Source organism: Candidatus Tisiphia endosymbiont of Hybos culiciformis, from assembly GCF_964030975.1.
GTDB lineage: Bacteria > Pseudomonadota > Alphaproteobacteria > Rickettsiales > Rickettsiaceae > Tisiphia.
The window spans coordinates 1152554-1210224 of the sequence record NZ_CAXIQH010000001.1 but is presented as its reverse complement, the minus strand read 5'-3'; the positions used below and the strand labels follow the sequence as shown (position 1 = coordinate 1210224).

The 57671-nt window shown below is 34.0% G+C and carries 60 protein-coding genes, 1 other RNA gene and 3 pseudogenes (1 of these 64 cut by a window edge); 26 read left to right on the top strand and 38 right to left on the bottom strand.

Annotation, left to right across the window (positions count from 1 at the left end; translation table 11 throughout):
- The first annotated feature begins 2 nt into the window (after positions 1-2).
- A complete protein-coding gene (locus tag ACQH2P_RS06495) occupies positions 3-1568 on the top strand; it encodes a coiled-coil domain-containing protein (RefSeq protein WP_425363512.1) in 1566 nt (521 codons plus the stop codon).
- Positions 1561-3141 carry a portal protein gene (locus ACQH2P_RS06490; protein WP_425363511.1) on the top strand — a complete coding sequence of 527 codons (1581 nt, stop codon included), beginning with the start codon at positions 1561-1563 and terminating at the stop codon, positions 3139-3141. The genes ACQH2P_RS06495 and ACQH2P_RS06490 overlap by 8 nt, the downstream gene beginning before the upstream one ends.
- A 127-nt stretch (positions 3142-3268) precedes the next feature.
- Here ACQH2P_RS06490 and ACQH2P_RS06485 read toward each other — a convergent pair whose 3' ends face one another.
- Positions 3269-4162, bottom strand: coding sequence for a transposase (locus tag ACQH2P_RS06485; RefSeq protein ID WP_425363013.1), 894 nt, complete (start codon positions 4160-4162; stop codon positions 3269-3271).
- 108 nt (positions 4163-4270) lie between these two features.
- Between ACQH2P_RS06485 and ACQH2P_RS06480 the strand changes: the two are divergent.
- From ACQH2P_RS06480 to ACQH2P_RS06450, 7 genes and pseudogenes are all read left to right on the top strand, one after another.
- A pseudogene (locus ACQH2P_RS06480) lies at positions 4271-4441 on the top strand (Bbp19 family protein); the annotation flags it as partial.
- 35 nt (positions 4442-4476) lie between these two features.
- On the top strand, positions 4477-5391 hold the full coding sequence (locus ACQH2P_RS06475; RefSeq protein ID WP_425363509.1) for an Rpn family recombination-promoting nuclease/putative transposase: 915 nt from the start codon (positions 4477-4479) through the stop codon (positions 5389-5391).
- A gap of 3 nt (positions 5392-5394) precedes the next feature.
- Complete coding sequence (locus ACQH2P_RS06470; protein ID WP_425363508.1) at positions 5395-6186, top strand: hypothetical protein; 792 nt, start codon at positions 5395-5397, stop codon at positions 6184-6186.
- A gap of 501 nt (positions 6187-6687) precedes the next feature.
- Positions 6688-8061: a phage capsid protein gene (locus ACQH2P_RS06465; RefSeq protein ID WP_425363507.1), complete on the top strand. Its 1374-nt coding sequence runs from the start codon at positions 6688-6690 to the stop codon at positions 8059-8061.
- Positions 8062-8091: 30 nt separating this feature from the next.
- Positions 8092-8652, top strand: a complete 561-nt coding sequence (locus ACQH2P_RS06460; protein WP_425363506.1) for a hypothetical protein — start codon at positions 8092-8094, stop codon at positions 8650-8652.
- Positions 8653-8659: 7 nt separating this feature from the next.
- The gene (locus tag ACQH2P_RS06455; protein WP_425363505.1) at positions 8660-11257 is read left to right on the top strand and encodes a phage tail protein; all 2598 of its coding nucleotides are present in this window, start codon (positions 8660-8662) and stop codon (positions 11255-11257) included.
- 66 nt (positions 11258-11323) lie between these two features.
- A complete protein-coding gene (locus ACQH2P_RS06450) occupies positions 11324-12646 on the top strand; it encodes an IS5 family transposase (RefSeq protein ID WP_425362593.1) in 1323 nt (440 codons plus the stop codon).
- Positions 12647-12864: 218 nt separating this feature from the next.
- Here the strand turns inward: ACQH2P_RS06450 and ACQH2P_RS06445 are convergent, their stop codons facing one another.
- Genes ACQH2P_RS06445 through ACQH2P_RS06435 form a run of 3 tightly spaced genes read right to left on the bottom strand, consistent with a single transcriptional unit; the run spans position 12865 to position 14367 of the window.
- Entirely contained in the window at positions 12865-12993 is a 129-nt protein-coding gene (locus tag ACQH2P_RS06445; protein ID WP_425363504.1) for a hypothetical protein, read from the bottom strand.
- On the bottom strand, positions 12990-13502 hold the full coding sequence (locus ACQH2P_RS06440) for a nucleoside deaminase (RefSeq protein ID WP_425363503.1): 513 nt from the start codon (positions 13500-13502) through the stop codon (positions 12990-12992). The genes ACQH2P_RS06445 and ACQH2P_RS06440 overlap by 4 nt, the downstream gene beginning before the upstream one ends.
- The gene (locus ACQH2P_RS06435) at positions 13459-14367 is read right to left on the bottom strand and encodes a cation diffusion facilitator family transporter (protein ID WP_425363502.1); all 909 of its coding nucleotides are present in this window, start codon (positions 14365-14367) and stop codon (positions 13459-13461) included. The genes ACQH2P_RS06440 and ACQH2P_RS06435 overlap by 44 nt, the downstream gene beginning before the upstream one ends.
- 313 nt (positions 14368-14680) lie before the next feature.
- Here ACQH2P_RS06435 and ACQH2P_RS06430 point away from each other — a divergent pair, with 313 nt between their 5' ends.
- Positions 14681-15151 carry an RT0821/Lpp0805 family surface protein gene (locus ACQH2P_RS06430; RefSeq protein WP_425363501.1) on the top strand — a complete coding sequence of 157 codons (471 nt, stop codon included), beginning with the start codon at positions 14681-14683 and terminating at the stop codon, positions 15149-15151.
- Positions 15152-15633: 482 nt separating this feature from the next.
- Entirely contained in the window at positions 15634-16353 is a 720-nt protein-coding gene (locus ACQH2P_RS06425) for a metal ABC transporter ATP-binding protein (protein WP_425363500.1), read from the top strand.
- Here ACQH2P_RS06425 and ACQH2P_RS06420 read toward each other — a convergent pair.
- Positions 16350-16481, bottom strand: a complete 132-nt coding sequence (locus ACQH2P_RS06420; RefSeq protein WP_425363499.1) for a hypothetical protein — start codon at positions 16479-16481, stop codon at positions 16350-16352. The two genes, ACQH2P_RS06425 and ACQH2P_RS06420, sit on opposite strands and share 4 nt — an antisense overlap.
- 462 nt (positions 16482-16943) lie before the next feature.
- Between ACQH2P_RS06420 and ACQH2P_RS06415 the strand changes: the two genes are divergently transcribed.
- A complete protein-coding gene (locus ACQH2P_RS06415) occupies positions 16944-17120 on the top strand; it encodes a hypothetical protein (protein WP_425362513.1) in 177 nt (58 codons plus the stop codon).
- 255 nt (positions 17121-17375) lie between these two features.
- Here the strand turns inward: ACQH2P_RS06415 and rplT are convergent, their stop codons facing one another.
- Both rplT and rpmI read right to left on the bottom strand, forming a co-directional pair.
- Positions 17376-17732 (bottom strand): 50S ribosomal protein L20, encoded by a 357-nt coding sequence (rplT, locus tag ACQH2P_RS06410; protein WP_425363498.1) that lies wholly within the window; start codon positions 17730-17732, stop codon positions 17376-17378.
- 27 nt (positions 17733-17759) lie between these two features.
- Entirely contained in the window at positions 17760-17963 is a 204-nt protein-coding gene (rpmI, locus tag ACQH2P_RS06405) for a 50S ribosomal protein L35 (protein WP_425363497.1), read from the bottom strand.
- 216 nt (positions 17964-18179) lie between these two features.
- Here rpmI and ACQH2P_RS06400 point away from each other — a divergent pair, with 216 nt between their 5' ends.
- From ACQH2P_RS06400 to ACQH2P_RS06390, 3 genes and pseudogenes are all read left to right on the top strand, one after another.
- Positions 18180-20852 (top strand): glycoside hydrolase/phage tail family protein, encoded by a 2673-nt coding sequence (locus tag ACQH2P_RS06400; RefSeq protein ID WP_425363496.1) that lies wholly within the window; start codon positions 18180-18182, stop codon positions 20850-20852.
- Between the two features lie 157 nt (positions 20853-21009).
- Positions 21010-21156, top strand: coding sequence for a hypothetical protein (locus ACQH2P_RS06395; protein WP_425363495.1), 147 nt, complete (start codon positions 21010-21012; stop codon positions 21154-21156).
- A gap of 8 nt (positions 21157-21164) precedes the next feature.
- A pseudogene (locus ACQH2P_RS06390) lies at positions 21165-21294 on the top strand (ISAs1-like element ISRba7 family transposase); the annotation flags it as partial.
- A gap of 320 nt (positions 21295-21614) precedes the next feature.
- Here ACQH2P_RS06390 and ACQH2P_RS06385 read toward each other — a convergent pair.
- The 11 genes from ACQH2P_RS06385 to ACQH2P_RS06335 form a co-directional block, all read right to left on the bottom strand.
- Entirely contained in the window at positions 21615-24293 is a 2679-nt protein-coding gene (locus ACQH2P_RS06385) for a UvrD-helicase domain-containing protein (protein ID WP_425363494.1), read from the bottom strand.
- Positions 24294-24370: 77 nt separating this feature from the next.
- A complete protein-coding gene (locus tag ACQH2P_RS06380; RefSeq protein ID WP_425363493.1) occupies positions 24371-25657 on the bottom strand; it encodes a citrate synthase in 1287 nt (428 codons plus the stop codon).
- Between the two features lie 242 nt (positions 25658-25899).
- A complete protein-coding gene (locus ACQH2P_RS06375; RefSeq protein ID WP_425363492.1) occupies positions 25900-27105 on the bottom strand; it encodes a dicarboxylate/amino acid:cation symporter in 1206 nt (401 codons plus the stop codon).
- Positions 27106-27140: 35 nt separating this feature from the next.
- Positions 27141-27305, bottom strand: coding sequence for a hypothetical protein (locus ACQH2P_RS06370; RefSeq protein ID WP_425363491.1), 165 nt, complete (start codon positions 27303-27305; stop codon positions 27141-27143).
- A gap of 253 nt (positions 27306-27558) precedes the next feature.
- Positions 27559-27870: a divalent-cation tolerance protein CutA gene (gene cutA / locus ACQH2P_RS06365; protein WP_425364124.1), complete on the bottom strand. Its 312-nt coding sequence runs from the start codon at positions 27868-27870 to the stop codon at positions 27559-27561.
- A 3-nt stretch (positions 27871-27873) separates the two neighbouring features.
- Positions 27874-28290 carry a 6-pyruvoyl trahydropterin synthase family protein gene (locus ACQH2P_RS06360; protein ID WP_425363490.1) on the bottom strand — a complete coding sequence of 139 codons (417 nt, stop codon included), beginning with the start codon at positions 28288-28290 and terminating at the stop codon, positions 27874-27876.
- A gap of 256 nt (positions 28291-28546) precedes the next feature.
- Positions 28547-29938 carry a Ppx/GppA phosphatase family protein gene (locus ACQH2P_RS06355; protein ID WP_425363489.1) on the bottom strand — a complete coding sequence of 464 codons (1392 nt, stop codon included), beginning with the start codon at positions 29936-29938 and terminating at the stop codon, positions 28547-28549.
- 31 nt (positions 29939-29969) lie between these two features.
- A complete protein-coding gene (locus ACQH2P_RS06350) occupies positions 29970-31754 on the bottom strand; it encodes a type IV secretory system conjugative DNA transfer family protein (protein WP_425363488.1) in 1785 nt (594 codons plus the stop codon).
- A 2-nt stretch (positions 31755-31756) separates the two neighbouring features.
- Positions 31757-32749 (bottom strand): P-type DNA transfer ATPase VirB11, encoded by a 993-nt coding sequence (virB11, locus tag ACQH2P_RS06345; protein WP_425364123.1) that lies wholly within the window; start codon positions 32747-32749, stop codon positions 31757-31759.
- On the bottom strand, positions 32739-33155 hold the full coding sequence (locus tag ACQH2P_RS06340) for a hypothetical protein (protein ID WP_425363487.1): 417 nt from the start codon (positions 33153-33155) through the stop codon (positions 32739-32741). Before ACQH2P_RS06340 ends, virB11 begins: the two co-directional genes overlap by 11 nt.
- Positions 33152-34603 (bottom strand): TraB/TrbI/VirB10 family type IV secretion system protein, encoded by a 1452-nt coding sequence (locus tag ACQH2P_RS06335; protein ID WP_425363486.1) that lies wholly within the window; start codon positions 34601-34603, stop codon positions 33152-33154. The genes ACQH2P_RS06340 and ACQH2P_RS06335 overlap by 4 nt, the downstream gene beginning before the upstream one ends.
- A gap of 62 nt (positions 34604-34665) precedes the next feature.
- Here ACQH2P_RS06335 and ACQH2P_RS06330 point away from each other — a divergent pair, with 62 nt between their 5' ends.
- Positions 34666-34791 carry a hypothetical protein gene (locus ACQH2P_RS06330; protein ID WP_425363485.1) on the top strand — a complete coding sequence of 42 codons (126 nt, stop codon included), beginning with the start codon at positions 34666-34668 and terminating at the stop codon, positions 34789-34791.
- A gap of 50 nt (positions 34792-34841) precedes the next feature.
- Here ACQH2P_RS06330 and ACQH2P_RS06325 read toward each other — a convergent pair whose 3' ends face one another.
- The 7 genes from ACQH2P_RS06325 to ACQH2P_RS06295 form a co-directional block, all read right to left on the bottom strand.
- Positions 34842-35219 (bottom strand): TrbG/VirB9 family P-type conjugative transfer protein, encoded by a 378-nt coding sequence (locus tag ACQH2P_RS06325; protein WP_425364122.1) that lies wholly within the window; start codon positions 35217-35219, stop codon positions 34842-34844.
- A gap of 61 nt (positions 35220-35280) precedes the next feature.
- Entirely contained in the window at positions 35281-36030 is a 750-nt protein-coding gene (locus ACQH2P_RS06320) for a VirB8 family type IV secretion system protein (protein ID WP_425364121.1), read from the bottom strand.
- A gap of 83 nt (positions 36031-36113) precedes the next feature.
- Positions 36114-36569 (bottom strand): outer membrane lipid asymmetry maintenance protein MlaD, encoded by a 456-nt coding sequence (mlaD, locus tag ACQH2P_RS06315; RefSeq protein ID WP_425363484.1) that lies wholly within the window; start codon positions 36567-36569, stop codon positions 36114-36116.
- Positions 36569-36910: an NADH-ubiquinone oxidoreductase subunit NDUFA12 family protein gene (locus tag ACQH2P_RS06310; RefSeq protein ID WP_425363483.1), complete on the bottom strand. Its 342-nt coding sequence runs from the start codon at positions 36908-36910 to the stop codon at positions 36569-36571. The genes mlaD and ACQH2P_RS06310 overlap by 1 nt, the downstream gene beginning before the upstream one ends.
- Positions 36898-37395 (bottom strand): ribonuclease HI, encoded by a 498-nt coding sequence (gene rnhA / locus ACQH2P_RS06305; protein WP_425363482.1) that lies wholly within the window; start codon positions 37393-37395, stop codon positions 36898-36900. The genes ACQH2P_RS06310 and rnhA overlap by 13 nt, the downstream gene beginning before the upstream one ends.
- Before the next feature lie 145 nt (positions 37396-37540).
- Entirely contained in the window at positions 37541-37681 is a 141-nt protein-coding gene (locus ACQH2P_RS06300; RefSeq protein ID WP_425363481.1) for a hypothetical protein, read from the bottom strand.
- A 169-nt stretch (positions 37682-37850) separates the two neighbouring features.
- Complete coding sequence (locus tag ACQH2P_RS06295; protein WP_425363480.1) at positions 37851-38333, bottom strand: ClpXP protease specificity-enhancing factor SspB; 483 nt, start codon at positions 38331-38333, stop codon at positions 37851-37853.
- Positions 38334-38439: 106 nt separating this feature from the next.
- Here ACQH2P_RS06295 and ACQH2P_RS06290 point away from each other — a divergent pair, with 106 nt between their 5' ends.
- Together ACQH2P_RS06290 and tnpB are read left to right on the top strand one after the other, a co-directional pair.
- Entirely contained in the window at positions 38440-38865 is a 426-nt protein-coding gene (locus tag ACQH2P_RS06290) for a hypothetical protein (RefSeq protein WP_425362592.1), read from the top strand.
- A complete protein-coding gene (tnpB, locus tag ACQH2P_RS06285) occupies positions 38853-39206 on the top strand; it encodes an IS66 family insertion sequence element accessory protein TnpB (protein ID WP_425362766.1) in 354 nt (117 codons plus the stop codon). Before ACQH2P_RS06290 ends, tnpB begins: the two co-directional genes overlap by 13 nt.
- On the opposite strand, the gene ACQH2P_RS06280 is transcribed toward tnpB, so the two are convergent.
- Positions 39203-40312 carry an IS66 family transposase gene (locus tag ACQH2P_RS06280; RefSeq protein ID WP_425362590.1) on the bottom strand — a complete coding sequence of 370 codons (1110 nt, stop codon included), beginning with the start codon at positions 40310-40312 and terminating at the stop codon, positions 39203-39205. The two genes, tnpB and ACQH2P_RS06280, sit on opposite strands and share 4 nt — an antisense overlap.
- 302 nt (positions 40313-40614) lie before the next feature.
- Positions 40615-40848, bottom strand: coding sequence for a hypothetical protein (locus tag ACQH2P_RS06275; protein WP_425362589.1), 234 nt, complete (start codon positions 40846-40848; stop codon positions 40615-40617).
- A gap of 220 nt (positions 40849-41068) precedes the next feature.
- On the opposite strand from ACQH2P_RS06275, the gene ACQH2P_RS06270 reads away from it, so the two are divergent.
- Positions 41069-41200, top strand: coding sequence for a hypothetical protein (locus ACQH2P_RS06270; protein WP_425363479.1), 132 nt, complete (start codon positions 41069-41071; stop codon positions 41198-41200).
- Here the strand turns inward: ACQH2P_RS06270 and ACQH2P_RS06265 are convergent.
- Together ACQH2P_RS06265 and ssrA are read right to left on the bottom strand one after the other, a co-directional pair.
- Positions 41187-41324, bottom strand: coding sequence for a hypothetical protein (locus tag ACQH2P_RS06265; protein WP_425363478.1), 138 nt, complete (start codon positions 41322-41324; stop codon positions 41187-41189). The genes ACQH2P_RS06270 and ACQH2P_RS06265 overlap by 14 nt on opposite strands.
- 330 nt (positions 41325-41654) lie before the next feature.
- Positions 41655-41997: a transfer-messenger RNA gene (gene ssrA / locus ACQH2P_RS06260) on the bottom strand.
- A 312-nt stretch (positions 41998-42309) separates the two neighbouring features.
- Between ssrA and ACQH2P_RS06255 the strand changes: the two genes are divergently transcribed.
- Entirely contained in the window at positions 42310-44643 is a 2334-nt protein-coding gene (locus tag ACQH2P_RS06255) for an N-6 DNA methylase (RefSeq protein WP_425363477.1), read from the top strand.
- 324 nt (positions 44644-44967) lie between these two features.
- Here the strand turns inward: ACQH2P_RS06255 and ACQH2P_RS06250 are convergent, their stop codons facing one another.
- From ACQH2P_RS06250 to ACQH2P_RS06225, 6 genes and pseudogenes are all read right to left on the bottom strand, one after another.
- The gene (locus ACQH2P_RS06250) at positions 44968-45156 is read right to left on the bottom strand and encodes a hypothetical protein (protein ID WP_425363476.1); all 189 of its coding nucleotides are present in this window, start codon (positions 45154-45156) and stop codon (positions 44968-44970) included.
- Positions 45157-45195: 39 nt separating this feature from the next.
- Complete coding sequence (gene miaA, locus ACQH2P_RS06245; RefSeq protein ID WP_425363475.1) at positions 45196-46125, bottom strand: tRNA (adenosine(37)-N6)-dimethylallyltransferase MiaA; 930 nt, start codon at positions 46123-46125, stop codon at positions 45196-45198.
- A 278-nt stretch (positions 46126-46403) separates the two neighbouring features.
- Positions 46404-46544 carry a Txe/YoeB family addiction module toxin gene (locus tag ACQH2P_RS06240; protein ID WP_425364120.1) on the bottom strand — a complete coding sequence of 47 codons (141 nt, stop codon included), beginning with the start codon at positions 46542-46544 and terminating at the stop codon, positions 46404-46406.
- 250 nt (positions 46545-46794) lie between these two features.
- Positions 46795-47019 (bottom strand): annotated as a pseudogene (locus ACQH2P_RS06235) (type II toxin-antitoxin system Phd/YefM family antitoxin); the annotation flags it as partial.
- Between the two features lie 103 nt (positions 47020-47122).
- The gene (locus ACQH2P_RS06230) at positions 47123-47260 is read right to left on the bottom strand and encodes a hypothetical protein (RefSeq protein WP_425363474.1); all 138 of its coding nucleotides are present in this window, start codon (positions 47258-47260) and stop codon (positions 47123-47125) included.
- A 529-nt stretch (positions 47261-47789) separates the two neighbouring features.
- On the bottom strand, positions 47790-48683 hold the full coding sequence (locus tag ACQH2P_RS06225; RefSeq protein WP_425363013.1) for a transposase: 894 nt from the start codon (positions 48681-48683) through the stop codon (positions 47790-47792).
- Between the two features lie 140 nt (positions 48684-48823).
- Here ACQH2P_RS06225 and ACQH2P_RS06220 point away from each other — a divergent pair, with 140 nt between their 5' ends.
- Positions 48824-50086, top strand: a complete 1263-nt coding sequence (locus tag ACQH2P_RS06220; protein ID WP_425364119.1) for an MFS transporter — start codon at positions 48824-48826, stop codon at positions 50084-50086.
- Positions 50087-50219: 133 nt separating this feature from the next.
- On the opposite strand, the gene ACQH2P_RS06215 is transcribed toward ACQH2P_RS06220, so the two are convergent.
- Positions 50220-50354, bottom strand: a complete 135-nt coding sequence (locus ACQH2P_RS06215; protein WP_425363473.1) for a hypothetical protein — start codon at positions 50352-50354, stop codon at positions 50220-50222.
- Here ACQH2P_RS06215 and ACQH2P_RS06210 point away from each other — a divergent pair.
- From ACQH2P_RS06210 to ACQH2P_RS06190, 5 genes are all read left to right on the top strand, one after another.
- The gene (locus ACQH2P_RS06210) at positions 50340-52112 is read left to right on the top strand and encodes an ABC transporter ATP-binding protein (RefSeq protein WP_425363472.1); all 1773 of its coding nucleotides are present in this window, start codon (positions 50340-50342) and stop codon (positions 52110-52112) included. The two genes, ACQH2P_RS06215 and ACQH2P_RS06210, sit on opposite strands and share 15 nt — an antisense overlap.
- A gap of 161 nt (positions 52113-52273) precedes the next feature.
- Positions 52274-52627, top strand: a complete 354-nt coding sequence (locus ACQH2P_RS06205; RefSeq protein WP_425363471.1) for a hypothetical protein — start codon at positions 52274-52276, stop codon at positions 52625-52627.
- A 413-nt stretch (positions 52628-53040) separates the two neighbouring features.
- Entirely contained in the window at positions 53041-53262 is a 222-nt protein-coding gene (locus ACQH2P_RS06200) for a hypothetical protein (protein WP_425363470.1), read from the top strand.
- Between the two features lie 390 nt (positions 53263-53652).
- Positions 53653-54663, top strand: coding sequence for a DNA cytosine methyltransferase (locus ACQH2P_RS06195; protein ID WP_425363469.1), 1011 nt, complete (start codon positions 53653-53655; stop codon positions 54661-54663).
- Between the two features lie 15 nt (positions 54664-54678).
- Complete coding sequence (locus ACQH2P_RS06190; RefSeq protein WP_425363468.1) at positions 54679-55794, top strand: hypothetical protein; 1116 nt, start codon at positions 54679-54681, stop codon at positions 55792-55794.
- A gap of 169 nt (positions 55795-55963) precedes the next feature.
- Here ACQH2P_RS06190 and ACQH2P_RS06185 read toward each other — a convergent pair whose 3' ends face one another.
- Positions 55964-56638, bottom strand: a complete 675-nt coding sequence (locus ACQH2P_RS06185; protein WP_425363467.1) for a 7-carboxy-7-deazaguanine synthase QueE — start codon at positions 56636-56638, stop codon at positions 55964-55966.
- Between the two features lie 399 nt (positions 56639-57037).
- Positions 57038-57671, bottom strand: partial view of an IS110 family RNA-guided transposase gene (locus ACQH2P_RS06180; protein WP_425362708.1) — the 3' portion only. The gene runs 413 nt beyond the window's last position; the window shows 634 of its 1047 coding nt (coding positions 414-1047); the start codon falls outside the window, past its right edge; its stop codon occupies positions 57038-57040.

Genomic DNA, 57671 nt, shown 5'->3' with positions numbered 1-57671 from the left:
TAATGCTTCCATTGTTAGCAGCCCTAGCTGTAAGTGCAGGGTGTGTTGGAGCCTATTGTAGCGATACTATTTCTAAGGGTATTATTAGGGGTATTACTAAGATTCCTGGTGTCAGGTATCTTACTGGTGCTGATTTAGCAAGGCACAAGCGTAACTATGAAGAATCACGCATTCGCTATAATAATTATGCTCATGAAGCACAAACTACTATCAATAATCTATCTGGCGAAATACAGCAATCGATGCAGGGTTTACGTTCTCTAGAAGGGCAACAATACCACTATAGCAATAGAAGCTATGAGATGGAAAACCAATTAAATCAGTATGCTAGCCAATATGATAATAACTTAAAGAATATAGAAGCCCAAAGAGCTAGGTTATCTTCCTCAGCTCAACAACTTAAACAATCTTTTGAAAGCTTAAAACAGAAGGCTCCAGCTCTTGAAGCAAGAATGAGAGAAGTGGAACAACTACCGGGTGTCTTCCAAAATCTCTACGATCGAGTAGCCCAGCAGAAAGACAGTTTGCGAGGTTTAACTGAAGAAGAAGCCGGCAGTGCAATTGCTAAACATCAGCAAGATGTTGAGTCATTAAAAAAGCAACGTCAGGCAATAGAAGAGAAAATCCGTTATTCTATGAATGATATTACCAGGGAACATAAAAATATAAGTATGGAGAAAGCTGAGCTTGAGCATCAGTTAGGTAACTATCAAGCAAGTCAAGATCGTCTATTGCAAGATACTAGTAAATTTGATCAGGCAAGATATCAATTAACCAGCATGATTGACCAATATAAACAACAGCAAAACAGAGCAGAACAAATAGAGACTGATTATGCTAGTCGGCAATCACGTATTGAAGGTCTACAAGATAAGTTAAGGAGTTATAGTGGATCTGCACAAAGCCAGTTGGATAGCTATGCTCACGATGTAAAGTGGCGGGCTGGAAAATATGAGAAATCAGCTGGAATCACTGGTTTGGTACAGGGGGGAGTTCTTGGTGCCTTAACTTTTGGAGCTACTATGGGACTCGCAGGACTCGCAGGATTCGGAGGACTCGGAGCAGGAATAGCTGCTGGGACAGGTTCAGGGTTAGTTGGTATTGGTCATTATATGAACACATCAAATATTGCTAATAAACTGGGAAACCTTGAAAAAATTGATCTTGCTAATAACCATCAATATGATGGTATGTCAGGCAATTTAGACCAAATGGCAAGATATGGTAGATCAGGACTAGAAAAAATGCCGATAGCTGAGCTTGGTGGTTTAAAACAAGCAGTAGAACATTTTAACATGAGGTCAGTACCTAGACTACAAGATTTACCGAAATTATCTGAATCTCTGGGCAAGATAGTCTCACTTAAAGATATTGAAGGATTAACCCTTGGTTTGCCTAGCATGACTGCAGCTAGTGGCAAGAAATATAACTACGAGGTGTTATATGATAACGAATTTATCAAGAAGCTCAAGAAAGTGTCAAAGAAGCTTGGCGAACCATATTTAAACCCAAACTCAACCATAAATCCAAACACAAACACACGTAATATGGTAACAGCATATGGCTGATAATGATTTAAACAAAAAAATTGAATATTTTGACAGTCTCAAGAGCAAGAGGGAGAAATGGCATCATATATGGGATGAGCTGAAGAAATATGTATGCCCACAAACTGAGAGTAATAAAGTAATATTTGATTCAACTTCTATTTGGTCAAGAGAGCAATTAGCATCAGGTTTACAAAGCTTGTTGGTAAACCCAGCAATGAACTGGTTTAACCTTACTATAGTCGCTGAAAATGACGAGCAGCAGGAATATTTAACCACCACTGAACGTAACATGCTAGCTCAAATGCTAGAAAAAACTCTAATGGATATATTTAATAATCCGGCTTCTAATTTTTATAATCAGATTCATCAGTTTTTTTTGAATTTATCAGCCTTTGGTACTGCGATATTCTATGTTGAAGAAGATTTAGAATTAGCACAAACTCTGTTCTTTCGTAATATTAATTTACAAGAATGTTATTTTGAAGAGGACAAGTTTGGTTTTGTTAAGACAATGTACCGACTCTTTAGCATGCCGATAAAATCGGCATCAGCTAAATGGGCAGACTTTGCCCCTTTCAAGGAAAGGCTAGCCAAAAATCCTGATGAAATAGTAGAAATATTGCACATAGTTAGCCCGCAAGCTCAAAATCAGAAAAATAAAGGCAGAAAATCAACGGCAGCTAGCCCCTCAACATCTAGCTCATCAACATTAGAGTATAGTTCAGAATATATCTATTTAGCTGAGCGAAAAATTATCAGTCAATCGGGCTATTCTTATTTCCCATTTTTTGTCACGCGGTGGGTAAAAGAAGAAGGCGAAGTATATGGCTATGCTCCGGCTCATCATGTACTACCTGATATTAAGTTGTTAAATAGTTTAAGACAAATTACCCTAAAAGTAGCCCAGAAGCAGCTAGACCCACCATTATTAGTACCAAAAGACGGATATTACTTACCGCTCTATACTACGCCAGGCAGTGTTAACTTCTATCGCAATGGTATGGCAGATAAAATAATACCACTAACTGGTATGGAAAATATTTTGCCTACTGAGATCGAACAAAATCAATGTCGCGATGCCATATATAAGGCATTCTATATCGATATATTCAGGATGCAAAAGGAAAACAAAGAAATGACTGCTACTGAGGTGCAAATTAGGACGGAGGAACAATATCGTTTAATGTCTCCGATGGTTGGTAGAATTGAGAGTGAGTTGTTAAATCCGTTAATCATGGCAATATATCAAACACTAATCAAATATAACAGAGTACCAATCTTAGAGGGAGCAAATAGCCCACCCGAGATAGAGATTGAATATGTTTCACCACTATCCAAGGCACAGAAAACATCAGCAATATCTAGCGTTGAGCAAGTATTAGGTTTCTTCCAACGAAGTGGTATCAGTAACTTTTTTCCTGAAATCTATGATAATATTAACTGGGATGAATGTTTTAAACTATTTTTTGAGCTGAGAGGGGCTCCAAGTTCAATCCTTAAGAATGAGCAAGAAGTATTACAAATCAGACAACAACGTAAGATGATGCAAATGCAACAATTACAACAGCAGCAACAACAGATACAAGGGTAAGGAAGAACAAATGAAACTATCAATTAACTCCTCATCCCCACCAAATTTACTAACAAAAGAGCAATTAAAATCAATTTATTGCAAGCTTTTTAGTGGAGAAGATGGTAAGATAGTATTAGAATGCCAATTAAGAGCAAAACCGAGTTTGCATCATGAATAGAGCTACCGAAATTTTACCAAAAACATGTACCATAAGCCCATTGTAAGATCTGACCTTACTAGCTATTTGTATATTGGTCTTTTCTTCAATCCAATTAAATAGCGACTCTATGGGTTGCCTCACGCTTGATATTGCACTGGATAGTAGTCTATCTGCCGCATCTAACAATTCCTGCCCTTTAGCTTTCTTAACCGGGGTGTATAGAGTAATACCACCTTGATCTGCAACTGGCTGATTCCCTGTTTGATAGGCTTTGTCTGCGAAAACCCTACTATTTTCTGGTAATTGCTTAGATAATTCCTCATAAAACCTTATATCTGCAGTACCAGCATCCGTTATTCCAAAATATTGCGGTATAGGCAAGTATCCCTTTTTGTAACTTCCCGCTGCATGTAATTTAATCCCGTAATAATGGAGTTTTTTAGTTGCACAGTAACCATTATTAGTCGCAATCTCTGGAGCTATTTTTGCGTTAAATCTTCTACCTCTATGAGCTAATATTATTGGCATAGAATCCAAAAGTAATGGATAAGACTGATTATAATCTTTTGGAAGTTGGTGATAGAGAGCTGTCATTAAACCGCTAAACAGATGAGAAACTTTATTTAATCTCTGTACAAAAGCTACATAGCTTGGTAACGCTTTAAACCAGTCACGCAAGTGCCTATCGGTATATTCATAAATTTCCTTAACTGTATGGCGTTTACTCATAATACCGAATATATAGATTGTCATAACCTCTTCATCCGAGAAAGTTAAATTTGAATAATTAGAAATACGTGCCATGTTTTTTCTTAACTTATGTTGATATTCTTTGCAAATAAATAGGTAGAGTGATATTAATTGTGATTGCCAATCCATATAAAATGCCATTTTACGTTGAAAACAAAGACATTTTATCTATTGGATTGGTACTTTTCAAGCATTCACTTAGTCTTCTTCAGCTCTTAATTCGCATTAGAGGATTTAGCTCAAATGAGTGGTATATATCGCAGCAATTTTGTTAGGCAAGAAAGTGATTACACTGCCTTTCTGGAAGGGCATCGAGCTTTGTTCCTATATATCTGCTCGCAGATTTCAGAAGATGATGGAATTAATAATATCGATGGTGCTAAAAATATTAATGAATCAGATAAATAAAGGCAACATTTAGTACAATTAAGAGGTTATGTTATATGTTTTTATCAAAGTTTCTTGATCCTAAAAATGATTTTTGTTTTCGTAAAATCTTTGGTACTGAAAAGAACAAAGATATACTAGTGCATTTTTTAAATGATGTTCTCAAGTGTGAAGGAAATGAGAAAATAATTGAGGTGACGTTTTTACCAACTATCCAAGTTCCTGATATTGCTATTTACAGAAAGTCTATAGTTGATGTTTTATGTAAAGATCAACACGGTAATCAATTCATAGTAGAGATGCAGGTAAGTAAGCATCCAGGATTTGAGAAAAGAGCCCAATATTATGCAGCTAAAGCATATTCTCAGCAAATAATTAAAGAAGATGAGAACCACAAGAAACAGGCAGTATATGCAAAATTAAAAGGAGTGATATTTTTAGCAATAGCTGATTTTGTGATGTTTGACGATAAAAAACATTGGAAATCGCAACATCGTATTTTAGATACAGAGAGCTATGCCAATGATTTAAAAGATTTTTACTTTGTCTTTTTAGAACTCGAGAAATTTAATAAGACTATTAATGAGCTAAAAACTATTGAAGAAAAATGGATGTATTTTTTCAAGCATGCAGGAGATAGTGCATTAACATTAACAGAGATAGAGAATTTAATAGGTAAGGATGAAATTATAAGGAGAGCATTTGAGGCAGTAGACCAAGCTAGCTGGTCGGAGGCAGAGCTTAACACCTATGAGCAAATGACCAAAGCTCGTTTTGATAATTTAGCGGTAGAACAGCAACAAATTGAAGATGCTGAAGCTAGAGGCGAAGCTAGAGGCGAAGCTAGAGGCGAAGAAAAAAGAGCTATAACCACAGCAAAAGAAATGTTAATTGATAATGAACCAATAGAAAAAATAGTTAAATATACAAAACTAACCCTTGAAGAAATTAAAAAGTTAAAAGAAGAATAATCTATGAGCAAAGAAGTAACTGCTAATAACTATGAAACTAGCCCTACTTCCTCTGGTAATGACTGGCTAGCTAACATGCCTGAGGAAATACGCAAAGCTGAGTCACTGGGTAAATTCAAGGATGTCTCATCTTTAGCTCAGAGCTATTTGGAAGCAGAGAAGAGCTTGAATCAGCGAGTTGCTGTGCCAAAAGATGATAGCTCTGATGAAGAATGGCATAAATTTTATAGTCGCTTGGGATTGCCTGAAGATAAGAGATATACTGATAAACGAGCCAAAGAAGATGAAGAGTATTTAGCTCGTTATGAGGACATGTTTTACCAAAGTGGATTATCTAAAAGGCAAGGTGAGAAGCTGCTTAATTCTTTGTATGGTTTTTCGCAGGATTTGCAGAAACAGCAACAAAATGCTATTGAGCAAACACGTCACTCTCACATTGGTTGGCTGAAAGACAATTATGGTGAAGGTTTTGACAGTAAAATGACAGTGATGCAGGCAGCCTTATCTAAGTTTGGCACTAAAGAATTGGCTAAATTAATTGAAGACTCACATTACTCACCAGCTTTAGTTGATTTATTAGTTAAAGTCGGTGAAACCTTAAAATCCGACTCGTTAGTAACTGGTAAAGAGCTACCAGCAATTAACAGTAGGGATGGGGCATTAGCAGAGATAGAAAAGCTTGAATCTGACCCCGAGTTTGTGGTAAAATTAAAGAGTAAAGACCATACGGGACATGAGCAAGCTGTTAAACGTAGGGAACAATTGTACAAAATTGCTTATGATAAAAAACAATAGACTTCCTACATAAGTCAATCTAGTTGGTGATTTTGGTGTCGAAACTCGCCTCCGCTCCTCGCGTACGTCTATGTACGCTGCGGTACTCGGCTTCGTTTCTCCTAAAAATCCCTCAACTATCTTTGACTTATGCTAAGTAAGTCTAATAAAAAATAACGTAACCAACCAATCATTAAAGTTTGATGTAGGTGACAACTCATTTTAAGGCTGCAACTTCGCAATAACCTATCATAAAAGAGCCACTAATATCATATATACCCGAAAAATCGTTAGCTGCGTAGCGGACAACGACCACATTCTAGTATAAATGATATCGCACTTTAATAAGACTTACCTAGCATAAGTCAAAAATAGTTGAGGAATTTTTAGGAGAAACGAAGCCGAGTACCGCAGCGTACATAGACGTACGTGAGGAACGGAGGCGAGTTTCGACGACAAAATTACCAACTAGATTGACTTATACTAAGTAAGTCTATTGATAGATTATTTGAGGAGGAATAAATGGAACAAATAACAGATGGTCTTAAAGAACAATTTGCCAAAAATATCAACTTAGTTATTCAGCAAGAAGGCTCTAAACTACGAAAATGCGTTACTAATGGCACACAGGATACTGAGGTAATTAGCTTTGAGTCAATGACTACCCATGAGGTGGAGAGTAGAACTAGACACCCGATTGACCCTGATAATCATTTGCATGGGCATTACGCTGATGATGGAGACCGTGACAAGCTAGAACAAATAGAATTTAAAATACCAACTATTTCAAGACGCTTTTTGACGGCATCGAGCTATCATTGGAACGCTACCATGGATAGGAACGATAAGCTAAACCTATTAACCGATCCTACCTCACATTTTCCTAAAATGGCAGGCTGGGCAATGGGTAGACAACAAGACCGGGTTATTATCAGTGCTTTTGCTAGTCCTGTCAGAGCAGGACGGACAGGCAGCAATGTGATTAACTTTGATGTAGCTAATAATGTGGTACCGATAGGAATTAGGGTTACTGATGTTAATTTAACCTTAAATGCTCAAGTTGCAGTTGCTGCCAACAGAGGTATCATTAGCTCGAAAAGAGCCGGACTAACAGTTGATAAACTAATAAAAGCTCATCATATCTTAAAAAAACGTTCTTTTGGTATGTATGATAAATTGTACTTACTATGTTCAAGTAATCAAATCTCAGACTTGTTACGCGATCCACAAATTACCAATTATGACTATAATAACGTTAGAGCTTTAGTAAGTGGTGAAGTTAATAGTTTCTTAGGATTCACTTTTATTACTAGTGAGATGCTGGGTGGTATATTTGATAATACTGGGGATGCGGTTCAATCTAGATATGCTGCTAGGGATTGCTATGCTTTTAATGAAGGAGCTATAAGATTCAACACGGTCAGTGGTTCTAACAAGAAGGGTATTGAAGAGCTAGTACAATATCATTATGCCAAGGTATTATATTACAGTGAAGCTTTTGGAGCTAGTCGTGATAATGAACAAGCAGTAGTTGTCATTAAATGTTTAGAGAATTACGATCGCAACAGCCATCAAGGTGCATTGTGGAAAGCAATAGAGGCGGTTCATCACAAGAGAGGTGTGCATAGCATAACAATGCCATGGCAGATGTTTGGCAATCAATGTCGGAATAGTGATAATACAGATGATATTAATGAAAATGATTTAGCAGTAATTGCCAACGACAATTTAGCTACTAGAGTACGAGGGATGGTCATAAGGAGAGCGGCTGCCGGTGGTATTGTTGGTGGTGTGGCTGCCGTTGGGGGCGTTGATGTTGCTGGTGGTGATGCTGATATTGTGGAGGATGATGACTTTGCTGGTGGTATTGTTGAAAGTGAAAATGATGATGAGTAACTTAAAAATTTATTCATTAGTGTAGCTACCGTGAAATATGAGATTATCAAGAAGGCAGTAGTGCTACTTGGCTCAAATGTTGGTATTAGTAGCATTGGTGGTGGTAGAGTATCAAAAGCCGAAGAATTATGTGAGGAATTTGTTAACCCTGCTATTGAAGATACTATATTAATGGTTAAGTGGTCATTTGCCTTACGGAGAGTCGATAATATCGAAGGTAATAGACAAAACTTTACCGAAGTACCGGACATTAATGATTGTATTAAATGTGCGGTAATAGTGCCATCTAATCTACAATTTTATACAGAAGCAGGTAAGATTTACTTCAAGGGCGGTAAACTTACCTCACTGTTTTACTATAGCAGAAACATTGTTGATAATTTACTAAATAACGATATGACTATTTGGCAACAAGTACCTGCTAGCTTTAAGTTATTAGCGGCTTTATCGTTAGCCTCGCAAGTGTCATTTGCTATGTATTCCGATAGTATATTTGCTGATGGACTAAAAAAACAATATTTGATCAAATTAGAAGAAACAAGAAGAATTTACGCGGTTGATTATAACCTAATTAATTCCGGCGAAGTGTAAATATGCTATGCAACAAGAACAATTTGTTTACTCACAGAAAAACAACTTTTCAGGTGGTGAGCTAACACCAACCATCGAAGGTAGAACTGAGCTAGCATTATATCAGAATGGCGTTAAGAAGCTGATTAATTTTATGTTACTGCCATCAGGTGGCATTATGCGTAGACATGGCACACAATTTGTTCATTTGTTCACTGATAATGTGCCAAAGAAAATGGCAGCTGTGATGTTTTCAAGAAAATTATCCTACTTGCTGGTTTTCGAATCGCACCAGCTAGAGACTCGCTGCTTATTCTTTGTTGGTGGAGAATTGTTGTTAACTAGTAAAGTTATACAGGATGAGGGGCAAAATTTCCATTTTCGTCCTAAGGATTTTTCTTATGTAGTGTTTCAAGGAATTGCTTATATTTCCTTTGGTAATAAGAGACCAATTTTTAAATTCTCCGTTGATCCGCAAATTGTCGAGCAATTTTACCAACATATTGAAGAACAGGCAAGAAAGAGACAGGTAGAATATGGTGAAAGAGCTGAGATAGCCTCAAGTAGTAGCTATGAGCTAGCCAGTAATTTTCCTGGTAAAGATAAGATGTTTATTATTGAGCCTCTAAAATGTCAAGTTAATTATTTTACTGTAAGGCAAGAAGGATATAATACCATACAAAAACCTTTTAATGAGGTAATCTATGGAGCGGAAGTAGATCAAATTAACAATACATTAAAAGACCTTTACCAACGAGCAGAAAATACAAGATATGTTGGTAATCAATCTCCCATCTATAAAGCCGAGCAGGAGAAATTATATTGTACTTCAGTGGTTACTTTTGAAAACCGATTATGGTGCTTTGGGGTTAATAAAAATATTCATTCAATTTGGGCAAGCTATAAGGGAGATTTTAGTGATTTTAGGATGGCATATAGGACTTTGCTAGAGGCTCGTAACCCGTTAAGTGCTTTTTCAGCAACCTTCTCCTCATCTACTTTTGATAATGTCCTATGGTCAGTGCCTTTTGCTGATGAGTTATTATTAGGCACTAGTGATGGCATTTATTTAGTCAAAGAAGGAGATCGAGCTAAGGGGGAGTTTGTCAAAATCCATAAAGAGATTGAGCTACCGATATCACCACTGAAACCAGTAATAATAGGTAAGACCATCTTCTTTGTTGAAGGTAATGGCTGTAAAATCAATAGTTTGTATTATTCACAAGAAAAAGGTGGCTTTCAGATATCAGACATCACTGCCTATGCTGAGCATATATTTGCTGGTGGTATTAGACAAATTGTTGGCTGTAATAGTCCATTTTCGATGATAGTGGCAGTGCTAAAAAATGGCTCTTTTGCTAGTTTTATCTATTCGCATGATTTAAAAATTATGGGTTGGTCACAACATTGGCTGGGTGGCGATGGTCAAGTATTAGGTATCACGCCGATCTATGCTGAAAGTGGCGATATGTTATACTTGCATGTTCGGAGAAGTGATGATACTGGTGTAAGCAGCAAGGAATATCTAGAAGTACTGCAAACTCGTTATTTTTCTGCCAAGCATTTTGTTACTGATAAAGCAGTTTATGCTGATTGTCGCGTAAATATCCAACAGCCTGGAGAAAATGCTGCTTGTCGGTCAATGATGCAATCATTAAAGGACGATAGTGCTTATGAGTTTAGAGGTGATATAACCAAGCTAGAGCATATTGTACAAGCTCAAGCAGAAACTATCTTGAGACTTAAGATCGATAATGTTGGTGATTGTTTTAAATACAAAAATAGGCTAGTTGCTAATTATGATGAATATAGAGCTGAGATAGAGAATTTTTTACAAAAATATTATCAAAATTATTTACCTAAGATTATGAATATTTTGGCGGTATCTTTTGCCTATCATCGAATATTCTCCCGTATTTATGCGGAATTAGACAATTTATTTTTAAATAATCCTGAAAGCTTTGTTACAATCGAGCAATTATTATATGATGGTGAGCGGCTTGGTGGTGATATTATTGAATCGGTGGAGCTACTGAATGAAGGTGATGTACCAGCTATTTTAAGAGATGGTGGCTTGATGGAATACTTGCCTAATAGTGCTTTTTCCTTTCGTCCAACTATTTGTCTGCAAATAAAAAAGCTAAATACCGAGCTAATCCGATTCATTGCTGGTACGGTACAAGATATTATGGCAACTGCTAAGCAAAATATTGATCTACAATTTGAAGTAAGTAGAGAAATACAAGAGATGCGATCAGCGGTTAGCCACATCAATAAGAAAATATTGCTATATTATGCCCAGCAGGATAGTGATAAAAAATCCGGGCTGCTAGTTAATTTAAAAAAGTTTTTTGCCAAAACAGGAGTGGATTTTTACCCAGAATTGCTAAATATCGCTCATCCAGAACTAACTAAATATATATTTGGTGAGCAAACTAAACAATTAATTAGCCAGCAAATTATTGGATTTGACCAACATACTAGCAAGCAACAAATAAATGATAAATTATCAATCATTACTAATCAATTAATCGATAAATTACAACAAATACATAATGACAATAAGATTAATGAGTCTCCCCGTCAAAAGTCTAGAAGGATAATATATAATATGGTTAGCGGGTAAAAATATCTAGATAATCCATAAGAAAATGCTATAATATTGGCAGAAACCTTATGGATTGTATGAATTATGCCGATAGAAGATATAATAAAATCCCAAAAACAAGGACAGCTTTTTGGTTATAAATTGACCGAAGAATTAAACCCTAATAACAAGTTATATAAATTAAGATCGTTAATAAATTGGACTGTTTTAGAGGAATGGTTATTGACAAATGTTAATATCAAGAAATTTGGTAGGAATCGCAGATGTCACAGGTTATTACTTGGAGTAACTATGCTGCAAGCGATGTATAACCTGTCAGATGCTGCAGCTGAAGAAGAGCTGAGAGAGAACGTATATTGGCAATATTTTTGTGGTTGGGAATATTTGCAGAAAGATGCTGAGATATCAGAAGCTAGTATACGAAGGTTTCGTGCTATATTAGGGGAAGAAGGATATAATGAGATATTAAAAGAATTAACAAGAATTGGTTGCAAAGTCGGAGTGCTTAAAAAAAAAGACTTAGCATCGATAATCGTTGATACTACAGTACAAATTAAGAATATTAAGTATCCTCATGATGTGTATTTGATGGATAAGGCAAGAATAGAGCTAGTAAAGTTATGTCATACTTTAGGCATTAAGTTACATGAGACATATGCCAAGCAATATAAAAAAGACATAGTAAAATTATGGAAATATAAGGATAATAGTAAAGCCAAAAAACGTAAGAAGGTAATGCAACATTTAAAGATATTGCTGGGTCGTTTAATAAGAATATGTCAGCGAGAAATAGCAAAAACAAAGTTAAGTTTGTCATTAAAGCAGCAAGAAATACTAAATAAGATTAAAAAGATTCAGGCACAATCTATACTGAGTAAAGCAGAGAAAGAGCGATATAAGGAGGATAATAAAGTATTATATAGTTTTCACGCACCGGAGGTAGAGTGCATAGGTAAAGGGAAATTAAACAAACCCTATGAGTTTGGTAACAAGGTTTCGATAGCAGTAAGTGGTCGAGGTAATTTTGTATTAGCGGCCAAATCATTTCATGGCAATCCATATGATGGTCATACATTATCGCAGACTGTAGAGGTTGTAAAGAAATTAACAGGAGTGGGAATAGCCAGGACATTTGTTGATTTAGGCTATAAGGGGAATAATTTTAAAGAAAAAGACAAGGTGTATAGCCCATATTGCAAGAAGAAGCTATCCTCAGATGATAAGGCAATGATCAAGAGAAGAAGTGCTATAGAGCCGATAATAGGACACCTTAAGCATTATGGTAGAGTTGGCAGAAATTACTTAAAAGGAGTAATAGGAGATATAATAAATCCGTTAATTTCCGCTGTAGGATTGAACTTACGGTGTATTGCTAATCACCTGCTCAAAACAAATTTTTCTACATAAAAATTAGCAAATAAAGAAAATTAATCAAACGATTACAAAATCGTTAACAAAACGTCATGCAAAAATTTTCTAAAAATCATCTTTTTATATCAAAAAATTACATCAGAACAATTAAACTCTAAAATTTTATACAAAAATTTTTTGCTAAGGTGCTAATTTTTGAATTTTTTGCACTTTTGACGGGGAGACTAATTAGACCAGTAGTGGGGTTCTAGAGATTACATTTTTGATATAGTGAAACCTATTGAATTAGGTGATACAAACTTTGTGTCATACCTGCGAAAGCAGGTATCTAGATTCCCGCCTTCGCGGGAATGACAACTTACAATCGTTATGTTCTTTATCACCTAATCCTATGAGCATAACTATACCTTACCTTGTGAAAAAACTCTTTGATTAGATTCTCGGAAATTTTTGCCGAAAAGCCACTATATATTTCAGGACGGTAGAAACAAGATTTGCTGTTGAAGAAACGCCCACCATTTTCAATCGATCCCTGTTTTGGGTCATCTGCTGCGTAAAATAATCTACCTATTCTGGCAAAAGATATTGCAGCAGAACACATTGCACATGGCTCTAAAGTAACATACATATCACAATCTGATAAATTCTTACTAGCTAAAATCTGACAAGATTGATTAATCGTTACAATTTCAGCATGCAATATCGGATTCTTTATTTGTTCAACAATATTATAAGCCTTTGCAATAACTTTGCTAGTTATTCTATTTACGATAATAGCACCTACTGGAATTTCATTATTATCTAAAGCAAGTTGTGCTTGCTTTAAAGCTTCCTCCATGAAAAAATTGTTAAACTGGGTTGATGTTTTCACGGTAATTAACTTTTTCTTCATAACCATATGGATCTAGATGAATAATTATTTCTGCCCCTGGAAACTCTAATAGCAATGCACTACAAATCTGATCACTATAATGATGAGAACTATATAATGACATATCTCCATCCATTTCTATGTGACATTGTATAAATGGTTTACTTGCAGCATATCTAGTTTTCATTTCATGGATGCCTTTTACTTCTTTAAAGCTACTAATTATTGATATAATTTTTTTTCTATCTTTTTCCGGTAGCTCTTCATCAATAAGATTTTTAAAAGCCTTTCTGAATAAAACATAAGAAGTATATATTATATATACTGAAATACCTATACCAAATAATGAATCTATAAACCAAAAACTAGTAGTTAAGTTTATAGAAACAATTACTGCAATATTTGTTAGTAAATCTGTAAAATAATGTAATTTATCTACTTTTATTATTTCCGAACCAGTCTTTTTTATCACATAAGTTTGATATGTTACTAAAATAAAAGTTAGGATAATACATAAATACATTACATTGATGCCAGACTCTATATTGCTTGGAACTGATCTATCAATAAGAGACTTTACTGCAGAAGAACAAATAAATAAACCAGAAACACAAAAGAATACTGATTGTGAAAAAATTGCTAAATCTTGGATTTTTTCATGCCCAAATCTATGGTGATAATCAGGAGGTTGCAATGCAAAACGAATAGCAATTAAATTAATAAAAGACGATGAAATATCAAGCATAGCATCAATTAAAGATGCTAAAATAGACTGAGAATCAGTCACGAACCACCCATAAGATTTAATAAGTAAAATGAATGTAGCTACAATAAAAGATACGTAAGATGCAGATTTAATTAAGTTATGATGCTCTAAAGTAGTCATATAAAATTTCAATTGTTTTATAATATAAAATACATTATTATCCGGCTATAGTTAACCCGACTAACATTACGCCAAATTCACAGACGTCATTGCGAGGAGCTACCTTAGTAGCGACGAAGCAATCCAGAAAAGTGATTAGAAATGGATTGCTTCGTCGGCTTATGCCTCCTCGCAATGACGCTGGTTTACTATGGCTAAATCGCTAATCAAGTTAGCTATAATATACTCTAATCAAGGAATGTGTCAAATTTAACGATTATTATTCACTTAATAAGATTTCTTATATATCTTTAACTTAAAATTATATGGTTTTATGAATTTAACATTCAAAATTACAGCAATTATTTTGGCAACAACAATGTTGCACGGTTGTTCCGGTATGAATAAACAAGGGGGCGGCACATTAATTGGCGGTGTAGCTGGTGGGCTTTTAGGGTCGCAATTTGGCAAAGGTACAGGGCAACTTGCAGCAACTGGTATAGGTGTTTTAGCTGGAGCACTTATCGGTGGTCAAATTGGTCAAACTATGGATGAGCATGACAGGCAATTGGCACAATTAAGCTCTCAGAAGGCACTGGAGACTAGTGCTAGTGGTCAAAGTGTAGAATGGCGTAACCCGGATAGTGGTAATTACGGATATGTAACACCAGAAAGAGCTTTTAAAAATGATCAAGGGCAATATTGCCGTGAGTATACTCAGACAGTTGTTGTGGGTGGTAAGCAAGAGAAAGCTTATGGCAAAGCTTGTCGTAAACCAGATGGTCAATGGGAAATTGTTAAATAGACTTTTATAGATTTAGCAAATATATCATCCCTACGAATACATGTATAGCCAAGTTTGTCATTCTTAGCAACGGCGGGAATCTAAAACAACACTCAAAAAGCCCTGAGATATTATGGATTACCGCCGCAGCTAGGAATTACAACGTGGATTGTTTTGTTGGGCTTGTGCATTCCTTACCATAGTACCCTACATTTTTTATTCTATCGTAAAAATAGCAAAAAATTATAAGGATATTATGCTACACAAGCGTCATTGCGAGGAGTGTGTAAGCACGACGAAGCAATCCACTTCTGGTCTTTTGGATTGCTTCGTCGCCTAAAGTGGCTCCTCGCAATGACAGTTAGAGATCGGTTTTTTTTCCTTAAATTGGGACATTATGTCGAATTACATTTTCACTACAAAATAAAAAATGTAGGGTATGATTCCTTACAGTAACGACGTATGCACCATTGCGACCATACAAAATCATAATTATAGTTGTTATGCCTATCCTAAAATCAGAAAATACTATATTAATAAAGTTCAGTAATGTATCTAAACAATTTGGCAAAAAGTTACCCCTTACCAATATTAATTTTACTGTTAAGAAAGGCGAAGTAACCACGTTAATCGGTCCAAATGGTGCTGGCAAAACAACAATAGCTAGATTAATCTTGGGTTTAGACAGCCCTTCATCTGGTAACATAATAATTCATCCTAATTTAAAAATTGGCTATGTACCTCAAAGACTAGATTTTGCCTCAGATTTACCAATTACAGCTGAAAAATTTTTATATTTATTAGCTTCAAATAGCACTAACAAGGATTGGCAAGAGTTGGGCAATTTCATTGATTTTGATAATTATAAGCATCACGATATTTCTGAACTGTCTGGTGGTCAATTTCAAAAGTTAATGCTAACTGCTACCTTACTGAATAATCCTGATCTAATTATTTTAGATGAACCAACTCAATCATTAGATGTTACTAGCCAACAAGAATTTTATCGGATTATTAATCAAATAAAAAAACGTCTAAATATTACTATTTTTATGATCTCACATGACTTATTTACGGTAATGAAAAATTCCGACCAAGTGATATGTTTAAATGGACATATCTGCTGTAGCGGAAAACCAAATGATTTAGCAGAAAACCAGGACTTCCTAAACACCTTGTCAGCAATTGGTTTTTACGTCCATCATCATGACCATAAACATTAGTTCTGTAAAGGTATAGTGAAACCTATTGAATTAGGTGATACAAACTTTGTGTCATACCTGCGAAAGCAGGTATCTAGATTCCCGCCTTCGCGGGAATGACAACTTACAATCGTTATGTTCTTTATCACCTAATCCTATGAGCATAACTATATGTGAAATATGGTTAATTCTATCATTAGAAGCTGTATTGATTATAGCTTGTTCAAACATTGAAAGATGCATTTATTAAACAATCTTCAATTTTATTTAGTCGCTCCGTCAAAAAGGCTGTAGGTATTAGAGGTAATACATGTTTGCGGTTAAAAACCACATCAAAATCCATAAGATTTTCACCCTATTTTGTCAAAAACCTTATGGATTTACAAAGTTTTTATAACCTAATCACAGTACCAAGCTTGTCATCCCTGCGAAAGCAGGGATCTAAAATAGTCGACAAAAAGCCCTGAGATATTATAGATTCCTGCCTACGCAGGAATGACATCCTTTTTGTTAAACATAGCAGATGTTGTATCTTTAGACTTTGACGGGGGACTATTTAAGCAGGGCAGTTTAAAAGTCGCAACTAATGGTATAAGAATCTGTTTTGAGAAATGCATAAACGTCATTGCGAGGAGCCGCTTCGCTACGACACGGCAATCCAAAAAATTGCAACGGCAAAAATAAAACAGCAAGCTGTTTATTTGGATCGCCACGCCACTTCGTGGCTCGCGATGACGGTTATTCGTTTCTATAATCTAGTATTTTATATCATTAGTTGCGACTTTTAAACTGCCCTGCTATTTAAGTGCTTGAACCATTACCGTAGGTTTCCTCTAAGCAATATATTTCATTACATAGCTCATGATATCATACTTCCTACATAAATCAAAGAAGCCCTCGGGGTTTTTAGGAGAAATGAAGCTTGCTACCCTCACGTACTTAAATGTACGTGAGGAGCGAAGCATAGTACCCTACATTTTTTATTTTGTAGTGAAAGTGTAATTCGACATAATGTACCAATTAGATTGACTTATGCAAGAAATCTATTGCAACTGAGTCTTGGCTTGAGCTACTATATCTGCAAAACCTTGTGGGTTGTTGACTGCCAATTCAGCTAGCACCTTCCGATCGATATCTATTGCAGCTTTTTTAAGTCCACCCATAAATTGTGAATATACTAAACCATGCTCGCGTACTGCTGCGTTAATTCTTTGTATCCAAAGTCCTCTAAAATCACGTTTACGATTTCTACGATCCCTATAAGCATATTGTAAAGCTTTCTCAACCTTTTCAATTGCTACCTTAAAGCAATTATTAGACCTTCCTCTGTAACCTTTAGCAAGTTTGAGAATTTTTTTATGACGATTTTTTGAAATTTTTCCTGATTTTACTCGTGACATATCTCACCTATTTCCTTAGTTAAATTGTTAAATTCCATATGGAAGGAAGAACTTTTTTATATTCTTTGCGTCTTGATCACAAAGAATCGTTGTCCCTCTAAGGTTACGAAGTTGAGCTTTTGTACGACGTCTCATGAAATGTTTTTTACCAGCTTGAGTAGCACAAACTTTACCGGTAGCGGTAAGCTTAAAGCGTTTTTTTACAGCTGATTTTGTTTTTAATTTAGGCATTATTAGTTCCTTTATTTGGTATTTTAAGACTGTATAGCAAAAATTAGGCATACCAAAGCCATATTGCTATATGGTGGAGTATAATATTTTTTATGGGTTATTGCAAGTTAATTTACATATTAGTCTAATATATAAATTAACTGAGTCGATACACTTAGTGCAGAGATATTATGTGATATAGTATCTTATATTAACTAAAAAATATAAGATATTAATATGTTTGGTCAGATTTTAGGTAACATAGGAAGTAGTATTGGTGGCGTTTTTGGTGGCGGTATATTATCGACTATTGGGCGATTTGCAGGTAAGGCATTAGGCGATTATTTAGAATATTTAAATTATGAACCTGAGGAATATTATCATTTTAAGAATATTAGGGAAAGTTTTGTCTTATCGAAAGCCGTTTATGGGCATCCAATAGCCTTAGTTTTTGGTACAGCAAGGGTCAATGGTAAAATAATTTGGGCAAATCAAATTAAGGAAGTACAAATTACCAGTGTTTCACAACGGGATGTATCAAATACTCAAGAAGCTGCAGCCATACATAATTTAACAGAGTGTGAATATTATTTATCCTTTGCCGTTAGCATATGTGAAGGCGAAATTGCTGAAATTGCTAGAGTATGGGCTAATGATCAGTTACTCAATCTTGAACAATATAAATTCAGGCTTTATTTAGGGTCAGAAGAGCAAATAGCCGATCCTTTAATTGCTGCGACTGAACCTCAAGGTCAAGCACCAGCCTTTCGCGGATTAAGCTACGCGGTATTTGAAGAGCTACCATTAGCTGATTTTAATAATTCTATACCAAATTTTTCCTTTGAAGTAACCAGAAAGGCTAACATCCCTAATTACGTCGAAAGCAAGAGTGTAGAAGATTTGGTTGAGTCGATTAATATCATCCCAGGATCAGGCGAGTTTGTTTATGATTGCTTGGTACAGTATAAAACTATCACAAACTCTTTGGGTAGTATAATTAGTAAAAAACCAATAAATTCCCATAATTACCGTAATATTGCTGATAGTGTTTATAGTCTGGAGCAAATGAAAATTATATGCCCTAACATCAAATGGGTTGCACCAGTTGTATGTTGGTTTGGTGATAGTTTGGATATTAAAAATTGTACTATTAAACCTGCCGTAGAATTTAATGACCCACATACCCAATACTCAGAACAATGGCAAGTTGGTAAATATTTACGTGATACGGCAAGGTTAGTATCACGAGATGCAGATAATTTCCCTAAATATGGCGGTACTGTTAATGATGCGAGTATCACACGTTACTTACAGGAGTTAAAACGTAGAAACTTTAAAATTATGTTTTATCCAATGTTTTTTTTAGATGTTTGGCAAAAGCCATGGCGTGGTCATTTAACAGGCTCGGTAAGTTCGGTAGTAGATTTCTTTAATAAAGATGAAGGTTATAATGATTTTATCCTGCATTATGCTGAGTTAGTTAAGGATCATATTGATAGTTTTGTAATCGGTTCTGAGTTAATAGGTTTAACTAGTATCAGAGATCAGCATAATAATTTCCCGGCGGTTATTGAATTGATAAAACTGGCAAAATTAGTCAAAAAGATCGTTGGTAATAATGTACTTGTCACGTATGCAGCTGATTGGTCAGAATATCACCATACAAAAGACGGATGGTATAATTTAGATAAGTTATTTGCCTCAGAATATATAGATTTTGTCGGTATTGATGCTTATTTTCCTGCAACAAGAACCGTAAATTCTGGAATTTCGTCAGAAGAAATCATTAAAGGTTGGCAATCAGGTGAAGGGTATGATTACTTTATAGATGAGAAGGATAATCAACATCAGTTATCCGCGGATTATGCTTGGAAAAATTTAAGACATTGGTGGGAGAATTATCATCGTAATCCTGATGGCGTAATAACAGAATGGCAACCCAAAATAAAGAAAATTTGGTTTACGGAGTTTGGTTTTCCTTCCATTGATAAAGCAACTAATCAGCCTAATATATTCTTTGATCCTTTATGTATTGATGGTGGGATACCTAGATATTCCACTGGTGAAGTTGATTTCTCTATTCAGCGTAAAGCTATTAGGAGTTTTATTGAATATTGGCAAACACAAGAATATATCGAACAAATGTTTTTATGGACTTGGGATGCCAGACCCTATCCAGCTTGGCCACATAGTAATATTTGGCGAGATGGTAACTTATGGGCGAAAGGACATTGGGTGAATAATAAGTTTGGAGCTTGTAATTTAGCAGCAATAATTCTTGAATTGTCTAATAGATGCGGTATCCCATTAAACAATATTGATATATCGACTGTTGATGAAACTGTAGAAGGGCTGGTATTAAATAAATCTTTGTCTTGTATTGATATTATTAATTCCCTAAGAATTATATATTTTTTTGATATCATAGCTTATCAGCAGCAAATTAAGTTCATTAAGCGTGGATACTCTCCTGTCTGTAATATTAGTTCAAAAATATTGGTTAAACTATCAAGCAATAGTTATTTAGAACAAATGGAAATTTCTAAAACTAGCATTATTGGTAAAATAGAACTAAACTTTATTGATCGATATGATGATTATAATAATGGCTTTTGCCAGATAAATAGTGAGAATTTCTCACATAGAGCTATTCCGGTCTTAAAGTTACCTATTATATTATCTTATCTGGAAGCTGAAAGATTAGGGCAGTTAATCCTAAAAAATGCTGCTACTGAAACTAAAGTTTTAAGATTTATCATGCCAGCAAATTTTATCAAATATCGACCCGGGGATTTTATCTTATTGTATTATCGGAATTTTCAATATCAAATTAGGATTATCTCCATGAGATTATCTCGTTTGATAGTTGAAATACACGGAATTATTGATGAGGTTGAAAGTTATAGCTAACCCATTAAGGCTCTAGTACTACAGTCGTAGTTTATAAATAATATAAAATGTATTAGAATGTATGGCATAGTTGAAGGAGGAGATGAGATAAGGAATGGATAACATCAAGATATGGCAAGAACTGGAAGGAATGTTATAGTTATGCTCATAGGATTAGGTGATAAAGAACATAACGATTGTAAGTTGTCATTCCCGCGTAGGCGGGAATCTAGATACCTGCTTTCGCAAGGTTAACACAAAGTTTGTATCACCTAATTCAATAGGTTTCACTATATCAGTAGTTCCAACAATTCTGCTGAAGTAATGTTAAAGAATATAAGGTTCCATTGGGGAGTTGAATCTATGCATTGGATACTAGACGTGGTATTTAACGAGGATGCAAGTAGCATAAGACAAGGCAATGCTCCTGCGAATATGGCAATTATCAGAAGATTTGTATTAAATATTTTAAATAAAATAAAGACTCAAAGGGAGACTAGACCCAAAATGATGCTTACTATGGGTTGGTCACCAAAGAACTTAAAACGTTTTACTAATGCTTTAATAGAAATTAACTAATTGTTCATGAGGCCGCCGTGATTGCGAGGAGCCGCTTCGCTGCGACACGGCAATCCAAAAAATTGCAACGGCAAAAATACAACAACAAGCTGTTTATTTGGATCGCCACGCCACTTCGTGGCTCGCGATGACGGTTATTCGTTTCTATAATCTAGTATTTTATATCATTAGTTGCAATTTTTAAACTGCCCTGGCAACCCCATACTAATATAATACTTGCCAATCATCATTAAGTTTTATCTGTAATTCCTTATTGAGACTATATACTCCTATTTTTATTCTGGTAAATAAATGCTTATTATAAGGATACTTACTATTTACCTCATTGCGGGCAAGTATGCTCCTTATATATTCAGCACTTTTGCGTTGTTTAGGTACAATATTTTCTGGCATATTCTTCAGCATATCACCAATAGTGCCAGATCTAAACACTATATGATGCTCATCCTTGACGCGGGTGATATTCCTTATTTTTGTTAACAAAAGATAGAGCAAAAAATATTCAGATTTATAGGATTCAATCTTAACTAGCTTATTATTTATTTTTACTATAAGTGCATCTGGTTTTAAATATTCATAGATGTCTGGGAATAGTCCGGTACAATATTTTATATCACTTCCTGCCCTAGCTATGGCAATCATAAAGGCATTGCGACGGTTATTGTCAATTACATCTACTGACGCCCCTAAAGAAATTAGTGTTTCTATATGTGACTTTTTACCAATATATGCAGCACACATTAAAGGGGTAAGATTGAACTCATTTCTATAATCAATACCAAATTGATCAACCTTTTGTAACACAGCATTAACATTTTTATAAATATAATCAATGAAATATTCATCCTGCATTAGAGTAATACATCTGGCAATATTATTGGCAGCCTTTACTCCGATATCTTGCAGTTCTTTTATTATACTAGCATCAGAATAGATTATTGCATAATTTAGCAATTTAATTATATCCTTTTTATTAGCAGTCTTTTGCACTAATACAGCATCCTGCAATTGCATTAATTGTTGATTATCAATAATTTCCCACGGAATTACTTTATGTTGCAATATACTATCTTCAATGGCTTTAGCCTGCTCTTCTTTACCTTGTATTATTAACTTACTTGCTTCCTTTTGCCACTCTTCTCTAGAAGATTCTTTAGCTTCAATAGTTACTTCCTTAATTTGATTAATATCTAACAGTCTCAAGAGCTTATGAGCTGGGTTAGATTCTATCATATAAACATTGCAAATAGACCGAGTGATTGCAACATATAAAGAATTTACATAAAATTTGTATATTTCTAGGGATTTATCTGTTTTTTCTTTTGTCCGAGAATATTTAAAATCTGTATCAAGAAATGATCGATCCATATCCTTACTAATAATAGTATAAGTTTGTTCAGAAGATATAAAGTCATAAAGAATTATATTTTCATATTCTAAACCCTTTGCTTCTTGGATAGTAAATATCAGAGGTGTGTTAAAGACTTCTCTGACCTTCTGCTTGCAATGCTCATATAATACTAAAATAGCATAACTTGTTGATCTAGATGTTCGGGTGTTTACCTCTTTGATAATATTTGGTGTGGCTTCTAAACAGCTAACACTACCATGCTTTTCAGAGGTACTGTCTATAAGATAATGGCTCTCTTTATCGATTGAACCAAAACGATAATTCTTAAAGCGTAGCACCCGATTAGCCAACTCAGTAACTTCTAAGCTATTACGATAATTTGCTACAAGAATTCTGGTGATACTAGTGGTATTTAACTCTGTATCACTATAAAAAAAAGATTTTAGCTTAGACCAAGAGAAAAAATTGGGATGGACTATTTGATTAGCATCCCCACATAACAAAAATTGTCTCTTATCTTTTAAACTTTTTAATATTAAAGATAATTGGCTATTAGTAAAATCTTGTACCTCATCGACAACAATTGCATCATAAGTAGCCTCAACTAAATTAAGATAGTTATAAGCAATAATATTACTATCATAATAGTTTTCTTGCTCTAAAAATTTAGTATATTTTTGGAAAAGATCATAAATGTCATGTCGTTGTTCTTGAGAAAAGATAGATTGTTTTATTCCTAAATTTAGGTATTCTTCTTTGGTTAAGTAAGCCCTATCATTAGAAGAACCAGCTATTACACCTATAAATTCTTCAAATAGCTTACGCCCATCTCCTATAGTTCCAGAAATCTTTTGCTTGGTAAACCATGATAAAAATATATTTTCATTAACTGGTTTCCCTTTAGGAATTTCTATAGTTTCCAAAAACTCACGAAAAGATAAAAAATCAAGATACTGTTTACTATTACTATAATTACACGCAAAATATAATTTTTGTGAATTATGAACGAGATAGCTTGATAAACTTATATAGAGAATTTTTCCTTCAAGCTCCTTAAGTTTTTCTAAAGTTACTGAGGTTTTCCCACTACCAGCAGAGCCAATAATAAGCAACGGTAGATTACAATGTAATATATCTTCTTGCTGTTTATCAAAGATAATAAATTTATTCAACAAACGAACAGGCGAAGTGTTTGTAGGGCTACCATTCAATAATTCAAGGTCAGCTATTTCTAGTGACTTAAATTCTACATCTTCTTCAATTATTGCTCCCCCTTTTAAAAATCTCGATTTGCTATAATCATGATTTCGAATTATTTCTAAAATAAGTAAGTAATATTGATTATTATGCCTTATAGGTTTAAACAATACTCGGTTAGTTATATCCAGTCTAGCTCTGAAATAATCAGTAGGTTTTAGCTTTTTAACTTCTGCTGATTTAAAATCGCCTTCCTGTAGAAATTTAATAACCTTATCAAATTTTGCCTCAAGACCGTTATAATCTAAATTATAATAATAAAGTATAGAGTACACTGCTTATTCTTAAAATTGGTTGTTATTTGGGTGAATAAAGAATAAGGTAAAAATAACTTAAAATAAATAAAATTATCTTATCTTTTATCATATGGCATAAATTCTCTTTGTACATACCCAGTATATAATTGTCGCGGTCTGCTAATTTTTTGCTCTGGATCTTCGTGCATCTCTTTCCATTGCCCCATCCAACCGACAGTTCTTGCTATAGCAAACAGTACTGTAAACATCTGCGATGGTATACCCATAGCTTGATAAATAATACCAGAATAAAAATCGACATTCGGATAAAGTTTGCGATCAATAAAATATTGGTCATTGAGAGCAATCTTTTCAAGCTCAGTAGCGATTTGTAATAAGGGGTTATTACGATTTCCTAACTCATCTAACACTTCTTTGCAAGTTTCTCTAAGTACAATTGCTCTTGGATCATAACTTTTATAAACTCGGTGACCAAAACCCATTAATCGGAATGGATCATTTTTATCTTTTGCCCTTGCGATATATTCTGGAATACGGTTTATGGTACCAATTTCTTTCAGCATGTTAATTACTGCCTCATTAGCTCCGCCATGTGCTGGACCCCATAAAGAGGCTATGCCAGTACTGATACAAGCAAACGGGTTGGCTCCGGATGATCCGGCTAAACGTACTGTTGAAGTGGAGGCATTCTGCTCGTGGTCAGCATGGAGGATAAATATTTTATCTAAGGCATTTTTTACTACCTGGTTCACCTTATATTTCTCACAAGGTGTTGAAAACATCATATAAAGAAAATTCTCAGTAAAATCTAGACTGTTATCAGGATAGATAAACGGCTGTCCTATTGAATATTTATATGCCATTGCCGCAATAGTTGGCATTTTGGCAATCATTCTAATAGCAATCAACTCACGTTCATTTTCTTCTATATTTAAAAAATCCGGATAAAATGCAGATAAAGATCCTACCACAGCTAGCATAATTGCCATAGGATGAGCCGAGGGGCAAAAAGCCATAAATAAATTTCTAAGCTGCTCATTAATCAAAGAATGATGAGTAATTCTCTGGGAAAAAGATTTATATTGATTGATAGTCGGTAATTCGCCATTTAGTAGTAAGTATGCTACTTCTAAGAAATTACTTTTTTCTGCTAATGTTTTAATATCATATCCCCGATATCTCAATATCCCCTGATCACCATCTATATACGTTATAGCCGATTTACAAGCTGCTGTAGACATAAAGCCAGGGTCGTAAGTGAAATAGCCTGTTAATGAATATATACTGCTAACATCAATAACATCTTGACCGAACGAGGCTTTTTTTATTGGTAAATTAAAAATCTTATCACCTATTTTTAACTCAACATTTTCTATTTTCATATATCCTCATTTTATCATATAGCTAACCTGTTAAAGTTCTAGATAGCTTCTTCGTCTATTCGCGAGAAAGTAGTGAAGTGCGACGAAGCAATCCATTTTTAATTACTTTGTGGATTGCTTCGTCGCCACTAAAGCGGCTCCTTGCTAATAGACGTCAATTTACTATGACCAAAACCTTCTCGGATTAGTTATACTACTCTATCATATTTTTTATTGCCCACTAATACTAAAATTATAATATTTTACACTGAGTTATATGTATCTTTATCCAGAGTACCTTCACTATTATCGATAATCAAGGTAATTGTTGCATCACCTGTGATATTAATGGTAGTACGTAGCATATCTAATATCCTATCAATTCCAGCAATTATAGCAACCCCTTCAATCGGTAAATTGATTGAAGACAGCACCATAGGTAGCATTATTAAAGAAGCTCCAGGAATACCAGCTCCACCTATAGATCCAAGAGTTGAGGTAATAATAATGACTAAATAATCATGTAACGCTAAATCCACACCCATCATTTGAGCAAAAAATATGGTAGTAAGAGCTAAATTTATCGCAAACCCATCCATATTTATCGATGCACCAAGTGGCAATACAAAAGAAGTGCTAGATTCAGATATACCTAGTCGTTCGCGACAAACTTGCATAGTGGTGGCAAGCGTTGCCTTACTACTAGAAGTAGAAAAGGCAAGCACCTGATATTCTAGACTTTTTCTATAAAAAGGTAATGGTGATATTCGACAAAATAGATAAATTAACATACCAAAAATACCATATTGACATATCATAGCAATAACTACCGCAACAACTAATTTGGACAAGCTAATCATTACATCAAAGCCCTGCGTACCAACTATCCAAGCCGTTAAAGCAAATGCACCATATGGCGAAAGTTGAATGATCATCGAGATCATTTTTAACACTATTTTTGATAATATATGAAATAAATTCTTAATCGGTGCAGCACTAACATCCATTTTATTTAGTACAAGTCCAAAAAATATTGCAAAGAATACAATTTGCAAAACATTAGAATTAGCAAAGGAGCCTATTACATTATCAGGCACAATATTTACAAAGAAATTAAATATATTAAAGGATTTCTCTTGCGTTATAGTTTGTGCAACATCAAAGTTAATATGCACACCATGCCCTGGCTTTAATATAAGTGCAACTGTAATACCAAAAACTACGGCAAAGAAGGTCGTGCCTAAGAAAGCGGCAACAGCCTTTAGCCCCACTCTACCAAGAGAAGCAGGGTCATTCATACTAGTTATGCCAGATACTAAACTAAAAAATATTAAAGGAGCAATAATCATTTTGATCAAACGCAGGAAAATATCTCCTACCGGTTTTATGTAAGATACATATTCAGGAAAATATATACCAAACAATATACCTAAGATTAACCCCAATGTAACTTTTTTCCATAATTTCATTATTATACTTAATTAAATTAAAGAGTGTTTTAAACTTATTTTGCTGATTTCATGTGAATATACATAGTAAAAAGTAGCTGTATTATAGCTAACCCGGCTAACATTACTCCGTCATTGCAAGGAGGCATAAGCCGACGAAGCAATCCATTTCTAATCACTTTTTTGGATTGCTTCGTCGCCACTAAAGTAGCTCCTCGCAATGACGTTTTACATTTGGTGTAATGTTAGTTGGGTTAGCTGTACAATAGACTTCCTGCATAAATCAATCTAGTTGGTGATTTTGTCGTCGAAACTTGCCTCCGCTCCTCACGTACGTCTATGTACGCTGCGGTGCTCGGCTTCGTTTCTCCTAAAAATCCCTCAACTATTTTTGACTTATGCAGGAAGTCTAATAATACAACTCTTCTTACTATAATTAAGTAAATCTTAGTTCTAATAAACACTCTATTAAAATTAGATACTTTGAGTTACCCAGTTTAAATACGCCGGTAGCCCATCTTGAATGTCAAGCTTTATTATTTGCGGAAGATCATAATTGTGTATATCAATAATCATCTTTTCTATGATATTATAGTTATCAGACTTAGCTTTTACCATAATACGATATTCTGGTACAGAAGATATCTTGCCTTCCCATTTAAAATAGCTGACTATATTGTCTACTTGTATGCAAGCAGCTAGATTTGCTTCCAACAAGCTAATGGTTAACTTGTCTACTACTTGCTGGTTATCGGTCGTAGTTAAAATTACACAACATCTTTGTATCACTTATACCTCAACAAAGCAATTAGGTGTTTCAAATAACTTGACTTTTGTAATAAAAAAGGAGCTATTAGTAAATAATTTTGGCAAAATATCCAACTTTAAGTGTAATGCTATATTCTCTGCTGTTGGATTCTGTGGCATATAATATACTTTTTGACCAGTCCAGTTACATATTTGCTCTCCTATTTCTCTATCATTTTGATGTAATATAAGATTATGATCAAAATTATTATCTATCCAATTTTTTATTACCAACTTTATGTGACCAAAATCTACTACCATACCAAGATTATCGACCACATCAGATCCAGCGGTAACTTCAAGGACATAACGATGACCGTGTAGAAATTGACACTTATTCTTATGCCCAACAACTCTATGACCTGCATCAAATTCAATTTTGCGAGTACATTTTATCATAATTTCTTCTCTTCAGTGCCTTATTACTATTACCCACAAATATTTTGTCAGCAATGATGGAAGTATTGCTATGGATAAATACTGACCGGGTTAGCTATAAGTTGTTATTTCAATAGACTTCCTGCATAAGTCAATCTAGTTGGTGATTTTGTCGTCGAAACTTGCCTCCGCTCCTCACGTACATTTAAGTACGCTGCGGTGCTCGGCTTCGTTTCTCCTAAAAATCCCGAGGGCTTTTTTGACTTATGCAGGAAGTCTAATAAATATTTCTTCGAGCAAAACCTATAGCTTTTAGACGTTCACACAGTTTTGTAAAAACTGGTTTTGGTAAAATATTTAGTGTAGAAATTTCAATATATTTATCATCTTTTAATTCAAAAGCAAAAGATGGAGATTGAAATCTTGGTCCATCAACTTCCCTAGCAATTTTTATAAAATTACCTATTATATAACTATTACAATAATCATACGAACTAATCATTCTTTTTGCCAACCTATTAATATATGTATCACTTTTTGATGTATAGCTAAGTGCCAGAGCCATACTAAGCATCAATCTTTGACGGTGACTAAAAGGAATATCTGAAGCTAAAATAAATTCAACAATAAAATTAGAACGCAGCGTTCTATCAATATTCTTATTATATTGTGCAAGCATTATGACCAAAGCAATTATACTAATTGTCGTAGCATCTGGTTGAATTAAGATAGGTCTAATAACTTCTGTATAATTTTTGATATTACAAGTAGACTCGTCAAAATCTACCAATGTCTTGATTCGTTCATAAAGAATATCTTTTTGCTGTTCTTCTTTAGGAAGACAATCAAATCTAACTCCTTCTTTTAAACCATAATTTGAAATTATTACCTTTTCCGGTAAAAAGACATTTAGCATAGATTTTGCCACTAAAATTGCATTACCATGAATTATTGACTTGTATTGTGTTTTTAGCGTATTAGCATGAGCCAATTTTTCAAGATAGAGTTCAAATTCCTTACTGTTTATTTCAAGGTTATGTAAATTTTTAAGAGGGTAATGAACAAATTCCATGTAAGAACGTCCAATTAATCTTAAAGCTCCTCCTATTAAATATAAATTTGAGCAATGTAATCCTTCAAACTCTTTTTTGATCATTTGACTAATTATATTAATATCGTCAAAGCGAGTATTAGTGATTAGACCAGTGCCTAAAGGTAGAGACTTTAATATTCCTACCTTTTGATCTTTAATTTGGACAAGCTCAAGACTGCCACCCCCTAGGTCTGCTGCGATACCACAAGCATCATTAATACCAGAAATTAATCCGGAAGCTGTAAGATAAGCCTCGAGATCACCCGAAATAATTTCAATATTAATGTTAAATTTTTTCTTAACTATCTCTCTAAATTCTTCAGCTCTTGGATGCCCTCTAAGTACAGCAGTGGCAACACATTTAACATTTGTTACTGATAACCTATCAAAAATATGTACTAAATATTGTAGTGACAAATATGCTTGATGTTTTACTTCTAAATTATCTAGATTAAGTAAATTAATAATATCACTTTTAAATTTATCATTAAAAATTTCTGGAGCTCCAAGTCTATCACATTCATAAACTACAGCTCTTACGGCATTATAACCAATATCAATAATAGCTGAACGCATAGATACTTATCTTACTTCTTACTTAAAAAAATTAATCTTCTTTAGTGGTAGCATCTGCAGTACTGGAACTTATATTTTCTTGCTCCTCGTCTACATTATTTTTATTTGGATCATAAGGTTTTTGAGTTGGAACAAATGTAGGGGGTAATAGTCTATTTGTAAAGAACTTATCTTCATAATACTTAATTTTTAAAGATTTAATAGGCGGGAAAGATTCAATTAAAACAATTTGTTCATCTTTTGGCAGTTGAATTACTTCCTGAGGTAAAAGCAGAGCCCTTGAAACTTGCGATACATTTTGCGTTCTTGTTGAAATATTAAGATCAAAGAATAGTGGTTTACTATAAGATCGTTGTTCAACTGTTTTATTACCAACTAGCTGAGATATTAAGTTAGCTGTTTCATAGTTATTAGCTGCAAAAGTAATACGATATGTAGAATTTGACAGAAACGAATTCATGCCAGCATCCTCATAAGTTCCTTTAAGCTGTTGAGTATCTTGGATAATCAAGAATAGGCGAACTCTATACCCCCTAAAAAATGCGATACCAGCCTTAAATGTTTCCATTTTTCCTAAAGTAGGGAATTCATCAAGTAAGAACATAACTCCATAAGGTTCTTCTTTTAGATCAGGCATTTTACGACTTAAAAATTCTGTAGCTTGCTGATAAAAAACCTGCATCAATTTTTGTAAACGTTGTATATTATCAGGAGTTAGACCAACATACACTGTTGTTTTAATCTTCTTAAACTCAAGTACATTAAAGTCAGATGAGGCAGTAGCAGCATCAATAAGCGGATTTGCCCATAATTCTAAAGAGGAGTTCATTGTCGAGATAACACCTGAACGTTCTTTATCTGCTTTTTGTAAAAATGCCGCTATATTCATATAGGCAACAGGATGTATTACTTTGCCTAAAGTATCTAGAACTACTGCTAAATTATACACTACGTCGTCACTACGCATGGTTCTAACCACTTCGCCAAAAGATTTAGTTTTTGTCGGATCAGCAATCAAGTATAGTACCACCCCGAGGAATAAACTGCGTGCCTCATTATTCCAAAAGTCTTTTTCAGGCATAATCAGGTTTGAGATTTTTTGTACGTCATCTACCATTTGACCTGGTTTGGTACTTACCCAATCTATTGGATTATAACAATGAGTTATCCCATCAGGATTTGATGGTTCCCAAACAAATACACGTTGCCCTTGTTTTTGTCGCCAGCCACTTGTAAGACCATGATTCTCTAGCTTAATATCGTGTACTATTATAGAGTGTTCCCAAAATAATAAATTGGGAATTACAAATCCTACACCTTTACCTGAACCGGTTGGGGCAAAAAGTAAAGCATGTTGAAATCCATCAGCAACAAAATATCCGCCACTATTAGTACCAAGTAACATACCATGTTTTGCACGTAGACTAGCTCTACTTACATCATCTTCAGTAGCCCAACTAGCATCACCATAAACTTTTTCTGGCTGAGTAAAAAATTGTAAACTTTTTATTCTTTTAAAATTCTTCCAGTAGAATATGATAACTATAATTGTTGGCATAGTTAGGGCTAATATTAACTTAATTTTCAAGTAATTATATGCTTGAAGAGTTAATTGTGACCACACACTAACTAGCCAATAAGACCATTTATAAGCTATATCTATGGCTACTAAGTCAACATTTAATGCTCTAGTTTCGTTGGTAATAAATGCAACTATCGCTCCACTGATCCATATTGTGCAAAATATTACTAATGGGTGTATTATAGCGTGCCCAAAGATGTTACGAACAAGTTTTTGTATTTTATGCCATTCCATCGTTAGCCTTGCCTATTCTTACTATAATATACTTCTGAAACATACCTTTTTCCACCACTACCTCGTTTCAATTGTACCACAATATCGACGACCGCTAATATATATTTTTTTACTTCATCTGGTGGCATACCTAAACTAGCTTGCATTACCATTAACTTAAGTTGTTCTATAGCCATGGCTGGTGCATCAGCGTGTAAAGTAGATATAGAACCAGGATGCCCTGTATTAATGGCTCGTAAGAAACTAAATGCCTCAGCTCCCCTAAGTTCACCGACAATAATTCTATCGGGTCTTAGGCGTAAACATGCTTCAATCAAATCCTGAGTAGTAACTTTTGCACGACCTTGCCCCCCTTTTGAAGCTAGGAGGTGTAATTTATTAGGATGGTTTGTTAGAATTACCTCTCTTGCATCTTCCACAGTGATTAATCGCTCACTACTTGGAATTTCTGCTAAGGCGGCGTTAGTAAAGGTTGTTTTACCCGTTGATGTACCACCACTAATAATAATATTTTTCTTAGAAATTACCGCATGCCGAATAAATTCTTTTATTTTATTTTCTTTTAGATAGTTGTTTAATACTTCTTCACTCTCGTCAATCAGTTCCCCGGTAGATGTTGAATCAAAAGCTCCCATCTTGTCATATTGATCTAATGTAAGATTCATTGCACTACCTTTCCTGATAGCATAACCAACATAGCCCGGTTCACAAGCAGGAGGAAATACTATTTGGATACGATAACCATTAGGTAGCGAAGCAGAAAGTAAAGGTCCTTCTTCGGAAATCATCTGATCAGTTGACTGAGCTACCAACCTACCAAGCGATATAAGATGCTCAAAATCAAGCTCAGGCACTGATTTACAAAATTGATCTCCTTTCTTTTCAACCCATACTTCTCCTGGTTTGTTTACCATGATCTCATTAACACCATCTTCTGCAAACAGCTCTTTAAATGGTAATAGGAAAGTCTCTAATGCGGCAAAATTATTGCTCATTTTTATCACTCATTTTTATAGCGAACCCTAATAAGTTCTTGATATCCCAGGAGCCATTGCGAGGAGGCATGAACCAACGAAGCAATTGTAAGTTGCCATTCCCGCGTAGGCGGGAATCTAAGAACCAGCACTGAAGCATGGATATACAAAACAAGATTGCTTCGTCGCTTTCGGCTTTTTGCAATGACGTTGGGTAAAAGTACTTCCATCTATTAGCAGGAACACGTAGTGGTTGTGACAATCCGTTTCTGACCACTTTTTTGGATTGCTTTGTCGCTACTAAAGTAGCTCCTCGCAATGACATTAAAAGTGTTTCCGTCATTGCGAGATCACGTAGTGGTTGTGGCAATCCACATTCATTAGATTGCTGTAGATAAGTACTAATCGGGTTAGCTATATCACTCATTTTATCAATCTTGATTTTCTTAGTACAGCTTGAGGGAATTTATAATCTTTATTGACATAAATTCTGATTAACGTACCTTGATCTATGGTAATAGTTGGTTTAAATTGCTGTTGCTGCATCATATCTTTCATAGTATTACTGACGTCAGTAAAAGCTTGTTTTGAGGCTGCTTGTGCCTGGGTTGGAGTGCTAGCCGTACTAGCTAACAAACTAGCTGCTGCACTAGTTACTGCATTCATTAATGCTATAAGTCTTTGACCAGGTTGCGAACCAGTTGGATTGTGAGCAGTATTACAAGCCTGCACCATGGAAGTATAGGCTGTTGAGGTTTTATCAGTAATAGCATTCATTACACTAGTACAAATCTGTGAAATTTTAACATCTTCAGTACCAGAACCATTATTAATACTTTGTGCCAAATTTTGTATATTAACAGCGATAGCAGTATTAGCAGCGGTAGCTTGCGAATTAACTGGTGGCTCTACTACTTTGTCAAGGGCAGTAGCAAGTGCAATATTAAATGCTGATGATAATACAGCGTTGGTTAATCGTTCTTTAAATTTATTATCTACCCTTCCTTGTTCGCCTTTCCTTCCGAGATTATCAACAGCCAGACCATCTAAGTTAATGGTATACCCGCTTGATAGATCAATACGATTCCATATTATGGAAATCCGACCATACGCTCCATCAGTACCAGTTGCATAAAAACCAAAAATCTTTGAACCTTTAGGAATTAAAATAACTTTCTCCTTTTCAGAAAATACATCTCTGCTAATTATTGCCCTTATTTCTCCACCAAAATCACTATTAATAGCAGTTTCTAATACTGCTTCCATTATCTTGCCACGAGCAAGAACAAATGCCATATCTCCCCGATCTTGAAAATTTGCTTCTTCGGCAATTTGACTCGGTGTTTTTTTCTCTGGAACTCCTGCAATTAATACTATAGCAGATTTTCTCTTTGCTTCACGACGGTTCTTTTCCTCTTCACTTTCAGTTAATTTCCCAGGAAGAGGTGATGGTGTAATGGCAGGGAGAGTAGCATTACCATATCCTGAAGGGGGGGGTAAAGGAGCTGTTGGTACATCAGTAACTTTAGGGGGAAGAGGTTGTGGAGGTGGCGGTGGTGGACGCTCCACAGGGACTTCAAGCTTAGGGGCTTCTGGTAATTTTGGAATTTCTGGTATATTCCTAGAGTTATCTTGTGTCGCTTTAGTAATATCAGTAGGCACTGAGGGAGCTACTACCACCTCAGATGGTTCATTGTCACTAAGAAAAAGTTTAAAAAAAATAAATATAAAAACAACAGAAATGACAAGCAGAATCGCAATGCTTTGCTTAGGATTAGTGGCAACTTTTGATAGCTCATTTTGAACTTCTGGTATGTCTTGTTCCTCTGTACCAGATATACTGATTTGAGAAGTGGTATTATCTTGTTCTGCCATGTTAAATTAATATCAATTTATAAAAAAATCATCTATAGCTAACCCGATTAGCATTTGCCCATTTGTTTCAACGGAAAAGATGTCATTCCCGCGTAGGCGGGAATCTACAATATCTTAGGGCTTTTTTGGCTCTTATTTTAGATCCCTGCCTACGCAGGGATGACAAACATTATCCGGCTAAATACTAGTTGGGTTAGCTATATGTTCTGTAAAACCAATAATACTACCCACTATAAATTTATTGTGAGGTACTGAAGGATTTCTTAGGATAATAAAACCTAACCACATACACCAAATCCTTCTCACGTCCTTCTTCCAATTCTTTTGATACAACATCGAATTGGTAAGTTCTTTTATTAGTTATTATAGTCATATTTGTTCTAATATTTTTCTCCAATGGCTTAATGAATAATCTGTTTGCCAGCGGAGTCATTTTCCAAGCGTATGATTCTCCTAGAACAATATTTTGTATCTCCTCATTTTTGGCAAATTCTATACTTGACTGAAAGCCAAAATGTAGAACTAGTAAATAAACCTCATTAGGATTATGTATATAAGTTTTAATTCTGTTATCAGTAGTTATGACTAGGTCATCTAAATCACTATCTATATGCATATTATTTGTATAAGCATTGGCAATAACCGAATACAATAATATTACCGCTGTAAAAAGAAGTCTAGCTATTATCATCATCTACCCTGTAATCATTAATTTGGAAGCCTACTGGATTAATATCTCGGTCTACATCTGTTAATTCCATTGGAATATATGCAAAACTTACCACAGCTATTCTATTATAAACCTTTTTATCACCTGCTGTTTCATTAATAGAGAACCTAACCATATATTTATTCTTATTTTCTTCTAAATTTTCTTGTAATTTTGACCAAGATTTAATTAGTAAGAAAGTTGTGTTGTTCTGACCATACCTTAAAACTGGATCTATATCTTTATTTTTTATGTAGCCGAGATAATTATAATATACTGAATTTGAAGATAATAACCTAACGCTTCTCCGTGCTTCAGTATCAAAATCAACAGGATTATATGTTTCTCTAGCTATTAAATATTTCTTAACAAAATATCTTGAAAGTGCCTCATTGCCACTTAGTATCTCCGAAGATATTGGGTTTACAATCGTTGCCATCCCGGTACTATTATCAATTTGGATAACAAAAGGGCTAAACTCTCTTGAATTTATTACTATAGTTACTGCTGCTATAGATGCCATTATCAAAAGTATCAATAATATAGATATTACCAACAAGATATTACGTTGTACAATAATTCTATCAGATTTTTCTTCGTACCAATTCCTAGTAATTTTAACAAAGTTACCAGACTGAGCATTTTGGGGTTCTATCGCGGAACCAGCGGGTGATTTTAGTGCATTTAATATGTTAGCTAACTTAAACATTGTGATTATAACTTATTTCATTTGTAATATAATAATCCTTGTCACTACAATTATACACTAATTTGCAATGTACACTAATAGGATTTTTAATATTATTTATTTTTACTACCAAAGGAATAAATTAACTTACCTATCAGGGATTCAATATTAACCGCCGACTGTGTGTGTTTTATCTGTTCACCTATCGCCAAATTCTCTTCAGAAGAACCTGGAATTACTGATATATATCTACTACCAAGTATTCCGCTTGTAACTATTGCTATACTAGTGTCTTTAGGTAACTTTATATCGTTATTGATGCAAATCGTTAATAAGGCAAAGAAACTAGCTTTATCTAAAATTATGTTGGTTACTGAACCGATTTTTACACCAGCTAACATTACGTCACTTCCTCTAACTATTCCCTCAGCATTTTGGAAATTTGCTTTAAGTATATATCCAGCTTCATATTTTGATGAGTTACCAATTTTATAAGCAAAAATAAAAAAGCCTATAGCAACTAGTATTACTATAAAGCCAACTAAAGTTTCTATAATATTCTGTTTCATTATTTTGATTTACCTAAAGGTTGCCACCTATTATATTCAGTTTTGGTTGTAGTATTTTTTACGCGCTTATGCGACAAACTAGTACCAGTAATATTAGGAAGATAATCTTGTTGCCAGTCAAATTTATCATTATTGATTGGCACTTCATTGATCATATAATGCAGCCAAGCATGCCACATAGGTGGAACTTTTGATGCTTCTACTTTGCCATTATAAACCACCTGCCTTCTGACTTGCCCTAAATAATCCAGCTTCTTACTTTCGTAATATTTGTTACCAAATTGATCTTTTCCAATTTCTCTAGAGAAAATAGATATAAAAAAATTATCTATGAATGACATTTAAGCATTTTTATAGCGGTTTCTTTTCCCTTCACAGCCAACCTATCAGCTATCTGATTCCCCTTATTATTACCATGACCTTTAACCCAATTCCAGATAATAGAGTGTTTACCTAGCTCGTCGTACAATTTTTTCCATAAATCAACATTCTTGATAGGATCATTGTTGTTTTTATGCCAGTTATTTTTTATCCATGTATTAATCCACTGAGTTATTCCAAGCTGTAAATACTTACTATCTGTATAAAGTTCTACACAGCATGATTTTTTAAGAATTTTTAACGCTTCAATTGCTGCTGTCATTTCCATGCGATTATTAGTAGTGTGTAGTTCATGACCAAATATCTCCTTACAAACCCCATTAAACTGTAACAATGCTCCCCAGCCGCCTGATCCAGGGTTACCTGAGCAAGCTCCATCAGTATATATAATAACTTTAGGTAAAGAAAGTTGACTCTTTAAAATATTGGGGTCTTGTAGATTCATCGATATTAATATACCTCAAAACACATTAACAATATACTTTCTGATAGATCATCATTCCCGCGTAGGCACACTAGTGTCCGGGTTAAGTCAGTGTATCAAACAGCGTATTGCGAGGAAGACTGTAGAACAACGAAGCAATCCTGTTTTATGTCATACCTGCGAAAGCAGGTATAGTGAAACCTATTGAATTAGGTGATACAAACTTTGTGTCATACCTGCGAAAGCAGGTATCTAGATTCCCGCCTTCGCGGGAATGACAACTTACAATCGTTATGTTCTTTATCACCTAATCCTATGGGCATAACTATATCTTAGATTCCCGCATACGCGGGAATGACAATTTACAATTGCTTCGTTTTGACCTACGCTCTTCCTCACAATGATGCCAGACTGTTTTCCCTATGACTTTTAAATGCCATGCGTAAGGTGAGTTCTTTACCCGGAATTCATAAATTCTACACGGGTTTACGGGGTTTCCGGAATTTATCCAAAACTATTATATTATCTGCTGAATTAGATTTACTTCTAGAATCAACAAACCCCTTAATTTCCCCTCTTTTTTTTGCATCCGATAATTGATTAGATTTGATTATTTCAGGCTTAAACCTTAGACTATAACCACTATTAGGATCAATAAAACTGATCAGAGAATCAAATGGTACATTAATTGTTTCTTTGATACCATCAAAACTAACCGTTACGGAAAAGCCATTATCCCCTATAGTTAAATCTTCAAATTGATACTGCATTACTATAGTTATTTCTTTTGGATAGCGTTCTTTTATCCTAGAAGATAAGACTACTGCAGGATTGTCAGTTCTATAAGAAATATACAAGAGTTGATTCATCTGCAACTTATCCACACGAATTCTTGCAAGAATCTTTTTTACAAATTCTAACATACATTCATTAAGAAATTGTTGATATGAGTTGTTCATAGTCATAAAAAATAAAATAAAGTAAGTATACTTGCAGCAAAACTGCATAACTCTATCTAATTTTTTTGTTAGTATAAAATTTATTTTATACATTTGGGTTCCTACTATGCAAATACCATCAATTACTGTTGAGCAAGTAGCTCAGCAATTTAAAGCCTGGCGTCAAACTAAAACTAACAAGTTTGATCCCATACCAAACCATCTAAAGGAATTAGTTCGCCAGCTACTCCATCACTATTCTTGCAAAGATATAGCCAAACATCTCAATATTAATAAAACAATAATTAGTTCAATTCAACAAGCCCATCAACCTTCCCTCAAAACTTCTCCTACCTCAACTTCAAATAAAGTTCTACAACACGATATTAATTTTCTCCCATTTCAACTAGTAAATTCTATAGATACTGATCCTGTGGCTACTCCCAAACAAAATTACTACACTTGCCACATTATTAAGCCAAATGGTACCAAGCTTATTATTCAAACACTAGAGCTAAAAACCATAATTCAAACATTTCTATGCTGCAACTAACCCCTCAGTCAGTTATTTTTGTTGCCACTATTGCCATCGACTTTCGTAAGGGTATCGATGGTTTAATAGCTGTTTGCAGACAAAAACTTTCTTCCAACCCTCTTAATGGTTACTTGTTTTTATTCTATAATAAAAACAGAACTGCCATTAAAATTTTGTCCTTTGACGGTCAAGGCTTTTGGTTATGCTCTAAACGCCTATCCAAAGGTAAATTTACGGCAAAACTTTCCCCATCTGATAATTCATCTTATCAGATTTGTTATAGAACCTTACACATTCTTATTCATAATGGCGATCCTAGTTCTGCCAAACTCTCCAATGATTGGCTTCCTGTCATTTAAGCTGCCGTCTCGATTAATTCCGTATTATTTATATATCTTGCATAGGCAAAAGGTGTATAATTCGTAGGATGCTTCTTTGCTTTGCTACTCTGCTCTTGCAGCCAATTTAAATATTTAAATGCATTGATCCCGTTCTCACTACAAGTCTTTACTATACTATACAGACCACTATGTATCTCAGCACTATTGATTGTTTTAAAGAATAATGAATTCTTCCTTTGTAAAATAATGGTACGTAGTGACCTCTCAGCCCAATTATTATCAAGACTGCTAACTGGAATTTTCAAAAATTGCGTCAAACCTTCTTTATTATTTAACCAATATTTCATAGCTTGCCCAAACCTACTATTAGGCTCAACTTTCTTGTCGTTAAATAATTCGTCTATTTTGTTATATATGTTTTCTATATATTTACTGCTATGTTCCTGATGGTACTTCAGCTTTTCCTCAAGGCTCATCTCTTTACATTGATGTTCATTATGGTAAATCCCACCAGTTTGTTTGAGAAAATATCCGCATTCTTCAGGATAGTATGGTTCATTATCTGTAAATTTCCTCTGTCCATGTGATAAACAGTTGATCATAATTATTATTGCTAGTAATTCTTTATCTGCTTCTGATAATACTGGGTTATTATTGTTACTTGCATCAGTCATTAAATGAATAGAATCAGTCCTATTCTTACGATTCTTTAGTACGTTACCAATATTTTCCCCGCCATGCTTATTACCGGTAAAATATAAAACTATCACCTCATTATTGGCAGTCTTAGCACATATAGTAGTGGTATAACAGCTGCGTCCTTTCTTATTTTGAGTACGTAATTTTTTATTGGCTACAGTAATTTCTAAAATTCTAGCTCTAGTATCATCAAGATTCAGTGAGCTACATTCGGCAGCCATTTCCAATAATACCCTGTAAATTTCAGCTCCACCACCTTCTTGCCAAACATCTAAATATTGTTGCCACAACGAGCTATATGATACAGGAACCCCGCTTAAACTTTGCAACCTAGATAAACGATAGAAGGGAGTACCGTAGGTCTTTTGTAACACTATTGCACTTTTGCTACTATTTGTCCATTTGTTGATATTCTTATTGTTCATAACTGTATAATCGCAAGCATTACAGCGTAACGTTTTCTTTACATATCTGTTGACTGTAATTGGAGCATTACCTGTAAATTGTAGCAATTTTCTAGCTTCACTATTATAGAGTTTACCATTATCACAGTGAGGACAGCTATCACCACTACAAAAATTCTCAGGAGCTAAATAGCTGGTATTTGCATCCTGATAATCATCAAATCCATATTTACCTTGCCAATTACTGCGATCTCTCTTCTTGGACTCATCGTACTCTTCTTCATTACCACCATTCTTATTATCAGATTCACTCGGTGGTTCTTTTAATGAATCTGAACTATCTTTTTTTTGTTATCTGCCTTAAAACCAATCATCATCTCCTTAAGCTTATTTATACTGATGTTTGATGATGCTAGCTTGTCTATTAGTTCGTTACAAAATTTCACAAGTTCTATCACCGCTTGCTGATCATCTCCTGTTAATGAACTTGCCTTAATATGTTGTATTAGTTCTTCTCGTTCCTCAGCACTTAAGGTCGCTACTTTTGGCTTTTTCATTTTGATTCATTCATTACGTTTAATAATTGAAATGTTATAGTATAACTGATAGTTTTTCAACCAGTTTTTTTACTAATCGGTGATATTTGCATAGTAGGAACCCAAATTTATAAAATAAATTCATACTACCAAAAAAATTTAATAGAGTTATGCAGTTTTGCTGCAAGTATACTAAAGTAATATAGCTAACCCGTCAATGTTCTAGATAGCCTCTACGTCATTGCGAGGAGCTACTTTAGTAGCGACAAAGCAATCCAGAAAAGTGATTAGAGTGGATTGCTTCGTCGGCTCACGCCACAACTGTCGAAAGTTAGAAGGTAGAGCGGGTTTAGAGGTCATCATGGCAGTTTAGAAGTTGCGGGAAAATAACTGGCGTCATTGCGAGGAGGCGTGAGCCGACGAAGCAATCCATTCTTGGTTACTTTTATGGATTGCTTCGTCGACCTACGGTCTTCTCGCAATGACGTTGACCACATACGACTTTTAAAGTACACTATCTAAAATCGCTTCCCTCTTCTAACTTTCGACAGTTGTGCGGCTCACGCCTCCTCGCAATGACGCCTGGGATATCTAGAACATTAACGGGTTAGCTATAGTAAAAGCTATTGAATTATATCTAGAATATATGATGTCCTCTTGTTATTCCTAAGCTACGGCGTGAATCTATAATAGTCAAGGGCATTTTTGAGCCATCCTGAATTTATTTCAGGATCTATATACACTTAACAAGATCCTGAAATAAATTCAGGATGACCCCTAACCTCACTCCGTTCAAGGTGACTTACCAATGCTCAATTCATCTAATTAGCGGGGCTTTTTCTGTTGCCCGGTTAAGCCCCCAACCGCGTAGGATTAAGCAGCTAGTGCTGCAGTTCCTACGAAACGTTTATTATCATTTGCGTTTCCTTTTTTTAACCCAATGACACAAGGTCCGGCGGAATTATACCGAGTAAAGATAATTTTTTTATTAAGCACGTCGATCCTATTTCGCCCCCATAAAACTTTGCTTACAAAACATATCATAACTTTCTGGTGGAAGCGCCGGGTACCGCCCCCGGGTCCGCAACCTCTATTCTAAATCACGTTTATTACCATATCTACAAAAGTAGCGACTCTATGATACATCAATTATAATGAGGTGTAAAGGCTAATTTCAACCGGACTATCCAGGGCTATCTGATAGTTAGATTTTTACTTGAGAAAATATAGCTAACAATTTTTCAAATAATTTACATATATCTATTAGTGTAGTTGATTTTTATGATATATTGTCATACAGGAAGGATGAATTTTATAGCCTCTCCGTCATTGCGAGACCACGTAGTGGTCGTGGCAATCCAAATTTAATCATTTTCCCTGGATTGCTTCGTCGGCTTACGCCTTCTCGTAATGACGCCTGAGTTAGCTATATGATCTAATTTATTGGCTTTTATGTTAAACGAACGTATAACTGAAAATATTGTGAGGAATTTATTACGAGAGAAAGGCTATTATAATGATGATAGCCTTATAATAGAAGAACAATCATCAATAAATCCCAAAATAGATAAATTACTAAAAAATTCTTCAAAAAGTGGTAATGGTGTAGGACGCCCTGAATTTATTATATCTTTTAAAAATAATCCGGATAATTTAATTGTCATAGAATGCAAAGCAAGCATATCACAACATGAAAGTAAAAATAGAAATCTATATAAAGATTATGCTGTAGATGGTGTTTTATTATATGCTTCTTATTTAAAAGATGCTTTTAATATAATCGCTATTGCAGTTAGTGGACAAAATGAAAGAGAGAAAAAAATCTCAACTTTTTTGTGGTTAAAACAACATTATACCTATAAGGGTATGCTCGACAAGATTCTTCTAAAATCCATAGAGATTGAAAATATTATCAAACAGCAATCTAAGCCATTTGCGGAAGAAGAGCTTATTAAGAAAGCAATAGAATATAATTCATTTTTGCATAATTATTCTATACCAGAAGTCGAAAGATGTACATTAATAAGTGCAATTTTAATTGCATTGCAATATACCCCATTTTTGAATAGCTACAAATATTACACATCTAACAAAGAGCTGATTGAAGCCTTATTATCTGCTTGTGAAAGTGTTTTAAAGCAAAATGATTTAGATTATGAGAAAAGACAAATTATAATTTTAGAATACTCAAAATTTAGAAACAATAATGATTTTAGCTCTGATATAATTTACAATAAAAAAACAAAGAAAGATGAGAAAAACACACTTTTGAGAGATTTTATTTTATCTATCAATCAAGACATTTTACCCCATATTGATGAAAGTCAATTTGATATTTTAGGAAAATTTTATACCCAATTTATAAGATATGCTGGAAGTGACAAAAAAACTGGTCTTGTATTAACACCCTGCCATATTACAGATTTTTTTTGTGATATCGCAGAATTAAGCACTGATGATATTGTTTTTGATCCTTGTTGTGGGACAGCTGGTTTTTTAGTAGCTGCAATGAATTATATGCTTAAAAAAGCAGGAAATAATACAGATAAACATAAAAAGATAAAATCAAGCCAATTAATTGGCGTTGAGAAAAGAGCTGATATGTTTTCTCATGCCTGCTCTAATATGATGATGAGAGGAGATGGTAAAAGTCATATTTTATATGGCAGTTGTTTTGATGAGAAGAACAAAGAAATAATAAAAGAGCAAAAGCCAACAAAAGGTTTTTTAAATCCACCTTACCAAGATGGAAACGCTGATGAACAACTAGAGTTCATAGAGAATACTTTAGAATGTTTGACTAAAGGTGGTATTTGTGTTGCTATTTGTCAAATGTCCACGGTGGTTTCTGAGGCTAGTAAAGTAATTGAAGTTAAAAAAAGATTACTAGAAAAGCATAGCTTAGAGGCGGTTTTTTCTATGCCAAACGATTTATTTCATCCAATCAATGTCAATAGCTGTATATTAGTTTTTAAGGCACACTCTACACATCTTAAAAATAAAAAAACATTTTTTGGCTATTTTAAAAATGATGGATTTATAAAACAAAAAAATAGTGGTAGAATAGACAAGAATGACAACTGGAAAAATATTAAGGATTCTTGGTTAGAAAAATACATTAATAAAGAGAGCGTTGCTGGTATCAGTATAATAAATAATGTTACTGCAGAACAAGAATGGTGTGCTGAAGCATATATGGAAACAGATTATACCAGCTTAACAGAAAATGACTTTATTAAAACTATTAAAGATTATGTTGGATTTTTATTTCTGAATAACTATATACAACTTGCAACGAATAGTATATTCTCTAATCAAAATATTAGTTTAGAAACTGCAAATTGGCAATATTTTTACGTTTCAGATATATTTGAAATTTTAGAGAAAGCTAAATGCAGCAATGCTTCAGTGCTTTTAACTAGCGGAGAGGATGTTTTTTACATAGGAGCTAAAAAGACAAATAACGGTGTTATGGAAAAAGTTGTAACTGTTGATAATCTAATCTCCAAAGGAAATAGTATAGTGTTTATAGGCGATGGGCAAGGTTCGATTGGATACACAAATTATCAACCATTTGATTTTATTGGCTCTACAACATTAACCTTAGGTTATAATAAGAAATTAAATAAGTATAATGCCATGTTTTTAGTAACTGTGCTTGATCTGGAAAGATACAGATATTCTTTTGGTAGAAAATATGGAAAAAATATTGTTACTAATGCAAGAATTAAATTACCAACAACACAACAGGGATCACTAGACTGGGAATTTATGGAAAACTATGTAAAATCACTAACCTATAGCGGCTCTCTATAAACAGAATGATAGCTAACCCGTCAATGTTCTAGATAGCTCCTGCGTCATTGCGATAACGACGAAGCAATCCAGAAAAGTGATTAGAATGGATTGCTTCGTCGGCTCACGCCTTCTCGTAATCTGATATATCCCCACGAAATTAGTTGCTAACAAATAATAAAAAAGTACTTACATTATTAAACTAATAATAGGATATAGTCAAGGTATGCAAAAATTTTTCCAAGCAAACACCCGAATAAACGCCTATTTTTTTACTTGAATACAATAAATTAGGTGTTATTTCTCCATTGCTACAACCATTGCATTTAATTGTATCCCAGGAACTCAACCGTAATTGATTTCGTGGGGATGTATCAGCTCGCAATGACGCCTGGCTGTTTTTCCTATGACTTTTAATATAGTGAAACCTATTGAATTAGGTGATACAAACTTTGTGTCATACCTGCGAAAGCAGGTATCTAGATTCCCGCCTTCGCGGGAATGACAACTTACAATCGTTATGTTCTTTATCACCTAATCCTATGAGCATAACTATACCATGCGTAAGGTGAGTTAAAAAATCTTCTTCAAATCAATAATTAACTCTTCAAACTGTTGATTATTCGAATATTCTAGAATGACTTTGTCTTTTATTTGGTTTTTGAACCAGGTGATTTGCCTTTTTGCATATTGCCTGGTTTTAGTTTGGGCTAGATTTAAGGCAGTTTGTAAAGTAATTTCATTATTCAGATAAGATAACATTTCTCGCAGACCAATGGCTTTTATGGCAGAAGAACGTATGTCAGGAAAGTTTTCTTTAATTAGAGCTACTTCTTCAATCGCTCCTTCATTAAATATTTTTTCTAGCCTGGCATTACACGTTCGATAAAGAAATTCCCGCTCCGGATGTAGGAAAATTACTTTAAAGTCAGATTTTGGAAGAATGGACGTATTTTGTGCAGCTTGGAAAGTAAATATAGATTGTCCAGTCTGCATAAATACTTCATAGGCTCTTATAACTCTCTGACTATCGTGCTTATTTAATTTTTGGCTAGCTAATACATCAAGCTCTTTTAGTTTATTAAAGAACTGACATGAGCCAATCTTAGAGTGCAACTCTCTAACATATTGCCTAATTTCGGGAGATATTGTTGGTATTTCATTATAACCAAACAGTAGTGAATTAATATATAACCCCGTACCACCAACAATTATTGGCAGCTTAGCTCTATTACGAATGTCTGTAATTTTCTCAAAAACACGATGTACATATTGTATTACTGAAAATTCTTGATCTACAGATAAAAAGTTATAAAGATGATACGGTATCTCATTTCGGTATATTTGTGATGGTGAAGCAGTAATAATAGGTATCTGGCTATATATCTGCATAGAATCACTGTTAACTATCTCGCCATCATATATTTTAGCTAAATAATGAGCCAAATAAGACTTGCCACTAGCGGTAGGTCCACATATGATTAACATTTTCTTTTTTTGCATTAAATGTATATACTCAACAATAAAAAATCAATAATGCACAAATATAGCTAATCCGATTAACATTACCCACAATTCACAGGGCTATTTAAAAATCGTAGGGAAACTAAACTGGAAACTTAAAGACGTCATTGCGAGAAGACCGTAGGTCGACGAAGCAATTTTTTTGTCATCCCTGCTTCAGTGCGGGATCTAGATTCCCGCCTTCGCGGGAATGACAACTTACAATTGCTTCGTTTCTCCTAAAAATTCTTCAACTATCTTTGACTTATGCAGGAAGTCTAATAATGGTAACGACACTGTAGAACGAAGATAGTGTTATTGCTTTTTATTTCGTACACAAGCCTATGTTCTTGGTCTATTCTACGTGACCAAACATTTTCTTGTTGAAACTTTAACCTCTCAGGTTTTCCAAGGCCAATTTCAGGAGATATAGTTATGCCTATAGGATTAGGTGATAAAGAACATAACGATTGTAAGATGTCATTCCCGCGAAGGCGGGAATCTAGATACCTGCTTTCGCAGGTATGACACAAAGTTTGTATCACCTAATTCAATAGGTTTCACTATATAGCAATATCACGACAAAGTATTTTTATTCTTTGTATTTTTTTAGGGCTATTTGTACGCCAAAACTCTAAATGTTCTAAAGCAGTAGGAGTCCAGAATATCTCAAAACTCAACTTTTTTTCCTATACTTTGTTTTGATTCTGCTAAAGCCTTAAATAATTCTTGAGCGTTTTTAGGTGAACGTAGTAAATAGGCAGTTTCTACTAAACTATCATAATGATCCTTTTCAAGCATTACTACTTCTTTTCCATTTTTCCTGTGAATATAAAAAACTTCAGCATTATTAGCAATTTGATCTAAAATTGTATTTAAATGTTGTCTAGTATATGAATAAGTTACTTTTCCATTTGATTATTATATAATGAGTATTGTACAACATAATTGTACAATACTTTGCCATTGATACACAAGCTTTTTTCTATATGGTTGATCAGGACAGTTTAAAAGTTGTGGGAAAATAACTGGCGTCATTGCGAGGAGGCGTGAGCCGACAAAACAATCCATTTTTGGTTACTTTTATGGATTGCTTCGTCGACCTACGGTCTTCTCGCAATGACGTTGACCACATACGATTTTATTTAGGTAAATATTCGTCATTGCGAGGAGCTGCGAAGCTGCGACGAAGTAATCCAAAAAAGTGATCAGAAATTGCTTCGTCGGCTTACGTCTTCTCGCAATGACGGGGTAATGCTAATCTGGTTAGCTATAATATATAGAGTTGTCTTTAATATTTGTGGTAATAAATATATGCATAATCGCTATGAAGTAATAGGTATACATTGTAAGGAATGTGTCAATAAAATTAGTAATGCCCTTAGTAAGGTGGGGAAATATAGTTTAGCACCTATAAGGGAAGATAACACATCAATTGGTCTTAATATATCTAATAATCATGCTAACAATTGGTTCAAAGATTATTATCCTTTATTACTTATCATTGGATTTATTGTAATGATAGCAACTTTTATATCTTTCGAAAATAACCATTTTTTGATATATAGTTGGATGAATACTTTTATGTCCAGTTTTTTTATTATATTTTCGTTTTTTAAATTGCTTGATATTAAAGGTTTTGTAGAGAGATACTAAAATGCCAATTAAGAGCAAAACCGAGTTTGCATCATGAATAGAGCTACCGAAATTTTACCAAAAACATGTACCATAAGCCCATTGTAAGATCTGACCTTACTAGCTATTTGTATATTGGTCTTTTCTTCAATCCAATTAAATAGCGACTCTATGGGTTGCCTCACGCTTGATATTGCACTGGATAGTAGTCTATCTGCCGCATCTAACAATTCCTGCCCTTTAGCTTTCTTAACCGGGGTGTATAGAGTAATACCACCTTGATCTGCAACTGGCTGATTCCCTGTTTGATAGGCTTTGTCTGCGAAAACCCTACTATTTTCTGGTAATTGCTTAGATAATTCCTCATAAAACCTTATATCTGCAGTACCAGCATCCGTTATTCCAAAATATTGCGGTATAGGCAAGTATCCCTTTTTGTAACTTCCCGCTGCATGTAATTTAATCCCGTAATAATGGAGTTTTTTAGTTGCACAGTAACCATTATTAGTCGCAATCTCTGGAGCTATTTTTGCGTTAAATCTTCTACCTCTATGAGCTAATATTATTGGCATAGAATCCAAAAGTAATGGATAAGACTGATTATAATCTTTTGGAAGTTGGTGATAGAGAGCTGTCATTAAACCGCTAAACAGATGAGAAACTTTATTTAATCTCTGTACAAAAGCTACATAGCTTGGTAACGCTTTAAACCAGTCACGCAAGTGCCTATCGGTATATTCATAAATTTCCTTAACTGTATGGCGTTTACTCATAATACCGAATATATAGATTGTCATAACCTCTTCATCCGAGAAAGTTAAATTTGAATAATTAGAAATACGTGCCATGTTTTTTCTTAACTTATGTTGATATTCTTTGCAAATAAATAGGTAGAGTGATATTAATTGTGATTGCCAATCCATATAAAATGCCATTTTACGTTGAAAACAAAGACATTTTATCTATTGGATTGGTACTTTTCAAGCATTCACTTAGTCTTCTTCAGCTCTTAATTCGCATTAAAGGTATGATATACAAGTATAATGTTAGTCGGGTTAGGTGTATGACAAGACCGGCATTCCTAATTGCTTTTTTTACAACAATTGTTCGTTATTATGATTATGCTCTTTTTGGTTTATCAGCAACAGTTCTATCCAAGAACTTTTTACCATTAGAATCGAATGATAAACAAATATTATTATTTTTTGCTATATTTAGTATAGCTGTAATAGCTCGTCCTATCGGTTCTATCATTTTTGGTTTTATTAGCGATAAATATGGTAGAGTTGCATCAGTTAGAATCTCGGTATTTTTAGCTACTATCTCGACGATTCTTATAGGAGTAACTCCTAATTTTGATAAAATTGGCATGGTGGCTACAATAATTTTAATATTTTGCCGTATGACATTTTTAATGAGTTTAGCAGGAGAAAGTGATGCAATAAAAATTTACGTTGTAGAAAAAGTAGGTAAGGCTAGCAAGAATTGTGCTAGTGGTATCGTGTCATTTTGTAGTCAGATTGGGGCATTGCTTGCGGCAACAATTTATCATTTTTCGACAAAGTTTGAATCAATTGCTTATTTATGGCGGATAAATTTTATTATTGGTGGAATTTTTGGTTTATTTATCATATTCCTGAGGCACTATTTTCATGAAAGCGAGGAGTTCTTAAAATCTAAAAAGGATACTAAATCTCCAGATTATAACTTTTTTTATTTAGCAAAGATTATAAAAGATTCATCTAAAAAATTTATTCTAGCAATATTAATAAGTGGTTGCATAGGAGGTATTTACCATTTTCTAATTTACTTTTGGGGAGTATTTGCCGTAAAGAGTGCATTAATTATGAATAGTAGTCAATCTCAAATTATCAATATAGCTTTAATAAGCATTTATGCTATTATGTCGGCATTAGCTGGTTTTTTAGCCGATAGGTTTTATCCTAAAAAACAAATTATCATCGCATTATCATTAAGCTTGTTAGTAATAATTATTGTACAATATTTATTATATAAAGAAATCTCGGTAATTTACTTTCCAGTAATGCTTATAGGGCTTGCCCCATTTTACGTAGTGCCATTACAAATTATTGTCCAATCTATGTTTATAACTAATATTAGGGCAAGAATGTGTAGCCTATCTCATTCACTTGGCGGTATGATACTTTCATCCACAACACCATTTTTTTGTATGTTATTATGGCAATATTTTAATTCAATATACTTAGTGCTAGGATTTTTTCTGCTATTATTACTAATATTGTTCAGTACAGTAATTTATCTGTATAGTACAAACGTTATAACAAATTATAGCCAACCCGGTTAGCATTACGCCGTCATTGCGAGGAGCTACTTTAGTAGCGACGAAGCAATCCAAGAATAGTGGATTGCCACGACCACTATGTGGTCTCGCAATGACGTATGTACCTATGACTTGTCATTGCGAGGAAGACCGTAGGTCAACGAAGCAATCCATTTTTGGTTACTTTTATGGATTGCTTCGTCGCTACTAAAGTAGCTCCTTGCAATGACGGCGTAATGCTAACCTGGTTGGCTATACCAAACTGAAGGAGAAAATTTTGCAAAAAAAACATAATCTAATAAATTATGACTATAGTGCCTATAATACTTTAAGAAGGCTAATAGTTGACCATATGAAACCCTATCTAAAACAGATCGGGGTGGCCGTATTTTTTATGGTAGTTTCGGCTATGTGTACTGCTTATATTATTGAATTAGTCCAACCAACCATTGACCAAATATTTTTAACACATAATCGTCAAATGTTATTATTTTTACCGTTAGTGGTAGTAATGACCCATACTATTAAAGGTGTTGCTGAGTATTATTCAAGTTATTTAATTAAATTTATCGGTCAGAGAATTTTAACTGATTTGCAAATCAAAATGTATGAACATCTATTATTTGCCGATATTCTATTTATTCAGTCTCAATCATCGGGGCGTTTAATATCGCGTTTTACTAATGATATTTCCATGATGCGTGGTGCTGTATCGAATTTACTAGTAGGTTGTGCCAAACATTTTTTAACAGTAATAGGTCTGATCCTAGTTATGTTTAAGCTAGAACCTAAGCTATCTTGTATTGTATTTATGGCATTTCCGATGGCAATTTATCCAATACAACAATTAGGACAGAGAATTCGCAAAATATCAGGTCAAGCTCAAGAGGAATTAGCTAATTATACTTCAAGGTTAGATGAAACTTTTGGGTCAATTAAAATTGTTAAGTCTTTTTTAGGAGAGAAAATTGAAAGCAACCGAGCTTTATTGATCTCTAGCAATATTTTACGTTTTCTAAAAAGAACTGCCAAATTGGATGCATTGATCTCACCAATTATGGAAATATTAAGTGGTATGACAGTTGGGGGGCTTATCTGGTATGGTGGACTGTTAGTCATAGAAGGGGAAACTACTCCAGGAGCATTTTTTGCTTTTATCTCAGCTTTTATTGCGGCTTATAGACCTTTTAAGAGCTTGGTATCTTTAAATGTTAACCTACAAGAAGGTATCTCTGCAACAAAAAGAGTATTTAATATTCTAGATACCGAACCTGTTATCAAAGATAGTGTAAATGCTCAAAATATTCAGTTAGTTAATCCATCAATAATCTTTAATAATGTTGAGCTAAAATTTAATAATAAAGTATCTTTAAAGAGAATTAATTTAAAATTAATGCAAGGGAAAACTACAGCTGTTGTAGGGCGTTCTGGCAGTGGTAAAACTTCATTATCTAATTTACTAGTAAGATTTTATAACCCAACTAGCGGACAAATTTTAATTGATGATTACGATATTAAAGATATAAAGATTGAGTCTTTAAGGCGGCAAATCTCTTTAGTAACGCAAGATACTACATTATTTGACACTAGTGTTGCAGAAAATATTGCTTATGGCAATCCAAATGCCACTCACAGTGAAATTATTACCGCGGCAAAATATGCTGATGCTGATGAGTTTATTGCACAGCTACCATCCGGTTATGATACGATGATTGGTAATCAAGGTTCAACACTTTCAGGTGGGCAGCGTCAGCGTTTAGCAATAGCTAGAGCTTTTTTGAAGCCGGCAGCAATTTTAGTTTGGGATGAGGCAACAAGTTCGTTAGACCAAAATTCCGAGCGATTAATTTTAAATTCTTTAGTAAATATTCGTAAAGGTAAGACTACCTTAATTATAACCCATCGTTTATCGAGTATTAAAGATGTTGATCACATAGTTGTTATGAAATCTGGCATGATATTTGAACAAGGAACTCATTCACAGCTTATAGAAAATAAAGCAGAATATTATAAATTATATCATAAAGAATTAGAGGAGGGGGATAAATAATTTTTTAGATTATAATATATTATAAATAAATTTTTATTTTATAGACAAATTTTCTTGCTGTATTAAAAAATTTTTGATACATTTATTAGTGTAAATACTTTATTTGTTATAAATAATGTTTTACAAAACTTATCAATATTATACAACTTGGAGGTTTCATTATGTTTCTTTTTATTAGGCATAGGGAAAAGATAAAAAAAGCAGAAGCTGATGCTCAAGCTCAAGCTAATGCCCAACCTACTGTGCGTACAAACAATTGCTGGGGTAATATGGACTATTCACCATTAGCTCCTACTGATACACTTAACGTTAAAGTCTCCCCTGCTTTAATAGGAGTTTTAACTGGTGGTGCTATTAGTGCTGCAACGCAAGGTCCTACAGCTGCTCTTAAAGGTTTAGGCTTAGCTATACCGTCAGTTATGGCATCTGACCTAGCTAGGGGAGACCATTCTCTTAGTGTGTCAATAACAGGTCATGATGGAGATACATATGGTCATTTTAATTTTCCTCACTAATATTAACCTGAATTCGATATAACTTGTTATATCGAATTTAGGTGATAATATAGAAATAATTAGGTTTATAGCTAATCCGATTAGCATTACTTCCTAATTCACAGGCATTATTGTGAGGAACCGCTTTACGGCAACGAAGCAATTCAAAAAAAGCGACCAGAAATGGATTGCTTCGTTGGCTTACGCCTCCTCGTAATGACGTTTGGATATAAAAAGTACTTGTGTCATTGCGAGACCACGTAGTGGTCGTGGCAATCCATTCCTAATCACTTTCCTGGATTGCTTCGTCGCTACTATAAGTAGCTCATCGCTAATAGACGCAAATTTACTATACTAATCAGGTTAGCTATGTATGAAGAATCGTTTCAAGTATACATTTTGTTTACTGCTTATATCGAATAATGAGGTTAATTATGTTTAAGTGGTGGGATCCTAAAGATTTGTTATATTTAATCAGGGAAACATTGCACATGACTATCATGCTTCGAGTGATAATTTATCTAATTGAGCATAATATAGGTTTTTATGAGATTTTCTTTAGTAAGGATGCATTATATCCTACCATTCTCTTACTATTTTTTGGGTTTATTTTTACTACAATTCAGTATTACTGGTGTAAAAATAAAAAACTTTAACAAATACGTACGAAGAGCCGTTTCAAATATATATTTTGTTTACTGATTATGTCGAATGATGAGGTTAATTATGTTTAAGTGGTATCCTAAAGGTCTGTTATATATAACCAGGGAGACGTTGTATACAATGTGCATATTTCGAATGATACAGTGTTTGGTTGAACACAATGTAGGTTTTTATGAACTTTTCTTTACTAAGTATGCATTATACCATACCATTGCATTACTATTTTTTGGATCTATTGTTTATACAATTGATTATCACTGGTGTAAAAATAAAAAACTTTGACAACTGCATATGGTTAATATGGAAAAATAAATATACTGCTATGATTTCAAGAGTTGATAGACGATAGAATATAAAAATTATATATTGAGGTTGTGGTTAAGTTGTTTAATATAAAGTTTATAAAAACTGATTTACAAATGTACAAATTTTCTTTCATTGATTTATTTGCTGGGATAGGAGGTTTTAGGATTGCGTTGCAGTCAATAGGTGGAAAGTGTCTTTTTTCATGCGAAATAAATGAACATTGTCAAAAAATGTATCAAGAAAATTTTGGAGAGATTCCAGCTGGAGATATCAAAACAATAGATCCAAATGATATACCGGAGTGTGATGTTTTATGTGCAGGATTTCCTTGTCAACCCTTTAGTATTTCAGGTAAAAAAATGGGATTAAAAGATGAACGTGCAAGTGTAATTGAATCAATATTTAATATCATAAGTCATTTAAAGCCTAAAGTTGTAATGCTAGAGAATGTAAAACATTTATTACATCATAACAATGGTGAAACATTGCAACACATCGTATCAAACCTTAATAAGATAGGCTATAACATTTCTTACAATATACTAAATGCAAAAAATTTTGGAGTTCCGCAAAATAGAGAAAGATTAATTATTATTGCAAGTTTAAACGGTAAGTTTGATTTTTCTAAGCTTCAAAAACAAAAAAGTATAAAAATTCATGATATTTTGGATCAAGAAGGGGATTTTGAATTTCTAGAATCAGATGAATATAAAACTATAGACAATCCAACTAGACAACAAAGTGGTTTAATATTTTGTGGATATAGGAATAAAAAGATAAGAACTACAGGAGTTAGGGAGGGAACTGAGCATTTATCTAGAGTTCACAAACAACCAAACAGAATATATTCAATTGAAGGTACGCACCCAACGTTATCATCGCAAGAAACTTCGGGGCGTTATTGGATATTACTCGATAATGGACGTGTAAGAAAACTAACAATAAATGAGTGTTTTAAAATTATGGGATTTCCTGAGGACTATAAACTAAAATCTCCAATATCTGAGTTATATAAACAAGTTGGAAATTCTGTATGCATTCCAAAGGTAAGAATTATAGGAGAAGCTATAGTTGAACAATTACTGTGATTTATTGAGTTTATTATGGAATATGGAAAAGAATTATCTGCTATCTTGGAAAAAGTTTCAGTTGAGTCTGATTTCTTTATAGAGGATAGTATTAAAAGTAGATTGGATATTATATTAGATAATTCAGAGCGTAGTAAGGGGGTACTAACAGTTCTAATTACAAGTGTGGTATACAAGTATTTTCATCCTTCTCAGGATGTTAGATACCATCAATCAAGTATGCAGAATGGATATTCTGGTAGAAGCTTTGATACAAAATATGTTACTCCATTTTTAAGAAAATATGAATTTCCATCAATGTCTGAAAGTGGTTGGCTAACTCGTTCTCTTGAGCAACCTTATCCATATATATTAGACTACAAGGGAAGAATATCACCAAAAGAAGTCGCCGAAGCCTTTTTATTAATTCTTAATGAATTAGAAGTTAATAAATATTCATCAGAAGTAACTCTTAAGTATATTTTTAAGCAACTTTTAATTCAAAGGGAAAAGAAACTGGTTAATCTAGTTCGTCCAACGGAGATAACGATTGATAATGCAATTTATATTCTTGAAAAGCATTTTTCGTATAAATACAAAGATGCTTTTGGAGCAAGTAGGTTGCCAGTATTAGCAATTTATGCAATATATAAATGTTTTATTGATGAGGTTAAAAGATTTAATTCATGTAAATTGGCTCAACTTAAAAGTCATACATCATCTGATCTACGAAGTGGTGCTGTAGGGGATATTGAAGTATTTGATAAAAACAATCAAGTTCTTGAAGGTATAGAGGTTAAGTGGAATAGGCTAATCACTAAAGATACCGTGCAAATTGCATTTGACAAATTTCGGATTACTAAAATTCAAAGATATTACATTTTATCAAATTTAAAGTTAACCGCATCAGAATTTGATGCTATTAATGACATAATTCAAAAAATTAAAATCTTACATGGCTGTCAGGTTATCGTTAATGGTATTATTGACACAATAAAATACTATTCGCGTTTATTACAAGATACATCAAATTTTGTAGACAAATATGTTTCGTTAGTAGAGGTTGATAGAGCTATTAAATACGAGCATAAAATACGTTGGAATGAAATTTTTAATGAAGTTATGGTAGGCTCTGTGAAGGTTTCTAATTGATCTATATTTTGAGCTCTTTTTTGCTACGAATAAACATGATTTTCTTGAAATAGGTACACTATTCCTTTAAAAATCCTATTTATTCTCACTAAAAAATAGCTCAAAATATAGATCAATTAGAAACCTTCACAGAGCCTAGGGGGATAATTTTAGGTGAATAAATATATAATCACTCAATACCTAAAATCTTATGGATTTGTATGGAAATACGATGACCGTACTTAAGTGCCAAATCAATAGCCAGTTTTTCATTTTGTTTATTTAGCAACGGGTTATTCTGATCCATAGGTTGAATAAATACTGGTATATTATATTTACTTTGCCCAACTTCAGGTATGTTAGAATATTCTGGTATATTTTTAGCTACTAAGAATTTTATGGCATTAATGCGAGATAGTAAATCATCTCGCAATAGGGAATAACCATTTTTTCTAGTCCCATTTTTTGTAACTTTGGGTGAGCAAACTATATGTACTTTATCTGGAAGATTACGGTATAATGTGCCATTAGTTTCAATTTGCACTATATAGTCTAAATTTATTAATTTATGACATAATAATTCTATAGGTTGACGAAAAGGCTCGCCACCAGTTATAACTACTAATTTGATATTAAGCGTAAGTTTTTTGACTTCTTCGATAATGCTATTAATAGTCAATATATTAAAATCTTCAAAGTCGGTATCGCAAAAATTACAAGCCAGATTGCATCCACCAAGCCTAATAAAGACAGCAGGCATACCGACAAAAGGCCCTTCACCCTGGATAGTCTTAAAAATATTCTTAATTTCTAGGGTAGTTCCATCATTAAATATTGCTGCCCTTTTGGGATTTTGTCCGTACATAAAGTATAGTATAAAAATATTATTAATCTGTTATAGTCAATCGGATTAGCATTATTCCATCATTGCGAGGAACTCATAGGTCGACAAAGCAATGTAAGTTGTCATATATGGACGAGTGAATTTGTCAATAAAGAAAATAAAAAATAGAGCCACAAAGGAAGCGGTCATATATTCGGCATCGAGTGCCATAATGGTTTCTGCATTCTTCTAAATATCCTTGAGTAACCTCTCATTCCCACGGCTTCTAGAGCCTCGACATAATTGCGGATTTTGTTCAGAATACTTATTTCATTAACTCTTTTACTTTCGTTCTCTTTATTGTTACTAACTTACTCGCAATATTTACCAATTGCCATTCTTTTGCTTAATTGACATAAATTATCCTTCTTGCCAACAGCGCTAATTTGCGACATACTCGCTGCCATTGGTAACTACTGCATAAGCTATTCTAGCTAATTTATTCGCTAAACCAACACATATAATATTATATGATTTGTTTTCAGCAAATTTCTTCACTGCCCACTGAACTAGCTTATCTTTTGATTCTTTATCGCTTTTGGCTCTTATTGCTATTGTTCTTGCAGCTTGAATCAACATAGTTCTAGCATATCTATCACCTTGTTTGCTAATTCCTCCTAAAACTATCTTATCTCCTGAGGTGTATTGTTTTGGCACCAAACCAAGCGACGCAGAAAAATCCCTCGGGGTTGCGTAATTTTCCATTGGTGCTACGCTCAAACAACTAGCATTGATTGCTCCAATCCCAAAAATTGTCTGCAACCTAATAGCTTTCTCATTCTGTTTATTATTACTGATTATCAGCTTTTCTAAAGTTTTTTCTTTGTTACACAAATTCTCAATTTCTTCACATTCTAAAAGTAAAATTGACTGTACCCCAGAAGTTATATAACCTTCTATATACGCTAATTCTACCTCCGACTTACATGCTTTGCAAAATTTATTTTTGCTTAATTTTGTATTATAACCATATTCATATAAACTTGATATTGTAGAATTAGTTTTTTGTACTCGA

Coding starts and splice junctions, on each gene's coding strand:
- ACQH2P_RS06495 (WP_425363512.1), top strand. CDS start 3: ATGCTTCCATTGTTAGCAGCCCTAGCTGTAAGTGCAGGGTGTGTTGGA.
- ACQH2P_RS06490 (WP_425363511.1), top strand. CDS start 1,561: ATGGCTGATAATGATTTAAACAAAAAAATTGAATATTTTGACAGTCTC.
- ACQH2P_RS06485 (WP_425363013.1), bottom strand. CDS start 4,162: ATGGATTGGCAATCACAATTAATATCACTCTACCTATTTATTTGCAAA.
- ACQH2P_RS06475 (WP_425363509.1), top strand. CDS start 4,477: ATGTTTTTATCAAAGTTTCTTGATCCTAAAAATGATTTTTGTTTTCGT.
- ACQH2P_RS06470 (WP_425363508.1), top strand. CDS start 5,395: ATGAGCAAAGAAGTAACTGCTAATAACTATGAAACTAGCCCTACTTCC.
- ACQH2P_RS06465 (WP_425363507.1), top strand. CDS start 6,688: ATGGAACAAATAACAGATGGTCTTAAAGAACAATTTGCCAAAAATATC.
- ACQH2P_RS06455 (WP_425363505.1), top strand. CDS start 8,660: ATGCAACAAGAACAATTTGTTTACTCACAGAAAAACAACTTTTCAGGT.
- ACQH2P_RS06450 (WP_425362593.1), top strand. CDS start 11,324: ATGCCGATAGAAGATATAATAAAATCCCAAAAACAAGGACAGCTTTTT.
- ACQH2P_RS06440 (WP_425363503.1), bottom strand. CDS start 13,502: ATGAAGAAAAAGTTAATTACCGTGAAAACATCAACCCAGTTTAACAAT.
- ACQH2P_RS06435 (WP_425363502.1), bottom strand. CDS start 14,367: ATGACTACTTTAGAGCATCATAACTTAATTAAATCTGCATCTTACGTA.
- ACQH2P_RS06430 (WP_425363501.1), top strand. CDS start 14,681: ATGAATTTAACATTCAAAATTACAGCAATTATTTTGGCAACAACAATG.
- ACQH2P_RS06425 (WP_425363500.1), top strand. CDS start 15,634: ATGCCTATCCTAAAATCAGAAAATACTATATTAATAAAGTTCAGTAAT.
- ACQH2P_RS06415 (WP_425362513.1), top strand. CDS start 16,944: ATGCATAAACGTCATTGCGAGGAGCCGCTTCGCTACGACACGGCAATC.
- rplT (WP_425363498.1), bottom strand. CDS start 17,732: ATGTCACGAGTAAAATCAGGAAAAATTTCAAAAAATCGTCATAAAAAA.
- rpmI (WP_425363497.1), bottom strand. CDS start 17,963: ATGCCTAAATTAAAAACAAAATCAGCTGTAAAAAAACGCTTTAAGCTT.
- ACQH2P_RS06400 (WP_425363496.1), top strand. CDS start 18,180: ATGTTTGGTCAGATTTTAGGTAACATAGGAAGTAGTATTGGTGGCGTT.
- ACQH2P_RS06380 (WP_425363493.1), bottom strand. CDS start 25,657: ATGAAAATAGAAAATGTTGAGTTAAAAATAGGTGATAAGATTTTTAAT.
- ACQH2P_RS06375 (WP_425363492.1), bottom strand. CDS start 27,105: ATGAAATTATGGAAAAAAGTTACATTGGGGTTAATCTTAGGTATATTG.
- ACQH2P_RS06360 (WP_425363490.1), bottom strand. CDS start 28,290: ATGATAAAATGTACTCGCAAAATTGAATTTGATGCAGGTCATAGAGTT.
- ACQH2P_RS06355 (WP_425363489.1), bottom strand. CDS start 29,938: ATGCGTTCAGCTATTATTGATATTGGTTATAATGCCGTAAGAGCTGTA.
- ACQH2P_RS06350 (WP_425363488.1), bottom strand. CDS start 31,754: ATGGAATGGCATAAAATACAAAAACTTGTTCGTAACATCTTTGGGCAC.
- virB11 (WP_425364123.1), bottom strand. CDS start 32,749: ATGAGCAATAATTTTGCCGCATTAGAGACTTTCCTATTACCATTTAAA.
- ACQH2P_RS06340 (WP_425363487.1), bottom strand. CDS start 33,155: ATGAGTGATATAGCTAACCCGATTAGTACTTATCTACAGCAATCTAAT.
- ACQH2P_RS06335 (WP_425363486.1), bottom strand. CDS start 34,603: ATGGCAGAACAAGATAATACCACTTCTCAAATCAGTATATCTGGTACA.
- ACQH2P_RS06325 (WP_425364122.1), bottom strand. CDS start 35,219: ATGCATATAGATAGTGATTTAGATGACCTAGTCATAACTACTGATAAC.
- mlaD (WP_425363484.1), bottom strand. CDS start 36,569: ATGAAACAGAATATTATAGAAACTTTAGTTGGCTTTATAGTAATACTA.
- ACQH2P_RS06310 (WP_425363483.1), bottom strand. CDS start 36,910: ATGTCATTCATAGATAATTTTTTTATATCTATTTTCTCTAGAGAAATT.
- rnhA (WP_425363482.1), bottom strand. CDS start 37,395: ATGAATCTACAAGACCCCAATATTTTAAAGAGTCAACTTTCTTTACCT.
- ACQH2P_RS06295 (WP_425363480.1), bottom strand. CDS start 38,333: ATGAACAACTCATATCAACAATTTCTTAATGAATGTATGTTAGAATTT.
- ACQH2P_RS06290 (WP_425362592.1), top strand. CDS start 38,440: ATGCAAATACCATCAATTACTGTTGAGCAAGTAGCTCAGCAATTTAAA.
- tnpB (WP_425362766.1), top strand. CDS start 38,853: ATGCTGCAACTAACCCCTCAGTCAGTTATTTTTGTTGCCACTATTGCC.
- ACQH2P_RS06280 (WP_425362590.1), bottom strand. CDS start 40,312: ATGAACAATAAGAATATCAACAAATGGACAAATAGTAGCAAAAGTGCA.
- ACQH2P_RS06275 (WP_425362589.1), bottom strand. CDS start 40,848: ATGAAAAAGCCAAAAGTAGCGACCTTAAGTGCTGAGGAACGAGAAGAA.
- ACQH2P_RS06265 (WP_425363478.1), bottom strand. CDS start 41,324: ATGTGGTCAACGTCATTGCGAGAAGACCGTAGGTCGACGAAGCAATCC.
- miaA (WP_425363475.1), bottom strand. CDS start 46,125: ATGCAAAAAAAGAAAATGTTAATCATATGTGGACCTACCGCTAGTGGC.
- ACQH2P_RS06230 (WP_425363474.1), bottom strand. CDS start 47,260: ATGTGGTCAACGTCATTGCGAGAAGACCGTAGGTCGACGAAGCAATCC.
- ACQH2P_RS06225 (WP_425363013.1), bottom strand. CDS start 48,683: ATGGATTGGCAATCACAATTAATATCACTCTACCTATTTATTTGCAAA.
- ACQH2P_RS06220 (WP_425364119.1), top strand. CDS start 48,824: ATGACAAGACCGGCATTCCTAATTGCTTTTTTTACAACAATTGTTCGT.
- ACQH2P_RS06215 (WP_425363473.1), bottom strand. CDS start 50,354: ATGTTTTTTTTGCAAAATTTTCTCCTTCAGTTTGGTATAGCCAACCAG.
- ACQH2P_RS06205 (WP_425363471.1), top strand. CDS start 52,274: ATGTTTCTTTTTATTAGGCATAGGGAAAAGATAAAAAAAGCAGAAGCT.
- ACQH2P_RS06200 (WP_425363470.1), top strand. CDS start 53,041: ATGTTTAAGTGGTGGGATCCTAAAGATTTGTTATATTTAATCAGGGAA.
- ACQH2P_RS06190 (WP_425363468.1), top strand. CDS start 54,679: ATGGAATATGGAAAAGAATTATCTGCTATCTTGGAAAAAGTTTCAGTT.
- ACQH2P_RS06185 (WP_425363467.1), bottom strand. CDS start 56,638: ATGTACGGACAAAATCCCAAAAGGGCAGCAATATTTAATGATGGAACT.